Genomic DNA, 57,671 nt, shown 5'->3' with positions numbered 1-57,671 from the left:
CCTCCGTAGCCTTTTTTATGCGGTTTATTTCCCGAAGCAAAGGACAATATAATTACATATAACCAATGGTCCTTCGCTAGCCAAAGCGTTACACAACTGTCTTAACCGCGGTTTTTCCCCTGCGGCTTTTTTACGTATGTTTTATTTTTCTATAAAGCGGGTAACGTGTAACATGCTGCATTCTCGGCATATGCAGCACATGCTACACGCGGATACCTCCTTGATCGCTACGGAAGAACCCCGTGGCTTTTTTTGTGCGGTTATTTTTCGCCGTAATGGGCATACTTCATACGTGTAACCAACGATCCCCATCCGTTACATGTCTGTCCCGGCCGCGGTGTCCCCCGCGGTCTTTTCTGCGTTATTATGTAATGCGGTGAACTTTTCCGCTGGCATATACATGGGTCTACTTGTAGCCTGACGCTGAGACTTACACTTCCTCCGCAAGCACCCGCTAGCTTTCTTCAAAGACAAAACGGTCCAGCACACAGTCCAACACGCCACTATAAAATCCCGGTAGATTCTTTATACGCTTCGCCTTAGTCGCCATTACAGCCGCCCTTAACGCCTCATATCCAGCATGTTCAACGTCAGCGAATGCACCATACTTAGTTAGCGGCGTAGAATGCGCCTTATATACGCCAAATAGACGGCTGATTAACGATTGGCCCCCGCCGATTGTTGAAGAAACGAAATGTTTAAAACGTCCATAAAACGAAGTCGGCGCTGCAGGCTGATATGTATTAGTATTAATATTAGTACTAGTCTTAAGAGAGATATTGACTTCTTGCTCCCCGTTTCCTGACGGAGCTTGTCCGCCTTTTTCATTTTCTGCTGGCTCAGCGGGTAGTATTTGCACTAAATTTACGGTCTGCTGCATGTCGCGGCTGCGCTTGGTCGGCAGTATATTAACATGTCCGACGATAGCTTGAACAGCCCAGATTGAGGCTCCATTGGCCAACATATCTGTAACAGCTTGGCGTCTAAAATCGTGGCAAGAAAAATCTTTTTCAATCCCTGCTTTAGATACATATCTTTTTAAGTTTCTTCTAAAGGTATCATCGGACATCTGTTCACCATTCCAGTTCAGAAACACGTATCTGTTATCCCAGTGAGCATCATTTTCTGCGATAAGCTCAATCAACAACTTCAAAGTGTAGTTGGAAACGGGAATTATCCTTTCTTTTCTCCCTTTTGTTACGTCAGACGGAAGAATGATTTTTCTGCTTTTAAAATCCAAATCCGTTTTCTTAATTGAAATTGTTTCACTTATCCGCATCCCTGTATCATATAAAAGATTCATAATGACAAAATCCCGGAACTGGGGAAAGTTCTCTTTGTTTGGTATTTCAAATAATCTTTTTAGTTCATCATCCGTAAGTTTGGTGAATTTTCTTTCGTCAGATTTAAGAAGCTTGATCTTCTCGATGCTGTTATCTTTGATCAAGTTTTCATCGTCAAGGAAGTTATAAAAAGTTTTTAAAAATCGCAGCCTTGCGTTGACTGTTTGTACGCTTAATCCATTCGTTTTGGTTTTATAGTTGTAATGATCGTCTTGCATGTAAATGATGTACTCTCGCACTGTAAATGAGGTTAGGTCGGCAACCATTTTTATTTCTGGATGCATTTCGTTCAACCACTTTATAAAAAAGTTATAATGCTCAAGATGACTTTTTATTGTCGTCTGCCTTAATCCTTCGAATTTCTTTGCTGAGAGAAAATAATCGAATGCCTGCTCGAATGTAAAATTAAATTCTAGTTCATCTTTAGAAGTTCTTCTTTTTGTTAATCTTTTTGAACACAAAAAACGCCACCTCCACCTCTTTTAGTAAAGAAATGTAGATGACGTCACGACATTTTAATGCCTTTAAAACGTGGGAGTATGGTTTTACGAAACTTTATTTTCTACCACAGAAACAGACGCTTTTTTCCGGCCCAATTCATTAAAAACAATATTCAACACAATCGCGGTGACACTTCCGGCCACGATGCCGTTGCCCGTTAAAATTTGAATGCCGCCTGGCAGTCCCGCGAATAAATCCGGCACAACGGTAACACCGAGACCAAGGCCGACCGAACAGGCGATAATGAGCAAGTTTTCCTGTACGTTCATATCGACGCGGCTAAGCATTTTAATGCCCTGCGCGACGACCATCCCGAACATCGCCACCATCGCGCCGCCCAGCACACTCGCTGGAATAATCGTTGTGAACGCGCCGATTTTCGGCACGAGGCCCAGCACAATCAAAAAGCCGGCTGTGTAAAAAATAACGCTCCGTGATTTCACGCCGGACAGCTGCATCAGCCCAACGTTTTGCGAAAACGCTGTGTACGGAAATGCATTAAAGATGCCGCCGAGCACAATCGCCAGTCCTTCTGCGCGGTATCCTTTTGCCAGATCTTTCTCTGTCACCTCTTCATCGCAAATATCGGAAATTGCAAAATACACACCCGTTGATTCAACGAGACTGACCATCGCAACCAGAATCATCGTTAAGACACCTGTCCATTCAAACGTCGGAATCCCGAAGTAAAATGGCTGAACGAGGTGGAACCAAGAAGCATCCACTACAGCTGACATGTCAACTTTTCCCATAAAAAACGCAATCATCGTGCCGATCAATAAACCGAGCAGCACCGAAATCGACCGGGCAAACCCGTCAAAAAACCGGTACATGACAATAATAATAGCCAGCGTAGCAAAGGCAAGTGTGACATTTTCAGCCGAACCGAAATCGGGGCTGCCTTGACCACCGCCCATATTGTTCATTGCCACCGGAATGAGTGTCACGCCAATAATTGTAACAACGGACCCCGTTACGACTGGCGGGAAAAAGCGAACGAGCCGGCTAAAAAACGGAGCGATCAATAGCACAAATATACCGGACGCGATAATGGCGCCATAAATCGCTGAAATGCCCTGTGCCGCACCGATCGCAATCATTGGACTGACAGCGGTAAACGTACAGCCAAGCACGACCGGCAAGCCGATGCCAATCCATTTGCCTCGATACACTTGTAATAGTGTCGCAATACCGCACATGAAAATATCAATAGAGACAAGATACGTTAATTGAGCGGATGTCATGCCGACTGCCGCGCCGACAATAAGCGGGACAATCACGGCACCTGCATACATCGCAAGAACGTGCTGGATGCCGAGCGACGCTGTTTTCAACTGATTCTGGTTCACTGTGGCACCTCCGCTTTAAACTGGATTTGCCCATCTTGAAGCGAATGGATCCGTGCAAGCGATTCAACGCGGATTCCTTCTTTTTGGAGCAGTGACCGTCCATCCTGGAAGGACTTTTCAATGACGATGCCAATGCCGGCGATCTCGCTGCCCGCTTGTTTGACAATGTTTATGAGACCAAGTGCCGCCTGGCCATTCGCCAAAAAGTCATCAATAATTAATACCTTGTCATCTTCTGTTAAAAATGATTTGGATACGGTAATGCGGTTTGTTGTTTCTTTCGTAAACGAGTACACGTCCGCTGTTAGCAAGTCGTCAGTCATGGTCAGTGATTGGCGTTTGCGCGCAAAGACAACTGGGACGCCCAGCACAAGACCGGTCATAACCGATGGTGCAATGCCGCTTGATTCAAGTGTCAAGATTTTCGTAATGCCGGCTTCTTGAAACAGCTCAGCAAACGTTTCGCCAATTTCCTTCATTAACTGTGGGTCAATTTGATGATTTAAAAATGAATCTACTTTTAAGACGTGCTTTGACAACACACGGCCTTCCTGTTCCATTTTTTCATGCAGACGTTTCATTGTATTTCCTCCTCTGATTCGTCTTCAGGCACAAAAAAAGCCTGAAGCATAGCGTTCAAAAAAAAGAGTGAACAATGCCTTCAGGCGGGAACAGAAAAAATCCGTTCTCTTGTTCACTCATAGTCGGATCATTTACGGTGTTCCGGTAGAAACTTGCAGGCCAATCCCCGCGATTATATGAGTGAATAATGTTTAATTGATAGTCATTATAATAGCATACTGATCGAAAAAATCAATATAAAACACGAACATTATTAATCTTTTTTTTCAGATTATTCGTTAACTATAGTCCCTATCCTTTTTCACACTTTTTTCACATAAAGCATTATATTTGTGATTTTTCTCACAGAATCATTTTTTTACACGGTTAAGATAGTGCTAACGAACAAAGCATCTCGGAAAGGGGGCATGGGGATGGCTTCAGAAAAACGCAAACATAAAACAGAGGATGAAGGCGATCAATTAAAAGGCACATTGTATTCGGTTTTTGGTTTAGGCATTTTTATTATTGCAACGTGGCTTGTTGTCTTTTCCATTTTTGCTGGCCGTTTTTAATTTAGAGGAGGATCAACTATGCATTTACACCGTTATGAAAAGTGGTGGCTCACTTTCGGCACGGGAGCACTCGTTGTGTTTCTTGTCGTAATCGGGATAGGCGCGTTCCATCAAGGAGACCAGCCGCCCAGTTCTGTGAAAACCATTAATTATGAGCAAGTGGATAAAATTGCCCCGTTTAATGAACCGGGACTGAAAAAAGTGGCGGGCAAAGAATGGGAGTATGAACTTGTCGTTGTGGCATCCGCCTTTTATTACGCACCGGTTGAAGCAGAAATTCTGGTCGGCTCTAGAGTAAAGATTATCGCGACAACAAAAGATGTGGTTCACGGCTTTGAAGTTGCCGGCACTAATATTAACATGATGCTCGAACCAGGCTATATAAGCGAATACGTCACAACATTGAACAAAACTGGTGAATTTCTCGTGCTGTGCAACGAATATTGCGGCACTGGTCACCATACGATGAAATCGATGATTAAGCTGGTGGGGGACGAATGAATACGCAATCCATACTTAGGGTTAATCATAAAGATGCGCGCGTCGCAATGGCGCACATGTACGTTGCCTTTTTAGCGCTTGCGGTTGGCGGATTAATGGGACTGTTGCAAGTATTTGTCCGCTCCGGCCGCTTTGAGCTCCCGGCCAATATCGGCTATTATCAGGTATTGACGGTTCACGGTGTTATGCTCGGCCTCGTTTTAACCACCTTTTTTATCATGGGCTTTCAGTATGCGGTCGTAAGCCGGACAGCCGGCGCGTTCTCAGCGAAACAGCGGATGGCCGCCTGGATTGGCTTCTGGCTTATGACACTTGGCACCACGATGGCCGCTACGATGATTTTACTTAATGAAGCGACTGTTCTTTATACGTTTTACGCACCGCTTCAGGCTCACTGGATTTTCTATCTGGGGCTGACATTTGTGGTCGTTGGCAGCTGGCTTGTCGGTTTTGCGCAGGTGGCTCGTTATGTACAATGGCGCAAAGCAAACAAAGGACAGACGTCGCCGCTTTTAACGTTTATGGCGGTTGTGAACTCGGTTATGTGGTTTGTCGCAACGCTTGGTGTTGCCTCTGAAGTGCTGCTTCAACTGCTTCCTTGGTCCCTCGGGCTCATTGCACGGGTGGATGTACTGATTACCCGTACATTGTTTTGGTATTTTGGCCACGCGCTTGTTTATTTCTGGCTGCTGCCTGCTTATATGGCATGGTATGCGATTGTGCCCAAAATTATCGGCGGCAAAATTTTCTCGGATTCACTCGCCCGCCTATCGTTTATTTTATTTCTCTTATTCTCGATTCCAGTTGGCTTTCACCACCAGCTGACCGAACCAGGCATCAGCGCATTTTGGAAGTTTTTACAGGTCGTGCTGACGTTTATGGTGATTATTCCATCTCTTATGACCGCCTTCAGCATGTTTGCCATGTTTGAAACACGCGCGCGGCCGGGAGCTTGGCGGAAAAGGCCTGTTCGGCTGGTTCCGTAAGCTGCCATGGGGTGATGCTCGTTTCCTCGTGCCGTTTATTGGCATGGCTGCGTTTATTCCGGCGGGAGCAGGCGGGATTATTAATGCCTCTCACCAAATGAACCAGGTTGTCCATAATACGATCTGGGTAACCGGCCGTTTTCACTTAACGGTGGCGACAACCGTTTTATTAACCTTTTTCGGCGTTGCCTATTGGCTGATTCCACATTTAACCGGCCGTGTGCTGACGCCGCAAATGAATACACTGGCGATCATCCAGGCGTTCACGTGGGCGTTTGGCATGACGATTATGTCGGGTGCCATGCATTGGGTTGGCCTGCTTGGTGCGCCGCGCCGTTCGTCTTTCTCCACCTATGGGGATGCAGCGCAGGCATTGGAATGGATCCCGTATCAAATTGCGCAGGCGGTTGGCGGCACCATCTTATTTTTAGGCATTATTCTTGTATTGATTATTTTCGCAAACCTCGCCTGGTTTGCGCCAAAGGGAGATGAAGAATTCACGGTTGCGGACGTGGCAGAAGGCGCCGAGAAAACCCCAGTGGTGCTGGAAAATTGGAAAATTTGGATTACAGTGCTCGTCGCACTTATTTTAATCGCGTACACCATTCCGGTTATGGACATCTTAAACGGCGGTCCGCTCGGTTCAAAAGGTTATAAATTATGGTAATGGAAACCCCTTTGACAGTAAGTGTCAAAGGGGTTTCTTTGCGCCCATTGCTTTAACCGGCTCCATATAAAAACTGTCCCTCCATCCTGATAATCGGAAATGCAGTTTATATTAAACTAGCTCTTATGTGTTAATGAAGGAGCTGTACGACTACTTTTCCGGTAATCAAAATAATCAAAATAACTGTTCTTTTTCTGTCCGCTTAAATCCTGTGCGCATATGCCGACAAATGTGCCGGTAAACCGGATATAATCCGCATCGTCATCCGACAAGTGGCCGATATCGATTGGACCCCCGACTTTTTGCCATTCATGATTGTTTTCAGCAAAATAAAAATGCAGCCATTCGTTTTGAATCTCCGCTTTTAATTTTGTTGAAGAAGACGTCAGCGGAATACCTTCATCCAATAATTCATCATATTTTCCATTCTTTGATTCGATAATCCCTAAGCATTTGCCGGTTTCTTCATGATGCGTGACCCGCAGATACACATAATCGTCGGTATCGTAATACACAATCAGCCCGGCCATTTGCTGAAAATGTTCCGGATCCATTTCCACCGCTGTTTCGATTTCCACCTGCATATCTTCTAATCTTCTGGCCAGAAGGCTTTGACGGTGAATAGACTGCTAGACTGCATCGATTCTCCGCCTGTCAGCCTGAGGTACCCGGGCCGGTCGGATAATGAAATCCATTCGTCTGTAAACGTTCTTCTTAACGAGCTCCAGTAATGTTTCAGTGTTTCACCGGTAAAATCATCCTTATTGCTTTCCTGTTCAAAAGGATGCGGCGGCAAGCTGGGTGCTTCGACGATCGTTTGCGGATTCGGACCGCCCTGAATGCGAAGCCAGCCATCGTCTGTCCAGTAACATTTCTGCAAAGCGGTTTCGCGGCCTAATATGCATTTTTTACCCACCACGGGACGTCCGCATAAGTGAGCCATGTACCAGTCGCCGTTTTGTGTTTCTACTAAGCTGCCGTGGCCTGCTTTTTGGAGCTGCTGCTTCTCTTCCTCATTGGACGTTAAAATCGGGTTCGCTGGATCCAGCTCATACGGGCCGGCCAAGGATTGGGACCGCGCCACTGTCACAGCGTGCGTATACCACGTTCCCCCTTCAGCCGTTAGTAAATAATAATAGCCATTCCTCTTATAAATATGGGGTGCTTCCGTCAGCCCGAGTTTGGACCCTTTAAAAATATTTTTCACAGGACCGATAAGCTTTTTTTCCTGTACCGAGTATTCTTGAAGCGCGATGCCCGCAAATGAATTTTTTCCTTTGCGGAAATCCCAAATCATGTTGACGAGCCACTTCGTTCCATCTTCTTCATGAAAAAGAGACGGATCAAAGCCGCTGCTGTTCAAATAGACTGGTTCGGACCAGGGGCCTTCAATGTTTTCAGCGGTTACCATGTAGTTATGGGTATCTTTAAACGCACCCATACGGCTTTTCACATCTGTGTAAATTAAATAAAACAGCCCGTCTGAATAACTTAAGCAAGGAGCCCACACACCGCCGGAATCGATGTCGCCGACCATGTTTATTTGCGACTCCCGCATTAATGGGGCAGGAAGTTGCCGCCAATGAACCAGATCTTTTGAATGGAAGAGCTGAACGCCGGGAAACCATTCAAATGTAGAAGTGGCGATATAATAGTTGTCTTCTACTCTTATAATCGATGGGTCCGGGTGGAAGCCCGGCAAAATAGGATTGATAATGTCAGTCATATAAACACTCCTTCATTATTCTGAAACGATCTTCTCCGTTTTGTCCGCCAGCGCTTTCATGCCGGCTTCGAGCACTTCAATAATCCGGTCTGTGTCATACACACTTCCCCGCCACGTACCGCCACTCACAGATTGAAGAGCTGCCCAAAGACGAGTATCATCCGGCAGATTCGGATTTGGCTTCACATCTTCATGACGCGGGCGTTCAGCCAGAACTTGAACCGCTTTTTCCGGTGAATACCGTTCGGTTTTTGTGCCAATGAAATTAACCGTTCCTTCCAAGTTTCGGCAGTCCACAGCAATCTCGATTACATCCCCATCCCGCACTTTTCCGATTGGTCCATCGGCTAAAGCTTCCGGTCCGACATGTCCAATGCAGGCACCTGTGGAAACACCGGAGAACCGGGCATCGGTGATGAGTGAAACATACTTTCCGAACGGCAAATATTTGAGCGCTGATGTTAATTGATATGTTTCTTCCATCCCGGTTCCAAGCGGACCGCCTCCCATGACGACCATAATATCGCCGGCTTCAATGCCGCCCGTTTTAATGGACTGGATGGCTGACTTTTCAGATGTAAACACTTTCGCATGGCCTGTATGTCGATACACACCGTCTTCATCAATAACCGATGGATCAATAGAAGTGGATTTAATAACCGACCCTTCCGGCGCGAGGTTGCCTGTTGGGAAAGTAACGGTTGAAGTAAGTCCTCTTTCTTTCGCTTTTTCAGGACTCATAATGACTTCATCCGGCGAAATGCCGTCCGCTTCAAGTAAACGCTTTCTTAACGCGGCGCGTCGTTCTGACTTTTCCCACCAATCTAAATTTTCACCGAGCGTATTTCCTGTAACCGTTAATACATCTTCGTGCAGAAGGCCCAGTTTACGTAAGTGAAGCATCACTTCCGGAACACCTCCGGCAAGGAACAAACGCACCGTTGAATGACTGTCAGGTCCATTTGGCAATACATTCACTAGACGAGGCGTTCGGTTATTGATTCTCACCCAGTCTTCCACTGTCGGAATTTTGCAGTTGGCCGCAAACGCAATCGCCGGGATATGAAGAAGCAAATTCGTCGAACCGCCAAATGCCGCATGCAGCGTCATCGCATTTTCAATCGCTTTGTCCGTTAAAATATCTTTTGTTGTTACGTTATTTTTTTCCATTTCCAATGCAGCACGCGCCGACTGCTTCGCCATTTCTGCCCATATTCTCTGGCCGGAAGGGGCTAACGCCGCGTGTGTAACCGCCATGCCCAGTGCTTCAGCGACAACTTGAGCGGTACCTGCTGTCCCTAAAAACTGGCAGCCTCCGCCAGACGTTGCGCATGACCGGCAGCCGAGTTCGGATGCTTCCTGGAGAGTAATTTCTTTGTTTGCATACCGCGCTCCAATGGTTTGGATTTTCCCAGCATCTTCCCCATTTGTAGGCGGAAGCGTCACACCTCCTGGTACGATCACGGTTGGCAAATCATGTGTACCCGCAAGCGCTATCATCATTGCCGGCAAGCCTTTATCACAGGTTGCGACTCCCACAACAGCCTGGCGTGTTGGCAATGAACGGATCAGGCGACGGAATACCATAGCCGCATCATTCCGGTAAGGAAATGAATCAAACATGCCTAACGTTCCCTGCGAGCGCCCGTCACACGGATCACTAACAAACGCAGCAAACGGGATGCCTTTCTGGCTTTTAATTTCTTCCGCAGCCGCTTTCATTAACAAATCAATTTCCCAGTGCCCTGTATGGTAGCCAAGTGCCAACGGATTTCCGTTATCATCTCGAAGCCCGCCGTTTGTCCCCAGAATCAGCACTTCCGCTCCTAAAAGATCTTGCGGTTTCCAACCCATGCCCACATTTTGCGTCCAGCCGAAAAGATCTCCGCTCGGTGAGTTTTCAAGCATTTGCGGGGTTAATGGCAGCGTCCCAATCGGTCCTCCTGCATTTGTTTTCACGTTATAAATAGATGTATTTTCTTGTTGAAAAATAGATTTCATTGACATTGAGCTCCCTCTCATTTCCTTAAAGTAAAGTGTTCTATATTATAAACCATCATTTTACTATATAGTCTATCATTTTTTCAGTAAATTCGAATAATTAATTTTTATTTTTTCTTGATGATGGGGTGAGACCGCTCGTCTCTGATAATCAAGCAGTTTCTTTAATTTTAAAAAATGAAAACGAATACAAAAAACCTTGATCTCTTTGAAAGAGATCCGTATAATAAACAATTGAAGTTAGTTTGTCGTTCGAACAAACTATATAAAAAGAATTCCGTTTTTGCAAGGCTTCCAGCCATAATTTGTTTTATCCATCTTTTCAGAAAGCAGGCGATACAAAATGGAAACTACTGTTAAACCAAATACCCCTTTAGTTACCCACATTTATACAGCTGATCCTTCTGCCCATGTATTTGAAGGAAAGATTTATATTTATCCTTCTCATGATTTGGATCATGACGAACCTTCCAATGACAATGGGGATCAATACAAAATGGAAGATTATCATGTCCTGTCAATGGATGATTTTGATTCTCCTTGTATAGACCATGGCGAAGTGCTGCATGTAAAAGATGTGCCATGGGCAAAAAAACAAATGTGGGCACCAGATGCTGCTTATAAAAACAATATGTACTATTTATTTTTCCCTGCCAGAGACCATGACGACATTTTCCGGATTGGCGTTGCCACAAGTCCTCATCCAGCCGGTCCATTTACGCCGCAGGAAAGCTATATTCCCGGCAGCTTTAGCATTGATCCCGCTGTGCTTATAGACGATGACCAAAAAGCCTACATGTATTTCGGCGGCCTATGGGGCGGCCAGCTGGAAAAGTGGCAGTCCGGAACGTTCGATCCGGCTGATGAAGGGCCTGATCTATCAGCTCCCGCTTTAGGACCGATGGTGGTAGAATTAAGTGAAGATATGCTGACATTTAAAGAAGCGCCTCAGGAAATTTATATTCTTGATGAGGATGGAAGCCCTATTTTTGCGAGCGATGAAGAAAGAAGATTTTTTGAAGGAGCATGGGTTCATAAGCATAATGGCTGTTATTATTTGTCTTATTCTACCGGCACCACTCATTATATTGTTTATGCCATGAGCCAAAATCCACAAGGGCCGTATACGTATAAAGGCAAAATACTGGAGCCGGTATTAGGATGGACAACGCATCATTCGATTGTGCATGTCGACGGCAAACCGTATTTATTTTATCATGACTGTTCTTTATCAGATGGAGTGAATCATAAACGCAGTGTAAAATTTACAGAATTAACATATAACGAAGACGGGACGATTCAAACAATTTCCCCTTACCAAACGTAACGTGGTGAGTTTATAAACGGACAGGGGCGTCATCCAGCTGGATTCGCTCCCTGTCCATTTTTTAAGCTTCCCATGATTTTTTCCATTCAGCTGGATTTATGTCTAGTTTTTCCTGATTGTGTCCACTGAACCTCGTTTGTGTCCAGTTTCACCACATTGTGTTCAGTTAGTCGCGGCGGGGTGGACGTTTCCCCCAGTATTGATAATAATCGCAGCGGATAAAGCCATTAAACAGCTTTCGTTTTTTCGTCGCCGGACGGCCATATACCTCTTCAAATTCTTCATGAGACGTCAAGATATAAATCGACCACGTATCCAGTTTCTTAAACGCGTATCCTAAATCTGCATACAGCTTTTCGACGCCAGGGCGGTCGCTGAGACGCTCTCCGTATGGCGGGTTGCCGACAATTACACCATATTCTTTATCCGTTTGAAACGCTGTTGCGTCTCCAGTTCGAAATTGAATCAGGTCGCCAAGCCCTGCTTCAAACGCATTTGCTCTTGCGATTTCTGCCATTTTCGGATCAATGTCAAGCCCTTCAATATCAAGAGGCTGATCGTAGTTTGCTTTGTCTTCTGCTTCTATGCGTGCCTCGTCCCATACACGTTCATCAATCCAATTCCACTGTTCAGAAACAAATTCGCGGTTAAAGCCGGGCGCAATATTTTGACCAATTAATGCGGCTTCAATCGGAATCGTACCAGAGCCGGCGAATGGATCCACAAACGGCTTATCCGGGTGCCAGTTTGTCAGTTTTACCAGTGCTGCTGCCAGTGTTTCTTTCAGGGGCGCTTCCCCCTGCCCTGTCCGGTAGCCGCGTTTGTGAAGGCCGGCCCCGCTCGTATCCATCGTCAGAGTCACTTTATCTTTTAAAATGGCCACTTCAAGCGGAAAGCGGGCACCTGTTTCCGCCAGCCACGTCTCTACGTGATAAGCGGATTTCAACCGTTCTACAATTGCTTTTTTCACAATTGCCTGGCAGTCTGAGACGCTGAACAGAGTTGATTTAACTGATTTCCCCTGCACTGGAAACGAAGCATCTTTTGGCAAATAATCCTCCCACCGCAAGGCTTTCGTTTTTTCAAAAAGCTCATCAAACGTTTTTGCATAAAATTCCGCTACTACGACTTTGACACGATCTGCGGTCCGCAGCCACATATTGCAGCGGGCGATAGCCGAAGCGTCACCTTCAAAATATATTTTTCCATTTTCTGTACGCGGCTCATAACCGAGATCTTTTACTTCTTTGGCCACGATCGCTTCAAGTCCCATCGCAGCCGTCGCAATTAATGTATACATGTATAACCTCTTTTCATTTCGGTTCATTTGGCAGTTCTTCGAATAAAAAATTAATCCGTTTTGAAAACAGTACGGAATTAGAAAAATAATTCCTTTGCATTAGTATGTTCGACAATCACGTCACTTACTTATTATTGATCATTTTCATAAAGAGGCCAGCCTTGTCAAATAGAACAAAAGCTCTCCTATAAAGGAGAGCTGTGTCTTTTGAATTTAAACCCTGAATAACGTTCTGTAAGCCATGTTTTGTTCCATCGTACTGCAGGCGGCCAGGGTATGGCCTCGTACTCCGGCGGCAATCATCTATCTGCGAAAAAACAAGTGCTTTTCGCCTCTCCATCCGTTCATTTCCGTCCGGAAAGTGCCCCTACCAAAATTTGGGTTGCTCGCTCACGGGGTTTACCTCGTTCCACCTTTGCCATTTCTGGCAAAGCTACGTCACTGTGGCACTTTCAAAGTATTCACACCATATCTTAAAGACTTAGGTGTTTTCCCTGCCGTCAGCAATAAATGCTGCCCTGGCTTATGGTTTCGCCAGGCGCGATCACTACAGGCATCTCAGCACTGTGCGAGCATGGACTTTCCTCTGCAGCCGTTAAGACAGCAGCGATTACCCAAACGCTATTCGATTTCATTTCTTAATTATAAAAGAAGAAACGCTATTTCGCAATGGAAAATTATTCGTTATGAAGACGATCGCCAAAAACGTGGCGTTCTAAGTTCGATAACCGTTTTAAAATATCAAAATTAGTCGAACCAGGGGCCGGTTGCTGCTGGCGAATCGGCGCTTCCGGAACAGGTTTCCGGGCCGAAATCGTACTGTTTTCTTTTTTCAGGCGCAAGTTTTCCTGCTGCAATTCTTCAATCGCCTGCTGAAATACTTCATAATCTTTTATGACAAGGTCTAAAAATTGATCCACTTCATCGGGACTGTATCCACGCATAGCCGTTTTAAATTCTTTTTCAAGAATATCTTTTCCCGTTAATTTAATTTTTTCCGATAACATTGCCTTGCACCACCTTCATTGAGTCCTGCCTGTTTTCATTAATTGTTTCAAAAACAAGGTCTTTTGTCAATTGGAAAGCAGGCCTCAGCGGGCTTTTTCTTTCTTACAAAAAAGCATAGAAACTATCTTTTAAATTCGTCAATACGAATGCAGTTAAGCCGACAAAAACGAAAAATAAAAATAAAATTGCACGATACAACCTGTCATTCACCCCATATTTTTAGTCTATCTGAAAACCAACCATTTATTATTTTACGTTGTTTTCAAAAAAGTTACAACTATATGACAGCAATTTTCGCGTTATTTCGACAACTTTTTTTCCAAACGATGCAAACGGTGTTCCAATGCACATGTTATCGCTTCTTTTTCTAGTTTCTGCTCAAGCGCCCATTCGGTTTCTCGTAATGCTTTAGGGATATCTTTCCACTTATGTTCATACACTTTCGCCAATTCAATTGCCGCTTCAATAGACCGGTCCCCATTTGACTCGCGTACACGGGTAAATAATGACACAGCTGCTTCAAAAGACTGCTCCCGCTTAAGCTGCATAGCGAGCCGAAATGCTGCGTCAAGCGCCACTTCTTCCTGCCTGCTTGCAGTCGACTTTTCGAACGATTCTTTTGCGGCCGCGCTGTTGCCCGACGCCTCAAACCACTTCCCTACTTCAAGTGCCGTTTGATCATCAACTAGAGCTCTTTCATCGAGCACAAGCCGGCTAATGTGCGTATAAAGCGTAATCAAGCTTAAAATATCCCGCTCGTTGTGCTTCATTACCTGCAACACACCTTCCGGGTCGCCTCGCTCTAGGAAATCAAAATAAATGATCGGCGCCAGGTGTCCCGGCACATCATTTACTCGCTCAAGCCCAAGGTGCCCTTTTTCCACATTGACGAGCTTGACCGATTCCATTGTATGTTTAAAAAGCCGACGGGATGCATGATATAAATCGAAATGGCCAAAAGCCGGCAGTGCCGGCACCTTGTCACGCACAAATGTATGGCGTGATTTTACTTGTGGCCAATCAAACGATTTTCCGTTATACGTCACAAGCGTTGTATAATCCGTTTCCTGTAAAAACTTCGCATAAAGCGCCGTTTCATTACCCGGTGAAGGCAAAAAGTATTGTTTCACTGTTACTTGATTTTCATGAATTCGTGCCGTCCCAAGTAAAAAAATAACACTCCCGGTGCCGCTTAAACCAGTTGTTTCAATATCAAAAAAGAACAAATCTGATGGCTGAAATCCTTTCGCTGACAATGGGTGATAACTGTCAAACGCTGACCATTGATCAATTGTTTTTTTTGCATCCTTGAATGTATAAAAACCATGTGCCGCATCAAGAGCATAATGCGTTTCGCGTGTGATGCAATATTCGCCGTCAAGTTCAAACAGTTCTGCCCCAGCCGATTCCCATACGTCCCAAAAACGGATGCCTTCCGGCGGTTCCTGTTTTGATGCAGGCGGCTCCTCACGCACAATGTGCTTTTTCAGCCTCTGCAGCTTCTTTGCCATGCTCATCTTTGCCACCCCTTAAAACTGGTCGAGCAGTTCCATGCTTTTTCGCTTTACATCCATCCCGTCAAAGCCCATACCGACACATGATGGACAGCCATTCTGACACGGACATTTTCGAATAAGGTCTTTCGCGGCTTCTTTTACGTCATCAAACCGTTTATACACATCTTCTGCGAGACCGATGCCCCCCGGATAATGATCATAGAGAAAAATCGTCGGAAGTCCCGTATGCGCCGCTTTAATTTGTGACACAACATGAATGTCGCTTTTGTCACACATCGTATGAATCGGAACAATATGATGCAAAACGTTGGCAATGCCCCTCAGCAAATGCTCCAGTGACTTTTCCGGCTCTTCGATATTCAGCTCGAGCCAAACCGCGCTTGTATGAATTTCTTCTTCCGGCAGCGTAATCGGCCCGGAACCAATATTCTCAAACGTCGTCATTTTAATCTTTTTAAATATCGTCGGCAAAATGTTAACGGTCACATCTCCATAATGAACGGCAGACAACGGCCGCTCTTTCGTCCGATCAATTTCTAGGACTTTTAGCTGAACCGCCAAATTCGCATCGGTGTAGTATTCCACATCTACTCGACGGACGTACGCTTTTTTATGCTCCCAATCAAGCTTCTCTACTTGAAATTGAACGCCTTCATGCAAATAAATCGCTTCATCATGCAAAAGTGTCATCGCACTCAGCCGGTCCATTTCACCGATAATTTTCACGTTGGCTGTCTCTGATTGATCGACAATGACAACATTTTCCTGCGTGGCAGAACGAAGGCTGATATTCGTTGCCGGAAACGATTCATGCGACCAATGGTATTTGCCTCCATTGTAATGAAGAACACGCTCTTCCCGCAAGTAATCGAGCACATCAGTCACATCCATCGGTCCAAACGATTCATCTTCCTGAAACGGCAGCTCATACGCTGCGCATTTTAAATGATCAACCAAAATAATTAAATTTTCAGCATTAATGCGGGCCGATTCTGGGTTTCGTTCAAAAAAGTAATCCGGGTTTTGAACGACGTACTGATCAATAGGTGTAGAACTCGCTACCATAATGATAACGGCTTCTCCATGACGCCGGCCGGCACGACCCGCTTGCTGCCACGTGCTCGCAACACTGCCCGGATACCCCGTCATCACGCACACTTGCAGCTGGCCGATATCAACCCCAAGCTCGAGTGCATTGGTGCTGACCACCCCTAAAATGTCGCCGTCACGGAGTCCTTTCTCAATCGCGCGCCGTTCTTTCGGCAAATAGCCGCCTCTATAGCCACGGATCGTTTTTGGTCCGATGTCCCGCTTTACAAGCTCTTGAATATGGCTCAAAATAATTTCTACTCGGACTCGGCTTCTCGCGAAAATAATGGTTTGAATTTGGTTTTTTAAAAACTCTCGCGCCAGCCTGTTCACTTCGACAGTTGCGCTCCTGCGAATGTTAAGCGGTTCGTTCACAACCGGCGGATTGTAAAAAACAAAATGCTTCCGTCCGCGAGGTGCTCCATTATTGTCGATCAAACGCATCGGGCTGCCAGTTAATTGTTCCGCCAGTTCTTTTGGGTTGGCGATTGTCGCCGATGTACAAATAAACTGCGGACTGCTTCCATAAAATGAGCAAATTCGCTTTAAACGACGAATTACATTCGCCACATGGCTCCCAAATACACCGCGATACGTATGCAATTCATCGATCACAATGTATTTTAGGTTTTCAAACAAGCTGACCCATTTCGTATGGTTTGGCAAAATAGCGGAATGAAGCATATCCGGATTGGTCATGACAATATGTCCGGCCTGCCGAACTTTTTGCCGGATCGCCGGCGACGTGTCCCCGTCATATGTAAAACTTTTAATATCAGCACCCATTTCTGCAATGATCTCATTTAATTCACTTTTTTGATCTTGCGCAAGTGCTTTCGTCGGAAATAAATAAAGCGCGCGGCTCGCACTGTCTTCCGCAATTTTTTGCAGCACCGGCAAATTGTAGCAAAGCGTTTTACCGGAAGCCGTCGGCGTGACAGCAACGATATTTTCACCTTGCTGCACCGCTTCAAAAGCAGAGTATTGATGCGTATATAAATCGCGGACACGACGCGCTTCCAGTGCAGCCCGAAGCCGTTCATCAATGAATATCGGCATTGGACGCGTTTTCGCTTCTATCGGCTCCAGCTCATGCCAGTGAATGACGTTTTCATCATTGCGCAGCTCCGTAATAATATCTGAAAGAGTTTTTTTCCACATGATGATTTACACCTCTCTTATCCTTGGATCCACACAACGCGGCGTTTTTAGCCTTTGATCCTATAATATCGAACAAACGATCTTTTTAAAAGCAAAAAAAAGAACGCAGTGCCGCGTCCTTTATTCTTTTATGCAATTGTCCAGCGATTCAAGCACGTATAAGGCCGAATCCGCTGATTGAATAAATTTCGCTTTTCCCGTATCAAAAAAGTGGGCATATGCTCCAACCCTTCGCGCGTTGTCCGCCGCCTGCACAATTTGAGCGGCATGCAAGTATTTTTGCGGATGCTCCTGTAAAAATAAAAGAGCTTCTTGCTCCCACAGATCTGCTGCGGCATCCACTTCGTCTGCAAATGGCTTTACCGTTCCAAAAAAATCAGCTTCTTCTTTTGATTCGCGTTGTGCTTCATAAATAGCTTTTGCCCGTACAATTAATTTACTTAGTTTCACTGTTTTTTCATATAAAGACACTTCGTAACCCTCATTTCAAATAGAACCGGCAGCTTGCTTAAGCGGCAGTACAGTATCTCCACATAAAAAGCGTGCTCCTTCTTCGACGAGAAGCAGACGATTGTGGACGCGTTCTGCACGAATTCGAAAGCCAGCGATTTTGCGGCTTCGCTCATCCGCCACTCTCATTTTCAACCGTTGCTCAAGCTCCAATGTATCTTTTTCCAATTCGTTCAACCGCTCCATCCACTCTTCTTTCGTCATCACCTTCACCCCTTTGCCGTATTGACTAAAAGGATTCGCCGAGCAAAGCGAATGTCCTGCCATCCTGACAAAACTAGTGTACAGACGTCAAAGAAAGTAGGTATGCGACAAATTATGCAAATACCATTCCTTTTTTCTTTATTAAAAACTGGAGAGCGCTCCGGAATGTTAAAAAAGTATTTAAATCAGTCCGGATCCGCATGCCGCTTCGCATTAAATCTTGTGTGAAATCCGGCGTGAATCCGACTAAAAATGTCTCTGCTCCCATCAAATTTAAGGAGTTTATCAAATGATCGATTGATTGGCCGAGTACAGCGGTTTCCCCAATTTCTTTTTTAGAAATGGCAGTAAAATCAATAATCACCGTTTCGACCTCGTTCTCATAACAGGCGTTCATAAGTGATGAGATAATAGTCTCAAAGCGGTCTTGCGATAACTTCCCCGTAATCGGGACTAAAATGGTTTCCGGGATGATCGACGGAATGATTGGTGCTGAAACATCTTTTACAATATGTTTATATTCTGCAAGTTCTTCTTTTAATAACCGGTTTTCTTCTTGAAGAGCAGCGATTTTTTCTGTTTCTTTGCTCATAACGGCTCACCTGCCTTATTAGCATCATAACGTCCTATATTAATATAATAGCGGAAAGATGGTTTTTTTTCAATCTGCAGTCTTCAGAAAAAGGCATAAAGCAATATGTCTTTTCAAACAGGCGATTTGTTCGCTCATGTGGTATGATATTGATTGGATTCAAGAGGAGGGAATGAGATGGCGATCCGCTATCCAAATGGTAAACAATATACGCGGCCGGCTCATACGTCTGAATCGACACAGCCGAAAAAAGATCCTGTGTTTTCAAACCGCGGCATGACGCTCGAAGACGACATTAATGAAACGAATGCGTATTATTTAAGCCGAAACATGGCGGTCATTCATAAAAAACCCGTGCCTGTTCAAATCGTCCAGGTGGATTACCCGGCGAGAAGTGCAGCTGTTATTAAAGAAGCGTATTTCAGACAGGCCTCTACAACGGATTACAACGGGGTATATAAAGGAAAGTATATTGATTTTGAAGCGAAAGAAACGAACAACACGACGTCGTTTCCTCTGAAAAATTTTCACGCCCACCAAATTGCACACATGAAACAAGTCGATGAGCATGGCGGCATTGCGTTTGTGATTATCCGGTTTTCAAAAACGGACGAGCTGTTTTTTTTGCCATTTTATGCATTGAATGGCTTTTGGGAACGTATGCATGATGGCGGCCGCAAATCAATTACAAAAGCGGAACTCGCCGATTGCAGTGCAGCACTTAAACTGGGTCTCTCTCCGCGCGTTCCGTTTTTAGATGCAGTGGAGGATATATACTTTTAATTTTGAAAGCGAGGAAAAAAGACATATGTCTGACGAATACAAATCGAGAACCGAAAAGCGGAACCAGCAAAAGAAAAAGCCGGTCCGCATCCAAAGAAAACCAAAAACACCAAAAACAGCGAAAGCACCAAAAGCACCCGCAAGCAAAAAGCAAGTGATCTTGAAAAGAATCCTTCTCTTGGTGGGTTTACTTGCCTTGTTCCTCTTGATCGGCGGCGCTGGTTTATTTGCGTACTATGTGAAAGACACGCCTGACATTGACGAAGCACTGTTAAAAGACCCGATTTCGTCCAAAATTAATTACGATGGTGGAACGCTCCTGACCAATATCGGTGCAGAACGCCGTGATTACGTAGCATACGACGACATTCCTCTTTTAGTCCGCGATGCGTTTATTGCGACAGAAGACAGCCGCTTCTTTGAACATAAAGGAATTGATCCGGTCCGTCTTGCCGGGGCGGTTGTGAAAAACGTCACGGAAGGCTTCGGCTCACAGGGAGCGAGTACCATTACCCAGCAGGTTGTCAAGATGTCATTTTTATCACCTGATAAAACACTGAAACGGAAAGCCCAGGAAGCGTATCTTGCTTATAAACTGGAGCAGGAATACTCAAAAGAAGAAATTTTCGAAATGTACGTAAACAAAATTTTTATGTCCGGTGGAATTAACGGTGTTAAAGCGGCGGCGGATTATTATTTCAGTAAAGAACTAAGCGAGTTGTCTCTTCCGGAAGCCGCTTATCTTGCAGGTATGCCGCAAAGCCCGAATAACTACAATGCATTTGAACATCCGGAAAACGCTGAAAAACGGAAAGATGTAGTTCTCTCCCTAATGAATCAGCATGACAAAATTTCCGCTTCTGAGATGGAAGAAGCGCAGGCTCAGAACATTACAGATTATCTTTTGGACAAGCCTGTCAGCAAATCAGGAATCGATCCAGAATATGATGCCTTCGTTGATCTTGTGATTGAGGAAGTGGGAGCCATGGGCTATAACCCGTATACAGACGGGTTAACGATTGAAACAACACTCGACAAAGAAGCGCAGGAATACATGTATAAGCTGCTCAACAGCGATGAGTCGATGAATTATCCGAGCGAGCTGTTCCAAGCAGGTATTGCATTGACAGATACACAGACTGGTGCAATCCGGGCGATTGGCGGCGGCCGCAACCAGGAAGTGCAGCGCGGCTTAAACTATGCGACAGATATTAAACGCCAGCCAGGTTCCACCATCAAGCCTATTTTGGATTACGGACCAGCGATTGACTATTTAAAATGGTCCACATACGAGCAGGTAGAAGATAGCCCGCTTCAATATTCAGGCGGCGGTTCAGTCGGAAATGCCGGCGGCTCTTATGCAGGCATGATGTCGATGCGCGATGCACTGGCGCGTTCGAAAAATACGCCGGCCGTCCGCACATTCCAGGAAGTCGGATTTGACGATGCTTATGAATTTGCCGGCAAGCTCGGCATCAAATTAGAAAACGAATATGAATCGTATGGAATTGGCGCAATGGACGGTGATGAAGGTATTTCACCGTTGCAAATGGCCGGTGCTTATGCAGCATTTGGAAATGGCGGTATTTATAACGAGCCGCATACTGTCACAAAAGTAACGCTTGCAGATGGCACGGTCGTTAAAAACGATGTAACGTCAGAACCTGCAATGAACGACTACACCGCTTATATGGTGACAGACATGCTAAAAAGCGTTGTTAATTACGGAACGGGTACAGCCGCAAATATTCCATCTCTTCATATGGCAGGCAAAACCGGAACGACGAACTACACAGATGATGAACTCGCACAATATGATTTCCCATCCAGTGCATCACCGGATGCGTGGTTTGTTGGCTACACAACAAATTATACCGCCGCTATTTGGACCGGATACGAAAGCAGAACGGAATATTTGTCAAAAGAAAGCCAACAGATTGCCAAAGAACTCTTTAAGCAGCTGATGACTAAAGTATCAGAAGATGTCGACACACCTGACTTTGAAAAACCAGACAGTGTCGTGGAACTTCCGATCATTAAGGGATCAAATCCGGCCGCCGTTGCCGGAAATGGCGTCTCAGACAGCAACAAAACGTACGAATTATTTATTCGTGGCGAACAGCCGAAACGGTCAAAGCCGCCAGTAGAGCCGGAAGAAGAGGAAGAAGAAACAGAAGAAGAAGAAGAACAGCCGGAAGAGGAAACATCAGGTGGTGCGGTAACTGGTTTGTCCGCCACTGCTGATGCAAGCGGCAATATGTCCGTTTCCTGGTCGTATAACGGCGATGGCAGCCCATCCTTTAGTGTATCGAATGGCCTAGAAACACAGTCGATTGGCGGCTTTTCTACCGTCTTTAGCAGCGGACAGCCCGGCGAGACGTATTCCATTACGGTGACAGCCATTATAGACGGTCAAAGCGTCGATTCCGCTTCCACTTCTGTGACGATTCCAGGTGGTGCGGTGGAGGAACCGGAAACACCAGAGCCTGAGCCGGAACCGGAGCCTGAGCCAGAACCCGAGCCGGAACCAGCAACACCGGAACCAGAACCGGTAGAACCTGAACCGGAACCGGAGCCAGAACCGGAGCTAGAACCGGAACCAGATACAGAAGTACCTGCAGATGACAATACGAATAATAACGGTAACAACAATGGAAATGGAACGACACAAGGCAATGGGACACGCGATCCTGAACCGGTGCCTGAGGTCGAAAACACTCCAACTGAATAAAAAAATGAAAACCCCGATGAATGATTTCATCGGGGTTTTCGTATTGCATAAACTGCGGCGGCTTTTTTCAGTTCAGTCATCAGCTCAATTAACTGCCGGTAAGCCATATATGTATACGGCCGGCTGTCGATGTACGTAAATCGCTCACGAAAATTAATTGGCTTTACGGCGAAATCCGCTTCTTTTTCTTTCCATAACACTGGCGCTGACGGCTGTCCGTTCACCCAAAACAATGCCATAAAAAACATCGCCAATAGCGCATCGACTTCTCTTTTCACATCTTTGCTGCGGGCACGTTGTTTTTCATCAAGCGCCGTCTCCATTTCGTCCCATGCGGACTGCAGCAACGGCAGCCCGCTTTTTTCCCATTCCCACGGTTTGTCACCGCTCAGCTCGTACAAAAAATATGGATAAAAACAGACTGAGTCCGGCATTTCCACATGTGTTTCATCCGAAAAATAACGAAGCTCTTTTGGAATCAATACATTCATTTACGGACACCACCGAGCTTCATTCTTTTTTTCCCTTCCCGACACAAATCAAGCAGCGGGCATTCGGGGCAGTTCGGCGACTGTGCTTTGCAGTGATACCGACCAAAAAAAATCATCCGGTGATGCGTATCCGACCATTCCTCTTTTGGGATTTTGCGCATTAACGTTTTTTCGACTTCTGTCACATTGTCTTTCCAGCGGCAAAAACCCAGCCGCTTCGAAATCCGTTCAACATGCGTATCCACGGCAATTGCCGGAACGCCAAATGCGACAGACGCGACGACATTCGCTGTTTTACGGCCGACACCTGGCAGCTTCTCAAGTTCATCCTGCGTTTCGGGTACAACACCGTCGAGCTCTTCAATGAGCATCCGCGACATCTTCTGAATATTTTTCGCTTTGTTCCGGTATAAGCCGATCGAGCGGATATCCTGCTCAAGTTCCTCCAGCGGAACCGACAAATAGTCCTCCGGTGTTTTATACTTTTGGAACAGCCCTTTCGTCACTTTATTGACGAGCGCATCCGTGCATTGCGCAGACAGCGCCACTGCAATAACAAGCTCAAAGGGATTGTTATGATTTAATTCGCAGTGCGCTCCTGGAAACATTTCCGCAAACGTATCCAGACAGCGGCGAATGTCAGTTTTATTCAGCATCTTGTTTTCTCCTTATTGTTCCAGCCAATTGTAAAACGGCACCGCATGTTCCGAGCGTGATACCTGCTCGGCTCCAGCCGGCTTACGAAACTTTTTCCCTTGTTCTCGCGCCTGCTCTACCGTTTTAATGCCTTGCTTTTTCCATTCAAATAAAATGCGGTCCATATAGCGGAAATTCAGCTTCATGGACAATACCGCTTCCCGAAGAGCTGCTTTAATCACAGGCGGTTCATGGCCGTCCTGGTCAATCCAAAGCGCAAGCGTTTCACATTCAATGGAGGAAAGAGGCCGGCCAAATTCTTCTTCAAACAAACTGTATAAGTCTTTTTCTTCTACCATTGCCTGCTGAACAGACAGGCCTCTTGCTTCTGATTCAAATAGGGAGACAAGCTTGTTCCAAAGCGGCTCAAACGAATAAAATTCATAGCCGGTCTGACTTCCCTCTACAATCGCAACTACTTGTTTTTGAATCAGCTTTTTCACACATCCCGCGCAGTCAGAAGCAGACATCGACATCCGGTTCGACAGCTCTTCAAAACTCGGGAAGGTGATCCCTTTTTGTGAATAGGAGTAAATGTGCAGAAGAACCATCATTTCCTGCTCATTTAAAGACAGCCGCTTGTAGTTTTCAAGCAGCACGTTCGGTACGCTTGTGGCTCCTTGCTCCATCCAGCGAATCATCATTTCTTTTTCTTTCATTTCCATTCCACCTCGAACCTTCGCAATGCTTCATATTATACTAGGACCAGGAAAAAAAGAAAAGCCGCCCGAATGGACTGCTTTTCTAATCATTATTACCCTTTTTGGTTTGTTTTTACATAATCCGCAATACGGTCAACTGCTTTTTCAAGCAGTTCAAGCGACGTTGCATATGATAAGCGGATGTTTGGAGGCGTGCCAAAACCACTCCCCGGCACAACTGCAACGTTTGCTTCTTCAAGGAGCGCCGTCACAAAGCCATCCACATTGGCATGACCTGTTAATTCTGCTGCTTTTGTTACGTTCGGGTACAAGTAAAACGCACCTTGTGGTTTTAAACACGTAACTCCTGGGATTTCCGTTAATTTTGCATGAATGATGTTCAAGCGTTCTTCAAATGCTTTTTTCATCTCTTCTACCGGCTGCTGTGTGCCTGTGTAAGCGGCAATGGCGCCGTATTGAGCAGTCGATGTCGGATTAGACGTTGAATGGCTTGCAAGATCTGTCATGGCTTTAATCACCTGTGCGTTTCCAGCGGCATACCCGATCCGCCAGCCAGTCATCGAATGGGATTTTGAAACACCGTTAATGATGATCGTCTGTTCTTTTAATTCGGGAGACAATTCGGCAATAGACACGTGTTTGTTGTCCCCGTACACTAATTTTTCGTAAATTTCATCGGAGACGATCCAAATGTTGTGACGGATGGCCACTTCGCCAAGCGCTTTTAGCTCGTCAGCTGAGTACAGCATACCGGTCGGATTCGACGGTGAGTTAATGATAACCGCTTTTGTATTGTTCGTAATCGCTGCTTCAAGCTGTTCCGGTGTAATTTTAAAGTCATTGGATTCTTTGCCGTCTACATAAACAGGTACACCGTCCGCAAGCTTCACTTGCTCCGGATAACTGACCCAATAGGGTGTCGGGATGATGACTTCGTCGCCATCGTTTAAAATCACTTGAAATAAGTTATAAAGCGCGTGTTTTGCGCCTGTTGTCACAATGATTTCGTTCGGTTTATATGTAATGCCCTGATCCTGCTTGAATTTATCGATGACCGCGTTTTTCAGTTCGGCGAGCCCTCCGGCCGGTGTATATTTCGTTTGGCCATCTTTTAATGATTCATACGCCGCTTCAATAATATGGTCCGGTGTATTAAAATCCGGCTCACCAGCGCCAAGCCCAATGACATCAATGCCTTGTACTTTCATTTCTTTCGCTTTTGCGGTAATCGCAAGCGTTGTTGATGGGGTTAATGCTTTTACGCGTTCTGCTAATTGTACGTCCATGAATCCATTCTCCATTCTGTTAAATGTTTTCAACCTTTTTCCACCATGTTCCGTCTGAAAACGTTAAATAATAATAATTCAAGCGGCCATTGTCATTTTTAAATGTAAACAGCCAAACAGGGGTTTTGCCTTCCATGCCAAGCGTAAGCGATAAAATATCCGCATTGCCCGCTTCCTCCTTGAAGAGAGCACGTGCTTCTTTCTCCGTCACACCATCACCCAGCGGGCGGACGATCGGTTCGGACTTGCCATCCTGTGCCAGCCAAACCGCAACATCCTGTCCGCTTTCGTCCTGCCCCGTTCCCGTATAATACGCCGTTGTGCTGTTATAAAGATACACATCGTCGATTTGCGAAAGAGCAGCTTTTTCCTGAAGCTGTGTCAAAGCAGTCTCTTTTGCTTTTTCATACGGTTTTTGTGCATTATTATACAGGATAGATACAATTATCGCAATGAGAAACAACGAAATTCCGATTATTAATAACCATTTTTTAAAGTTTGTTCGCATATTCACCACGTTCTTTACGTTCGATAAATTGTAAAAACTGCTTTTGTCTGATCATCGGCATCAAGCGCAAGACCAAACATTAAATTTTCCCGCTTAAGCGTCCGATTCAGTGTATCAACAAGTTTATACAAGTCACCGTTATTTTCAACTTTCACGGTTGAGAGCACTTCAATTTTTGACTCCATAAAAAATCCCTCCTGGCTCAAATTATAGCAGGAATGGCCGTACCTCATGCAACTATTTTTCCCTGGGCAGCCACTTTTCTATGAGCTCCATCGTACCGGCAATATCCAGTTCTTTCACCGGTACGTCTGGAATCGATTCGAGAAACGCTTTTCCGTACCGGCTTGACAGCACGCGGCGGTCGAAGAGGATCGCCACCCCCCGGTCCGACTCTGTGCGGATTAACCGGCCAAAGCCTTGACGAAAACGAATAATCGCTTGTGGCAGCGAATAAGCGGAAAATGGATTTTCTCCTTCTTTTTTCAGCTGCCCGCTCCTCGCGGCGATAAACGGATCATCTGGCGGCGCAAACGGCAGCCGGACGATAAACAAAACCGATAAATCTTCGCCCGGAATATCGATTCCTTCCCAAAGCGCGCCTGTACCGAGCAAGATCGCTTTGTCATATTGCCGAAAATTTTTCGCCAGCCGGGCGACGCTGCCATTCGTAATGCCCTGTGCAATAATGGCGTATTCAGCCAGAAGTTCTGTTTCGCGAATAAAATCATGTGTTTTTTTCAAAATATCAAACGATGTAAATAAGACGAGCATACGACCGCCTGCTGTTTCTGCTGCTGCAATAATATAATCTGCGACCGCCTGCGCGTATGAGCCATTGTCTGTTTCTTTCACTTCTGGTACATCATTCGGAATAACGATTCGGCAATGGTTCGCATAATCAAATGGCGACGGGATAACATATTCACTGTACTGATGCGGCGTCAATCCCATTTCGCCTGCAAAAAAGCGGAAAGACTGTTCAACTGTCAGTGTCGCCGACGTAAACAGCACGTGATGCCGTTCAAGCAAGTAATCTTGAATGAGTGAACCAGGCTGAACCGGCTGCGTCCGTATCGTCAATGTATTTGCCAGCGACCGGACGTCCCCTTCCATCCAAATGACTTCTTCCTCATCGGGGCGAAAAATGAGTTCAAACAGCCGCTCATTCCACCCCCGGCACCTCTTTAAAAATAAAAGCATATCGTCTACATACAATTCATCTCGAGCAGACAGCTGCTTGCGGATATCCGTAATAGGCGTTATTTTCTCCGACACGGCTTCTATTAAACGTGACAGCAAATTGTATAATCGTTCAGCGCCATATTCGATTTGCTGCCAGCCGGCAGTGTTTCGGCTTTCTTCTGTAATAGCCTGCTGGCGCTTAGAATGGCTCATTCGAGACGTTTGCCGTTCAAAAAAAGCGGATAATACGCCAAACCATTCTTCCGCTTCTGTTAAAACAGCGGCAGTGGCTGCCATCACTTTCTCCGACGGCCGTTCAGCGAGACGCTTTGATTCGATCCGGTTCAGATGATACAGAAGACGCCGGTCTTCCGCCGAACCCATTTTTCCGAGCAAAAATTTCAGATGTGCGAGCGACAATTCCTGCCCAAGACGCTCTCTCGCTGCTTTTTCAAACCGGTGTGCTTCATCAATAATGATATAGCTCTCTGGCAGAAGAAGCGGTTTTTCCGCTTTCATATCGGCAATTAAAAACGAATGATTTGTGACAATAATGTCGGCACTTGCTGCCACTTCTTTTGCGTATCGGGCAAAATCATGCTTGCGCCACGCTTGTTTTGCTTTGTTCATGTAATCGTCTGCCTGGCACACTTCTTTCCAAAACAATGCCCCGCCTGACGACAGATTCAACTCATCGCCGTCACCAGTTTCTGTTTCGAGCAGCCAGACAAGCATTTGCATTTTCGTCATCGTCCGGTCGTAATTTCGTTCTTTTTCCCGAAGCGACCGGACAAAGCGGGATAAGTCTAAATAGTGGCGCTTTCCTTTTAATACTGCTGCTTTTACATCAAACGGCAGCATCATCTGCAGCTTCGTAAGCTCCCGCTCCAGCAGCTGGTGCTGCAAAAGGACGGTATACGTTGAAACAACGACCGGCCGGCCGCTTCGCTGGCTTTCATAAATAGCCGGCAGCAAATAGGCAAGTGACTTGCCCGTCCCGGTACCTGCTTCAATGACAGTATGCTGCCCTTTTTCAAAAAAGCGCTGCACTGCATTCATCATCTGCATTTGCCCGTGCCGGCGCTCCATTCCAGGCACACCGGAAAGCAGCACCCATTTTTCTTCTTCCTTTTCCGGAAATGAAATCGACCTGTCTGCTGTCCGTTTTTCCGGCTGTTTTTTTGTTCGAAGTGCAAGCCCACGATAAACAGTCCACTGATCCGATAACATTTCCACGCGTTTTTTTTTCTCCGCCGCAATACGGGACAGCAGCATATGAATATCGCTTTTCAAACCAGATGACAGCTTTAATAATTGTTCAATCGTCACCAGGGGAAGTGCTTCCAGACGTTCTACCAATTGAATAAACAGTTCTGCTGTTGCGTATGCATCACTGTCCGCCCGGTGCTTTTGCCTATGGCTCAGTCCAAATTGATCAGACAAATCGCCCAGCTTATAACTGTCTGAAGCTGGCAAAACAATTTTCGCGAGTTCCACCGTATCGATAAAAAGACCGGTAAACGGCGGATGTCCGGACGCTTCCAGTTCACCATTTAAAAACGTTAAGTCAAAAGACACGTTATGAGCCACAAAAACCGAATCTGCAAGCCATTTCAGAAACTGCCCGGCTTCGTCCTTAAAAAATGGTGCCTGTTGGACCGTTTTTTCATCAATCCCGGTTAATTCTTGTATAAATGGCGGGATCGGCGCATCCGGATTTAAATATGTATTGTATTGGCCTTGAATTCGGCCTTCTTCAATGGTAACAAAAGCTGCCTGCATAATACGGCCGCCGCTTGCATGAGAGTGGCCGGTCGTTTCAAAATCTGCCACTGTAAATCGTACGTCATTGATCACGGCAAACACACCTTTAAGTAAATTCTTTATCAGTTTACCACAAGAATAGCGAAAGGTGCCCGCTTATCGGCGACAAGCATAAGAAAAGCACTGGCGGAGGCGTTTTTTTGCCTCCAGAAGGGCTTGGCGCTGGGTAAGGTAAATGGAACAAAAGCTAAGAACGAACGCGGCATCTGCCGCAACGCTTTTGTAACCCAGAACCTATGGGCCTCGAGGGCACCTAGAGCTGGAAAAATGCGCAAAAAAAGACCGCTGCCTAAACAGCGGCTTTAAATTTACATAATGGTTGCGGCCGGTTCTTGATGCAAGAGATCGGCAATGCGGTTTTGTTCATCCATGATCAGTACTTTCGGCTTATGGTTTTTTACGTTTTCCTCCGCCACTAAAACGTATGAAATAACAATCACCGTATCGCCTGGCTGAACGAGACGCGCGGCGGCTCCGTTCAAACAGATGACGCCGCTGCCGCGTTCGCCTGGGATAATATATGTCTCGAGACGCGCACCGTTGTTGTTATTAACAATTTGCACTTTTTCATTTGGCATCATGCCGGCTGCATCGAGCAAATCTTCATCAATAGTAATACTGCCGACGTAATTTAAGTTGGCTTCTGTCACCGTTGCACGGTGAATTTTCCCGTTCATCATTGTGCGAAACATGGTGCACTTCCTTTCATCGGTAAAATCAGATTATCAATTAATCTGGCATTTTTATATTTGACAGCAGCGGCCGCGATAATCGTGCCACTAACTGAATCTAGGGACTCTAATTCCGGATACGACAAAATCTCCATATAATCAATTTCCGCACCGGTTTGCTCTTCCAAAACGCGGCGTGCTTTTTGCTTTAAATGGGCGATATTTGTTTCACCTGCTTCAATGGACTCTGCCACGAGCTGAAGCGCTTTGTAAATCGCCGGCGCTTTTTCCCGCTCTTCCGGCAGCAAATACACGTTGCGTGAACTTTTTGCCAGTCCATCCGGCTCTCTTACAGTGTCAACGTCCACAATTTCGATCGGCACGTTTAACGAGTCTACAAGTCCGTGAATAACAGCAAGCTGCTGCGCATCTTTTTTGCCGAAATATGCCCGGTCCGCTTCTGTTAAATGAAATAATTTCATAACCACGGTAGCCACACCATCAAAATGACCAACGCGCGCTAAGCCGCATAGGGCGTTTGTTCGTTTATGGACCGTCAGCGTCACCGACGGCTCATCCGGATACATTTCTTCAACAGACGGCAAAAACAAAATATCAACGCCTGCTTCTTCAGCTAGCGCTGTATCCCGCGCTTCATCCCTCGGATAACGTTCAAAATCTTCATTTGGCCCAAATTGAAGTGGATTAACGAAAATAGACATAATCACAACATCGTTTTCCTTGCGTGCCTTGCGGGCGAGTGTTACATGCCCTTCATGCAAAAAACCCATCGTCGGTACGAAACCGATTGATTGGTTATCTAATTGAAAATAGCGGACTTCTTTTTTTAAACTCGCAACCGTCCGGATAATATTCATGAACGCACGCCTCCATACAGCCGGTCCAATTCGTCTTCGTTCATTGTGAATGTGTGCGCTTTTTCCGGAAACGCGCCTGTTTTCACATCTGTGACATAAGAAGAAACCGCTTTGATTCCGTCTTGGTCAAAATTTGCATAGCTTTTTACAAACTTCGCTGTCCGGCCGACGCCATAGCGCATAATGTCATGGTAGACAAGCACTTGACCGTCTGTTTCGGCCCCCGCACCGATTCCAATGACTGGAATCTGAAGTGCTGCGGCAACTGACTGTGCGACTTGGTGCGGGACACATTCCAAAACAAGCATAAACGCCCCTGCCTGCTCCATTGCTTTTGCATCTTCTAGCATTCGCTGCGCCGCTTCGGCTGTTTTCCCTTGTACTTTATAGCCACCAAGAACGCCAACTGACTGAGGGGTAAGGCCAAGATGGGCGCATACCGGTATGCCGGCAGCTGTTAATTCACGCACACGGTCCACGATTTCTCCTGCTCCTTCAAGTTTTACCGCGTCCGCTCCCCCGCCCTGTATGAGCATGCGAGCCGTATTAAGTGTTTGTTCTTTATTCACGTGATACGTCATAAACGGCATATCCGTGACGACAAATGTATCACGTGCACCTCGTTTTACCGCTTTTGTATGGTGTACCATATCTTCCGTTGTGACATAAACGGTTGATTCATATCCAAGCACTGTCATGCCAAGGGAGTCACCGACTAAAATGAGGTCCGCAGCGCCTGCTTCTGCCTGCTTCGCTGACGGGTAATCGTAAGCCGTAATCATGGCGATTTTATCTTGTTTTGCTTTCATCTTGCTGAAATCTGCTGTTCGCTTCATTTTGCTTCCTCCTTTTGATTAGAGGAGACGAAACAACGAAAAAGGGTCCTGCTGCCCGAAAAAGAGCAGAAGGACCCGTTATAAACGGATGAATGTTTCGACCCTCTGTCCCTGTCCGTCCGGATCAAGGCAGTGTTTGTCTTATAGAAACGCGCTATACGAGTTGAACGCGGTGCAGCTCAAGAATGATACCGCCCTGTTCACGATTATTATAACAGGCACTCATTCATTTGACTACTGTTCGATTTCGATATCCGCTGAATAAATATCATGAATGACACCGTTCTCATCCTGAAGCTTTAGCACGCCTTCTTCGGTAATACCGAGCGCTTTGCCCCGAATCGTGCCGCTAATCGTGCGGGCAATGAGCTGTCGTCCGATTGAAACAGCAAAGGATTCCCATTTTTCTTTTATGGTACCAAAACCGTTTTCTATATATTCCGCATAATATACTTCCATGTTTTTTAAAATGGCTTGAACGAGCTTTGCACGCGGTACTGGCTCTCCTTTTTCAATCGCCAGCGACGTCGCAATGCCAGCCAGCTCCTCAGGAAACGTTTGCTGGTTGACATTCATGCCAATGCCAATAATAATGGAGCGGATTCGATCCGAATCCGCCTGAAGCTCTGTTAAAATGCCGGTAATTTTTTTTCCGTTCAGAAGCAGATCATTCGGCCATTTAATTTCCGGATTCAGTCCAGCCGTATCACGGATCGCTTCTGCCACGGCGACTGCTGCGATAAGCGTAAATTGTGGTGCTTTAAACGGCGGTAAATCTGGTTTTAAAATAAGGCTCATCCAAATGCCGGTATATTTCGGGGAGTGCCACGGCCGTGTCATGCGGCCGCGTCCTGCTGTTTGCTCTTCCGCGATCACAAGTGTCCCTTCAACTGCTTCTTCCGCAATTTTATGTGCTTCTTTTTGCGTTGATTCAACGGTTTCTCTGAACACCACGTGTTTACCGAGACGCTCTGTTTCAAGTCCGATCAATAATTCATTTTCACTGACTTTATCGGGCTTTGATTTGATCCGGTAGCCTTTGTTGCGTACCGCTTCCAATTCAAAGCCTTCCTGCCGCAGCGATTCAATATGCTTCCATACCGCTGTCCTTGAACAGCCAATGCTGTCTGCCAGCGCCTGACCGGATACAAAATCGCCATCTGCTTTTGAAAACACTTCAAGCAGCTTATGTTTTACAGAAGATTGCATGCGCGCAGCCACCTTTCAATTTCCATTCGGTCATTTCGAATATCACCGGCGATAACCGCTCGTTCTGTTCGTTCAAGCACATCTTTAATCCACGCACCGCGTGGCTTGTCCGCCCACTCCATTAGCTCTTTTCCGGTAATCGCAAGATCGCGGCGGCTTATGATCGGAAGCAATTCAAAGCGGCTGGTCACTTCTTTTATATCCACTTCTTCACCAGACAAAACGGCTGCAGCCATTGTACTGTCAACCGCTGATTGGAGCCCCGACTGGAAGAACAGCCAATCGCTGGCGCCTTTTGACTGCAGCTGCTTTAATGTATGGATACTTCGGACAATTCGCTTGATTCTTTTTTGCGGCAGTCGCCAATCCGTTAAAAATGACTTTGCATCGTTATTTGCACATAAATACGCCGCTGTTACCCATACTTGTTCCGCTGTTAATCGTTCAAGCGACAATGCTGCTAAACGGATAAGCGCCTGCTTCCGTTCAGCTAAACCTGGCAGGAATTGATATAAAGTTGTTTCAATGAGGACAGACAAGGCACGGTGTTTGTCACGTCCCGCCAACAGTTTATCCATTTCATTCAGCTTTCGCTCAACGGCAATATGGCCAAGCAGCGGCGCATTTTCAGTCATTGCTTGTTTTGTTTCAGCATCAAGGTCAAAAGACAGCTGGCTCACAAACCGTGCTGCCCGCATCATTCGAAGCGCATCCTCTGAAAAACGCTCGACTGCACGGCCAACCGTCCGAATAATGCCCTTTTGAATATCGTCTTTCCCGTGAAATGGGTCAATCCATTCCCCGTCTTTATTCATAGCCATGGCATTCATCGTAAAATCACGCCGCTTTAAATCCTCATAAAGAGACCGGACAAATTCAACATGGTCCGGCCGCCTGAAATCACTGTATAGAGATTCGGTTCGAAACGTCGTCACTTCGAATCCGGTCCCGTTATGCAAAACAAGAACGGTGCCGTGATCGATGCCGACATCAACGGTATGCGTGAAGACGTTTTTCACTTCAGGCGGTGTGGCCGATGTAGCAATGTCCACATCATGAATGGGGCGACTTAAAAAAAGATCGCGGACCGCCCCGCCGACAAAGTACGCTTCATAACCAGCTTCTTCAAGACGTTCAATAACCGGAAGTGCCTGCTGAAAAAAAGGATGCTCAATCATGAACAGTCTCCTTTATCAGACCGTAATAGACGCTTTCGTATTGACGCACGATATCAGATGAATGAAACCGTTCTTGAACTGTTTCGATCGCCCGCTGTTTTATGCGTGTATACAACGAATCATTCGTCAGCAACTGAATAGCCGCTTCACTAATGGCGTTTATATCGCCAATCGGGCGCACAAAACCATTTTCTCCATCTTCAATGACTTCGGGAATTCCGCCAGCGTTTGTTCCGATACACGGCACTCCGCACGCCATTGCTTCAAGCGCTACAAGGCCGAAGCTTTCTTTCTCTGATAATAATAGCTTTACGTCACTAATCGCGTACAATTCTTCTACATTGTCCTGCTTGCCGAGATATAACACCCGTCCTTCCAGTCCAAGTGATTCCGCCAGCCGGCAGACGACCGTCATTTCGGGACCGTCCCCGACAAGAAGCAGCTTCGCTGGCATTTGTTCCGCGATATTGGCGAACACTTTTACTACATCTGTCACACGTTTCACCGCCCGGAAATTGGATACATGAATCACGACTTTTTCATCGTCTCTAATCCCGAATTCTTTTTTTAAATGATAAGCTGAAACCGGACGATACACCCGCTCATCGATAAAGTTGTATACTGTCTCAATATCTTTTTCCGGCGCGATCATATCCTTCGTCTGCCTAACGAGAGAATCAGACACAGCTGTTACTGCATCCGACTGTTCAATGCCAAATTTAATCGCGGGCGTGAGCGCAGAATCCGATCCGAGCACCGTAATGTCTGTTCCGTGCAGCGTCGTGACAATTTTCACATTTGACTTTGCCATTTGTTTGGCCAAAATCGCGCACACCGCATGCGGTATCGCATAATGGACGTGCAAAATATCAAGCTTTTCCCGCTGTATGATATCGGCCATCTTACTCGCCAGCGCAATATCATAAGGAGGATACTGAAAAACCGAATATTGATTGACTTCTACTTGGTGAAAAAAGATATTATGATACATCCGGTTTAACCTGAATGGAACAGCCGATGTAATAAAGTGAATCGTATGCCCTTTTTCCGCCAGCAGCTTGCCAAGTTCTGTTGCGACAACGCCTGATCCGCCTACTGTCGGATAGCATGTAATACCAATGTTTAATCCCATCTATCTCCCCTGCCGATCATTCACTCTGTTCCTCAATAATCCCATCAATTAAAACGCGCGCTGTGCCAAGATTTGTCGCAAGCGGCACAGAATATACGTCACAAAGACGAACAAGCGCCGTTACATCCGGCTCATGTGGCTGTGCAGTAAGCGGATCACGGAAGAAAAAGACAAAGTCCATTTCACCACGGGCAATCCTCGCGCCAATTTCCTGATCGCCTCCAAGCGGTCCTGATTGAAAGCGGTGAACATCCAGTCCTGTTTTTTCCATTACACGGGTTCCTGTGGTTCCCGTCGCAAAAAGCGTATGATAGCCAAAAATATCTTTATGAAGATCCACAAATTCAATCAAGTCATCTTTTTTCTTATCATGCGCAATAAGTGCAATGTTCATCGAAATCCCCCATTAATCTAAAATATTTTCAAGGCCATACACGAGCGTTTTCGTTTTCATAACGGTTTCCACACACACTTTCACACCGGACATAAAGGAAGCCCGATTATACGAATCGTGGCGGATCGTCAGCGTTTCACCATCTGCGCCGAACAACACTTGTTGATGGGCAATTAATCCAGGCAGTCTGACACTATGAATATGCATGCCACTCATTTCGGCTCCGCGCGCACCCGGAATCGTTTCTTTTTCATCAGGATGCCCTTGTTTTTTCGGTTCGCGAATGTCGTTTATCATTTGCGCCGTTTTCACAGCCGTTCCGGACGGGGCATCGAGTTTTTTATCATGATGAAGCTCGATAATTTCCACATCGCTGAAATATTTAGCCGCTATTTGTGAAAATTTCATCATTAAGACGGCACCGATTGCGAAGTTTGGTGCGATAATGCAGCCAAGCTCTTTTGATTCCGACAGCTCTTTTAATTCTAACAGCTGATTATCGGTGAAGCCAGTCGTCCCCACAACAGGACGGATGCCGTGTTCAAGCGCTGTTTTTGTATGTAAGTAACCAAATTCCGGCGTCGTCAAATCAATGAGCACGTCTGCCTGATGCTCGGAAAAACAATCTTTCACATCCGTATAAATCGGCGCCTGTGAACCGGTGAACCCGATATCTTCCAGTGTTTCTCCGCCATATTTCCGATCAAGTACCGCCACCAGCTCGAATTCCGGAGTATCCATCACCATTTTAATGGCCTCTATTCCCATGCGGCCGCGCGGGCCCGCAATAATGACACGAATGCTGCTCATTTATTTTTCCTCCTCAATTTTCGTCCAGCGGTCTTTGTCTCTCGTCTGGAATTTATTCATCACCCGGTCGTGCGCTGTCTGCAAATCAATATCGAGTGAATTCGCCAGACAAATCGCCACGAACAGCACATCACCGAGTTCTTCTTCGATTGTTTTTTCTTCTTCTGAAGATTTTTTCGGCTTTTCTCCGTAATAATGATTCACTTCACGGGCAAGCTCTCCTATTTCTTCCGTAAGGCGTGCCATCATGGCAAGCGGGCTAAAATAGCCTTCTTTAAACTGGCTGATGTAGTTATCTACTTCTTTTTGCATGTCACGCATTGATTTATCCATTTTTTTCACCACTTTCTTTCTCCTATATGGTACATATTATATAAGGACAGTGCAATTTTTTCTTTTCATTCGTCACTATAAAAAAGGAGAACTTTATGAAGCCAGGCATAAAAGTAAAAAACATCATCTTTATTTTAATCGGCTCAGCCATTTTTTCGTTCGGACTTGTTCATTTTAACATGCAAAACAATTTGGCTGAAGGCGGTTTCACGGGTATTACGCTCCTATTGTACAGTTTATTTGACATTGATCCGTCCTACTCCAACCTAGTTTTGAACATTCCGCTTTTCTTCATCGGATGGAAGCTGCTCGGTCGTGTGTCGTTTTACTACACATTGATTGGCACATTCAGCGTTTCGTTCTTTTTATGGATTTTCCAGCGCTGGCAGTTCCATATTCCGCTGCACGATGACTTATTTCTCGCGGCTTTGTTTGCGGGGGTATTTATCGGTGTCGGCCTCGGCATTACATTTCGTTATGGTGGTACGACAGGCGGAGTGGACATTATTGCACGGCTGATGCACAAATACCGGCAGGTGAGTATGGGAAAAACGATGTTTTTATTTGATGCAACAGTCATTATTGCGTCTTTTCTTACATATATCGATTATCGGGAAGCGATGTACACACTTGTTGCCGTCTTTACTGCCGCCCGCGTGATTGATTTTATGCAGGAAGGCGCATATGCGGCACGTGGGGCGATGATTATTTCTTCGGCTCACGGGGAAATCGCCGAAGAAATTAATAAACGGATGGACCGCGGTGTGACGATTTTAAAGGGGTACGGTTCTTTTACAAAACAAGAACGTGACGTCTTATACTGCGTTGTTGGTAAAAATGAAATCGTCCGCCTGAAGAATATTATTCACGCCGTTGACCCCCATGCATTTGTATCGGTCACCGTCGTTCATGACGTATTCGGCGAAGGATTTACGCTTGATGAAAACAAGCAGCCGATTGAAAAGTAGAAAAACACCGAAGAAGTCCTCCGGTGTTTTTTCAAAAGATAAGAAAGTATATATTTTTGAACAGTGTCTAGCTTCAGGTGCCATCGGCTCGAGGTCATAATCCAAGCTCTTCTGGAGGCAAAAAGCGCCTCCGCCAGTGCTCGTCTTACGCTTGTCGCCGATAGGCAGGCACCTTGCGCCTTTCTTAATTAATCTTCGCTCTGTGTCATACCTGTGTACATTAACACAAGACGGACAAGTTCCAGCACTGCAACAGCTGCGGCTGCCACATATGTCATAGCCGCTGCATTTAACACTTTGCGTGCTTCCCGTTCTTCATCATTACGGATAATCCCGGATGCAACAATTTGATCCATCGCACGGTTCGAGGCATTAAACTCAACTGGTAAGGTAATTACTTGGAACAAAACCCCCGCGGCCATTAAAACGATCCCAAGCAAAAGCATATTCGTTGCTTGTGCGAAAATACCGATCATAATGAAAATCCACGACATGTTTGAGCTAATATTGGCTACCGGCACAAGAGCATGGCGAAAGCGGAGAAACGCATAGCCGACTTTGTCTTGAATCGCGTGGCCGACCTCATGTGCTGCAACAGCGGCACCGGCAATGGAATGGTCATGAAAGTTATTTGGAGACAAGTTGACGGTTTTGGTCATCGGGTTATAATGGTCACTCAAAAAACCGTGTGACTCCACTACCTTTACGTGCTGCAAGCCGTTGTCATCTAAAATGCGGCGTGCCGCTTCTGCACCCGTAATCCCAGTTGAAACCGGTACTTTCGAGTATTTTTTATACGTGCTTTTCACCTTAAATTGCGCCCAAAGCGGCAACAGGATCAGCAGGGCAAAATAAACAATCCAGATCATGTAAATCCATCTACCTCCATTACTATTGTCGTATTTTGTCTTAATTTTATTTTATCGATTAATACCCCTATGCGTCAAAGATTACGCTCACGATCCCTTTTCTTTTGCATCCCTTTATATTTTTTTCTTCCTGTATATAAAAGCGATATTATAATTACGCTGCCTGTTAAAGCTGTTACATGAATAAGCTGTTCGTTTTTTTCCGGGTCCAGTCCTTCTGCTCCGCTAACCGGCACAAATATGAGAAGGAAACTCCATATAAACGCGATGATTTTTTCCACTCTCTATCCCCCCATCCGCTCCTTTAGTATATGCGGATGGACAGGAAGATGATGCCGCTTGTTACCAGATTAATCGTTTTGAACGGACACATACCCACCATGTGATCAAGATGGAGAAGATACTAAGCCAGAAAGTAAAATAGCCGATTTCCTGAATATATAAATGAAGCTGTGAATAAACCGGGTATTGCATGTATACGTAATCAATTATTTCGTTATGAACGGTCCAAACCGATGCAATGATCAAGTGAATCGGTTTTACCCGGAAAAATGGCGCGTAAAGCAATCCCTGTACAGCCATGCCAAAGTGTGAGGCGACAAGCATCCAGCCGAGCCAAGAAAGATCTCCGGTTACCACAAGCGTCAATATGTTCATGACAACTGCCCATATGCCGTACTTAAACAACGTCATAACAGCCAATGCCTGCATCAATCCCCAATGACGGCCTACGAACAGGCCAAGCAGCGCAATCGTAAAAAACAAGCTCGCTGTCGGACTATCCGGAACGAACGGGAGAAAAATAGCATCTGTTTGCTTAAGCTGTGGCATATACCATATGTAACCGTAAATAGTTCCAAGTAAATTAATAAGAAAAAGCGCCCACATAAACGAGCGGTTCGATAAAAGAAAAGACAGCATCCCGTACCCTCCATCGAAAAAAAAGGACCGCCGAGCAAGTCGGACAGTCCTTTTTGATTATTCTGCTTCGAGTGTTGAAATGAATTCAGACAGCTTAACGAGGTCTTCGTCATTTCCTTTGTACATACCCGGCGGCATTGATCCTTTACCGTTTTTCGCGATTTCCGCGATTTCTTCCGGTGTCAGGCCTGTGCCGACAAGAGATGGTGCAGCTGCCCCGCCCGATAATGTATCACCGTGACAGTTAATACAGCCATTTTCCTGATAAATTTTGAATCCATCAGAATTCGTGTCAATGGCCGCTTCTTCGACAATTGCCCCTTGTGCTTCTTTTGCTTTCCAATCTACCGCGTCAACAGATTCCCATGTAAGGAAAATGATTGCCGCAAGAGAGAGCATCATAAAGCCGGTTGCAAATGGACGCTCAAGCGGACGGCGTTTTGGTCCGCGATCGATAAACGGCGCAAGCATAAGACCGCCAAATGCAAGACCAGGAATAATAAAACCGCCGATTACATTGTAAGGTCCTGATGCATATGTGTATTTAAGTAGTTGGTACAAAAATAAGAAATACCAGTCAGGCAAAGGCAGGTAGCCTGTATCTGTCGGATCCGCGACACGCTCAAGTGGTGATGGATGAGCAATGGTCAAGCAAAGATAACCAACAAGAAATACGGAACCAACCATCCATTCCTTCAAAAGGAAGTTTGGCCAGAAGGCTTCTGTTTTGCCTGGATATTCCGAATAATCTTTTGGAATATTTGGTTTTCGTTCAGCCGGAATACGTGAATCTCCGACGAACTTCATCCCTTTTCCACGATGCATTGCGTTCCCCTCCTTTTAATCAAACTAAAACGGGTATGGCCGTTTTTTTACAACGGACCGGAAATACCTTGCTTACGAATCATGATAAAGTGGGCGCCCATTAAGCCTAATAGCGCAGCCGGCAGGAAGAAAACATGAATCGCGAAGAAACGTGTCAATGTTTGTGCCCCGACGATATCCGGATGTCCAGCAAGCAATACTTTCAATTCGTGGCCGATCAGCGGTGTTGAAGCCGCAATCTCGATCCCTACTTTTGTCGCAAATAGTGCTTTCATGTCCCATGGAAGCAGATAGCCTGTAAAACCAAGACCGAGCATAACGAAGAAAATCAATACGCCGACAACCCAGTTTAATTCACGAGGCTTTTTGTATGCTCCTTGGAAAAACACACGAAGCGTATGTAAAAACATCATAACGATAACTAAACTCGCGCCCCAATGGTGCATGCCGCGTACAATAACGCCAAACGCTACTTCATTTTGCAAATAATAAACAGATTCCCATGCGTTTTTAATATCCGGCACATAGTACATTGTCAGGAACATTCCTGATAAGATTTGAATGACTGTGACGAAAAACGTCAAACCGCCAAAACAATAAACGAATGCCGAAAAATGATGGGCCGGGTTGACGTGCTCAGGCACTTCATGGTCCGCAATATCGCGCCACATTGGCGTAATATCGAGACGTTCATCCACCCAGTCATAAATTTTATTGAGCATGTATTACGCCCCCTTTACACGATATTGTTTGCCTTTGGCTTGCCGAGCTGCAGCAGGCCGTCTTTTTCAGTTGTTGGATACACATCAAGCGGTTTAAGCGGCGGTGTACCCGGAATGTTTTTTCCGTTTTTTTCATACAAGCCATTATGGCAAGGGCAGAAAAACTTGTCAGTATGACCGCTTCCTTCCCAGCTGACTGTACAGCCGAGATGCTTACAAACCGGTGACAATGCGACGATTTCGTCTTTGTCGTTTTTGTAAACCCAAGCTGTATTGGTTACTTCAGACGTATACCAGGCATCTGTTTGCTCGTAAGAAAAGTCGACTCGTACCGGTACATCTGTTAAATCAGCCACTTTTTGCTGTGTCGGATGGAAATCGCCGGCCGCTTCCCCTTTCAGCACCGGGTCAACAGCGAAACGAACCATCGGCATCAGCATTCCCGCAGCCATGAAACCGCCTACACCTGTGAGCGTGTAGTTTAAAAATTGACGTCTTGATACAGGTTGTTTACTCATTTTTTTCCCCCCTCTATACAATAAGCTTCGTCCGCTAGGGACCGTATATGAGCATAAACATAAACTAGGACATTACTATGATAATCGATACAGGATAACAGGTCAATAACATCCGGAATGAAAACGATTTTTTGAATGTGACGATTTTCCGAATTATCCCTCATTCTCCTGCCATTTCCCTACAATAATGTTGACAATTTGCTTCGCCTGGTTTTCGATCAGCGAATACTTAACTCCATCTTCCATATCTCCAAGCGGCACAGAGGGAATCCAGATCACCGCCGCCTCTAAATCTTTATCCATATCTCGCCACACACGATCTGCTGTAAAAAAGAAAACATGGGTAAACCCGGAAGACCGGAGCTTCTCCGCCCACTGTTTAGCCCCTTCCATTTTCAATTCTGCGTCCGGCAAATAGGCATGCGGCGGTGTCACAAGCACTCTTCCTTTAAATTGACGTTCGAGAAATGCAACCAGCAGCCCAATAAACTCATGCTGTTCCGCTGACCGAATCATGTCCGCACCAAAATCAGCCGGGACAAGCGGTACAATGGCGGTGTCAATGTAGCCTTTTTGCTGCTGAAATAAAGCAGCATCTTTTCCGTTCCAATTCATCTTATCACCCCACTTTATCATACATTCGTTCTATTCTTCTTGCAAACACAAGGGCGAAAAAAAGCGCCTGATCATTGATCAGACGCACTTATATATTCCAATAATTCGTTTAATCGTTCTGTCAGGCGGAGAAACGTTTCTTTGTCCCCCTGATCCAATGCAGCATCAATTTGCTCATTCAGCCGGTCACGCTGAAATTCGTATACACTCCATTTCAAAAACTGCTCTGCCAGTTCTTTTTCTTTTTCCGTCAGCCGTGTCCGTTTTGGCATAAATGGATTTTCCACCCGTACGGCCGCATACTGGTGAGACAGCTGGGCGCCTTTAAATTTCAGCTCGATGAAAATGTCTTCATCTTTATTTAAACGTATGTCATGAAAAGACTTTTCCGCATCTGTAGTCATAATGTTATCTTTAAAAAATCGAAACGGTGCACTGTCTACACAATGGGACGACATGATCATGCCACGCGGGCAATACTGAGCATCATCAACAAAATGCACATGTTCCATAAGCTGATCATGACTCATTAAATAATTTAAAATCCAGACAGATTCTCTGCGCTTCAGCTGATAATGATTTAAAAACCAGCGGATAAAGTCCTTTTTCTCATGAACGGAAACCGGGGCAGCCATCATCATCACTCCTCTGTCCATTTTTAAAAGATAAGAAAGTATATTTTTTCGGACGCCGTCCAGCTTCAGGCACCATCGAGGCCCACATGATGCGGGTCACAAAAGCGTTGCAGCAGAAAGCTGCGTTCTTAGCTTTTGTTCCATAAGCCAAGCCCTTCTGGAGGCAAAAAGCGCCTCCACCAGTGCTCGTCTTATGCTTGTCGCCGATAATTGGGCGCCTTGCGCTTTTATTAGTATACATCCATTTTCAAACGTTCAACAAGTTCTGCCCACTCATCATTCAGCGGCTCTTCTCTCATCAGTTTTTCAAACAGAGACAGCGCCTGCCCGCGATTGCCTTCTTCTAACAAAAAGTAGCCATATTCCGCCAGAAATTCAGTATTTTCATTTAAAACCGGATAAATGTATTCATATAGCTCAGCCGCTTCTTTAAATTCCTCCAGCCGTTTCGCAGCCCGAGCGGCATCCCATAGCATGAGAGGCTCAGCACTGCCCGATTCACGGAATATAGAAGCAACTTCAAGAACACCTGCATACTCTTCTTTTTTCATGAGCAGCGCATTCAGCGCAAGCGCCGCCTCTGTATATTCCGGATCAAGTGCAAGTGACTGGCGCAGATGCGATTCCCCTTCTTCTTCAAGGCCCGTTTTCAGCGCAAGCTTTCCAGCCAGTAAATACAGTTCTTTTTGATACGTATCCCGTGCGATGCCGGACCTGGCCGCTTCCAGTGCGGCATCGAGTTCTTCTTCCATTTCATATGCGCGTGCCAGATGTAAATAAATCGAATGATAATCCGGATCGAGTTCCGCTGCTTCCGTCAATTTAATAGCCGCTGTTTTGTACTGACCGGCCTGAAACGCGGTAAACCCATACATAAACAATGTGTCGATATTCCTTTTATCATCAAGCGCCCGTTCAAAATGCGGAAGACTTTCTTCAAATGCCCCTCCTGCACTATATGCTTCTGCAAGCCGCTTCTGAATGGAAATGCCCGCAATATCCTGCATACCCGCTTCTTCAAGTTCTTTATATTGACGGACCGCTTCTAAAAACTTGCCTTCTTCTAAATACAGTTCACCGAGTGCGAACTTAATGATTGGCTCGCCCGGTTCTGCCTGCTGTGCCTGCAAAAGCTTTTGCTCACTTACTTCATACAGCCCTTGCATTTGGTACAAATCCGCCAACACGAGTAGTGATCTTGCATAAAACGGATCAGTATCGTCAATTTCATCCAAAATGAGCATTGCCTCTTCTTCACGGTCGAGTTCGACTAATGTCTCAGCTAAAAGGAGCGACAACTCGCCTTCTCCTGGAAAAGAGTGCAGCAGCTGTTCAAACAGCTGCCGTGCTTCATCTAAAAAGCCAAGCTGGAGCAATTGCTCGCCCAGCATAAATTGTTCTTCTGCATCACTAGAGGCGAGCACCTTTTCGTATAGGGCAGATGCCGACGCCATATCTCCCTTTTCCAAGTGTGCGATCATATTTTCCGCATTGTTCATCTTTACCGCCTCTTCCTTCTCCGTCTTCTTTACTTGATTTCTTATTTTAATCAAAGATGGTCAATCCGGCAACTTTTTCGCTTGTACTTCATGTATTCTACTTCGCCTTCTATTTTCCTTCTTAAAAAAATAGAAAAAACGCCCTCAGAAAGAGGACGCTCAATTAACCAGCTGATTTAAATGATCAAAAAATTTCGGGTACGAAACCGCGATTGCTTCATGGTCGTGAAGCGCCACATCACCTTCCGTGATAAGGGACGCAATCGCCATGACCATACCGATCCGATGATCACCGTGTGACGAAACCACTCCACCATGGAGCTTTGATTTGCCGCGGATAATCATTCCGTCATTGGTCGCTTCGATGTCGGCACCAAGCTTTTTCAATTCATCTACAACCGTGTCGATCCGGTTCGTTTCTTTTACTTTTAATTCTTCCGCATCACGAATGATCGTGTCTCCTTCCGCCTGCGTGGCAAGCAGTGCGATAACAGGAATTTCATCAATAAGCCGCGGAATAATCGCTCCGCTGATTTCAGTTCCTTTTAAATGGGACGTTTTCACCGTAATCGTTCCAATTTCTTCGCCAGCTGTCGTCGTTTTTTCAACAGTCATATCGGCTCCCATTTGCTTAAACACATCAATGATGCCGGTCCGTGTTTTATTTAAGCCTGTATTTTCGAGAACGACTTCACTATTTGGTGTGATGGCTGCCGCCACCATAAAAAAGGCTGCCGATGAAATATCACCTGGCACATAAACGTCGGTTCCTTTAAACGTCTGGCCGCCCTGGATAATAATCCGGTCACCCTCGCGGCGAATCTTTCCGCCAAACTGCTCAATCATTTTTTCGGTATGATCACGTGTTGCTTCCGGTTCAATGATGACCGATTCTCCGTCCGCCTGCAGTGCTGCAAACATAACCGCTGATTTGACCTGTGCGCTGGCAACCGGCAATTTGTACTCTGTTGTATTCAATTTTTTACCACGAATCGACAGCGGCGTGAAGCGGCCATTGTCGCGTCCGGCGATGTCGGCTCCCATCGATGCCAGTGGAACCGTTACCCGGTCCATTGGACGCTTGCCGATTGATTCATCCCCGATCATAACCGAATGAAACGGACGGCCAGCCAAAATGCCAAGCATTAGGCGTGTCGTCGTACCAGAATTACCGGTGTCTAAAATAGCAGATGGCTCTTTTAATCCACCCCAGCCTTTTCCATTAACGACAATTTCTTCTTCTGTTTCATCGATTTGCACCCCTAGTTTGCGAAAACAGTCAATGGTGCTTAAACAATCTTCTCCTTTTAAAAAGTGCCGGATCGTTGTTTTGCCTTCTGCCAGCGCTCCAAACATAATGGAACGATGTGAAATGGACTTATCACCCGGTACTTCTATGCTTCCGCCAAGAGACGGCTTGTTAAACGTCAGTTTCATGTTTTCATACCCTCTCTTATGCTAAAAATAAGTCATACGTCGTTTTTTGCTCGATGCACTGCTTGGCGCGAAGACGATCTTTTTCGCTTTGAAAGCTAATGACAAGTACACCGAATACGTCGTCACGTGTTTCAACAATTCGAATATTTGTAATACTGATCCGTTCATCCGCCAAATAACCGGTCAATTCGGAAATAACACCTGGATAATCCGGAACATCTACATACATTTCATAAAAAGCGGGAATCGCGCCTTTTGATGCGGCTGGAAGCCCGTCACGAAATATTTTTGCATCGTTGAAATAACGGTAAAGCTTGTCTTCATCTTCTGTTTCCAAAATGGACAGTACACCATTCATTTCATCACGCCAGTCGGCGAGCAGGGTCAGCAGCATTTCTTTATTATGAAGCGAAATGTCTTTCCACATTTCCGGATTGGATGAAGCGATGCGGGTAATATCCCGAAAACCACCGGCTGCGAGCCGCTCGATCAACGGGTTTTCTTCATTAAATTTCCGGGCTTGGTGAACGAGGGACGCGGCAATAATATGAGGGAAATGACTGATCACACCCGTCATTTCATCATGCTCTTCTGCCGTTACTTCCAATATCTTTGCCCGTGTTCCGTCCAGCCATTTTTTCAAGATGGCGACATGCTTTTCTTCTGCCGCTCCCCCGGGCGTCAGCAAATAAAAGGCATTTTCAAACAGGAGCTCTTTTGAAGCAGCCACTCCGCTTTTATGAGAACCCGCCATCGGATGGCCGCCAATAAATGCGACTCCTTTATTGCTTAAAAGAGAAGCACGGTTCATGATACGGCTTTTCGTGCTCCCCGTATCCGTAATCAAAACGCCTTCTTTTAAATGGAGACCGGCAAGTGTTTCAATCATTTGCTCTGTTTTTAATACCGGCACTGCTAAAATGATTAAATCCGCTTTTTTTGCGCCATCTTCAAACGAAACGGCTTTTTCATCAATAATGTTCAATGCTTCAGCAAGGCCCAGTTCGGATTCACGTAGATCGAATCCGACTATATGTGCCTGTGAATGGGCTTTTTTTATCGCTTTTGCAAGAGATCCGCCGATTAAGCCGAGACCGGCAATAAAGACATTTCCTCTCATAGGCGAATCACCTTCTATCTTTTTACAGTTTCAGCCAAAAAGCTTTTCATGGCGTTCATGACGCCCTCGTTTTGTTCTTTTGAGCCAACCGTGACGCGGACAGTACCTGGAATGCCAAGCGCGGCGCCCGAACGGACGATATATCCTTTTGACATTAAGTATTCAAACAATTCGTTGCTGTCACAGTTAAAATCGATCAATATAAAATTCGCTTCAGATGCATAGTAACCGAGGCCATTTTCACGGCAAAATGCGTAAAACTGTTCCAGCCCTTCTTTGTTTGCTGTACGGCATTCATCAATAAATGACTGATCAGAAAGAGCTGACACCGCTGCTTTTTGTGCCAGTGAATTGACGTTAAAGGGTTCACGAACGGGATCAAGCCGCGCGATCAGGGATTCATTTGCAAACCCGTAGCCGACACGAAAAGCAGCTAATCCGTACACTTTTGAAAATGTGCGAAGAACGATCACATTTTTGTATTCTTTTATGATCTCAAGCGCATTGTAGTAGTCATCTGCTGTCACATATTCATAATACGCTTCATCGAGAACAACAAATACATCTTCCGGCACGCGGTCAAGGAAGCCGCGCAGCTGCACATCTGTAATATAAACGCCAGTTGGGTTGTTCGGACTGCACAGCCAGACAATCGCCGTATTTTCATCGATCGCTTCAGCCATTTTGTCCAAATCGTGTGCACCATTTATCAGCTCTACTTCGCGCACTTCCGCCCCTTCCACAACCGCATTATGGCGGTATTGCGGAAATGAAGGTGTTGGCATCACTGTGTTTTTCCCCGGTTCAAGCATTGCCCGTGAAATCATCATGATGATTTCATCCGACCCATTGCCAAAGATGAGCTGTTTTTCGTCCAGCTGTAAAAAAGAAGCCAACTCTGTCCGAAGACTTGTTGTGTAGCCATCCGGATAAATGGCAAAAGAATCTGCATACGAACGGATGCATTCTTTTACTTTTTCAGATGCACCGAACGGATTTTCATTGGAAGCAAGCTTAACCACTTCGTTTAAGCCATACGCTTTTTTTACTTCATCGGTTGTCCGCCCTGGCTGATAGGCTTTTAATGTTAATATTTGTTCTTTCCACTTCATCCTTTTCATGCTCCTCTCAATTTGCCGATTGCTGCAAGTCCGGGCGCAAGACGACTGCCCCTTCTAAATAAACGTGCTGAATCTCTTTTTGTGCGGTTTCTGTATTGACGTGCATCATAATACGGATGCATCGCTCTAAGCCGCCTTTAATTGCCAGCTCCTGCATACACATAACTGGAACGTATTCCCATCCTGCCTGCTCGCGGAGCGCTTTCGCGGGAAACATCGCGTCCAAGTCATTGGTTGCGGATAAAAATGCTGAGCAGACGGTTTCCGGCTCAATGTTATTTTGCTTAATCATTTCTGCGATTAATCGTTCTGTTGCTTCCACCATTAAAACACCGTCATTTGCTGGTACGGTAATTGCACCGCGGATTCCTCTTACCACTGGCTGACCTCCCTTCTGAAATGTTCATCGATCTTTTGCAATTCTTCTTTTGTCATATCAGTGATATACGGCTCGCCCACTTTATTTAATAGAACAAAACGAACCGTTCCGCCATATGCTTTTTTATCCCGGGTCATAACCGCATACATGTCGTCGAATGAAAAAGCTGTCCCAGCTTCAACATGGTAGTCTGCTTTTTTCAGCCATTCCGCAAATGAACGGATGTCGAATGAAAGGTTGTTTTTGAATTCTGATGCATACAACGCAAAAATCATCCCGCATGCAACAGCTTCACCGTGTGCAGTTTTACCGTAGCCCGATAGTGCTTCCACCGCATGGCCATACGTGTGGCCAAAATTTAAAAACGCCCGGACGCCGGTTTCTTTTTCATCTTCTTTGACAATTGCACTTTTAATTTCAATGCCTCTTTGCAGACAATGCTCTAAAAAAGATCCTTTTATATCGCCCGCATTCTTAATCGTCTGCTGAATGTCTTCAAGCAGCTTTGAATCCGCAATAAGGGCATGCTTGATCACTTCCGCAAAGCCGCTTCTCGTTTCTTTTTCAGTGAGTGACTTCAAAAAGGCCGTATCATAAATGACCGCTTCTGGCTGGTGAAAAGCGCCAATCATATTTTTGCCCAGAGGATGATTAATCGCCGTTTTGCCGCCGACCGCACTGTCATGTGCCAAAATGGTCGTCGGTACTTGAATAAACGGAATGCCTCGCATATAGCTGGCCGCACAAAAACCAGCCAAATCCCCGCACGCCCCGCCGCCAAACGCCACAACAAGCGAATGACGGTCCAGCGCCGCTTCCAGCATAGCGGTTAAACATTGTTCAAACACAGGAAAAGACTTGGCGGATTCACCCGCCGGTACAAAGTGCCAGTCTGTTTGCAGCGAATCCGGTAATTCATTCCGAAGCGTGCTGCCGTGGATCGCATACACCGCTTCATCGGCGATCACAAACAAACGGGTTGGTTTTTTTTTCATTTGAAGGATGAAGCGGCCAATTTCCTGCACCGCTCCTTCGCCAATGATAACAGGGTACGTTTTATGTGCTGTTTCAACCGTGACGCGGTTCATTGATCAAAACTCCTTTGCGTACGATGTATGTTCCTCTACCTGGCGGATTAAGTGATCCATCCGGTCGCCATTGAACTGTTCAAGAAGGGCATTTGCCAGTTCCCAGGCAACGGCTGCTTCCGCTACGACGGCTGCTGCTGGAACCGCACAGGCGTCTGATCGTTCAATACTTGCTGAAAACGTTTCTTTCGTATCAATATCAACGCTTTCAAGTGGTTTATATAGTGTCGGAATCGGCTTCATGACACCACGGACGACAATTGGCATGCCGTTTGTCATTCCGCCTTCAAAGCCGCCCAGGCGATTTGTTTTCCGGTAAAAGCCACGTTGTTCGTTCCAGGCAATTTCGTCGTGCACTTCACTGCCGAATTTGCGTGCCGCTTCAAAACCAATGCCGATTTCAACCCCTTTAAATGCATTGATGCTGACAATAGCCGCAGCTACTTTCGCATCCAGCTTGCGATCATAATGAACGTAGCTGCCGACCCCGATCGGCATGCCTTCCGCGATTACTTCTACAACCCCGCCGATTGAGTCACCGTTTTTCTTCGCATTGTCAATTGCTTCAATCATTTTCGCGCCTGCTTCTTCATCTAAACAGCGGACGGATGACGCTTCACTGCGCTCCTGTAACTCTTTAATTGTCTCAAATTGAATATTTTCCGCGCGGATCCCGCCGATTTCAATAACGTGTGACGCAATTTCTACCCCAAGCAGCTTTAACAGTTTTTTCGCCGCAGCACCAGCTGCTACACGAACCGTCGTTTCACGGGCGGAAGAGCGCTCCAGCACATTGCGCATATCACGGTGTCCATATTTGATGCCGCCGTTTAAATCCGCATGACCAGGACGCGGACGCGTGATTTTTCGTTTTATTTCCTCCGCTGCTTCTTCACTGTCAAGCGGTTCGATGCCCATAATTTTCGTCCAGTGTTTCCAGTCATCATTTTCAACAACAAGTGTCACAGGTGAGCCAAGGGTGTGGCCATGACGCACACCGGACTTGATCGCTACTAAATCTTTTTCAATTTGCATGCGGCGGCCGCGGCCATGCCCTTTTTGGCGACGCAATAGATCGGTATTTACATCTTCTGCTAAAAGCTCCATTCCGGCCGGAAGCCCTTCAATAATTGCCGTCAATTGCGGCCCATGTGATTCTCCTGCTGTTAAATATCTCATTTTCCTGCTCCCTTCAGTACGTTAAAGCGGTTATGTACTACTATATCATATTTTAAGTTGATTGGAACAGCCGAAACGGCTGTTTTTGAGAATTTTATCACAATTCCGTGTTTCGTGGTGACAATTTCTATAGATCAAAGGCTAAAGCACCACCTTTATGACCCACATCCTGCGGGCCCAAGCCGAACGCACCGGCTTTACACTTTTTTATAAAAAAACGTATCTTCCACTTCAAATCCGTACCGTTCCGGGTTAAAAATTTGTTCCGTGCTTCCGACAAATAAAACGCCACCGGAGCGAAGTGCTGCATTGAATTTTCGATAGAGCTCATCTTTCGCTTCTTCCGTAAAATAAATCATTACGTTCCGGCAGACAATTAAATCATAGCCACTTTCAAATCGGTCGGATAACAAGTTTTGTCTTTTAAAGGAGACAGTCCGCTTCACTTCTTCTGACGTCTTAAAAAAGGCGCCTTCTTTTTGAAAATGCTTTTTTTTTATCTCTTCCGGCACTTCAGCGAGCGACCGTTCCGGATAAAGTCCTAATTTTGCTTTTTGAATGACATTTAAGTCAAGATCCGTTGCTTGTATGGACACAGATGAAAGCGGCATGTGCGCGGACAAAACCATTGCAAGCGTATATGGCTCTTCTCCTGTTGAACAAGCCGCACTCCACACTTTCAGCCGTTTATTTTCTTTTAGCAGCCGTGGCAGAATTTTTTTCTCCAGCACGTCCCACCGTTTGCTGTTACGATAAAACTCTGACACATTAATCGTCATCCGATCTAAAAATTCATTCATCATTTCCTTATTTGAACTTAATGCATCAAAAAACGTTGAAAATGATGCGTAGCCTTTTTTTTCATACAAAGAAGTTAATCTTCTTTTCATTTGCGCTTCTTTGTACAATGCAAGGTCGATGCCCGTTTTTCGTTTTATAGCTCCGACAAATTGTTCATAATCCCCCACTGCACTCACCCTTCCTGCCAACACATTTATCTTTTTCTTTTATTATAGCTGATCTGTGAAAAAGGAATAGTTATATTTTCACAAAAAAAAGAGTTTTCAGCCTCACCGGCTGAAAACTCTTTTAATTATTAGTATAACCATTCAGATCCTGATTTAGTATAGTCTGTCAGCTCGTCTTCTTTAAAGAAAATGCCAATTTCACGTTCTGCGCTTTCTGGAGAATCGGAACCGTGAATGACATTTTTGCCCACATTCACTGCATAATCACCGCGAATCGTTGCCGGAGCCGCATCTTTCGGATTAGTAGAACCCATCATTTGGCGAGCTGTCGCAATGACATTTTCCCCTTCCCACACCATTGCAAATACTGGTCCAGACGTAATGAAATCAACAAGATCGCCAAAAAAAGGACGTTCTTTATGCTCACCATAATGAAGTTCTGCTGTTTCGCGTGATACGTGCATAAGCTTGGCACCGACGAGACGGAACCCTTTTTTCTCAAATCGGGACGTAATTTCCCCAATCAAGCCGCGTTGTACGCCATCGGGTTTTACCATTAAGTATGTTTTTTCCATCGTTCACCACTCCTGTATTATGTATACCGCTTACATGCGGACATGATGAATCGTAACACTTCCATTGTAAACTTACAACGCTTTCATGAAAAAATTAATATTTTCTTTTGCCGATAAAGTACGCAATGTCCCGGAGTGAATTGCGATGTCGTCCCGACGGCAATTCATTTAATATAGCCAGTGCACGGTCTAAATACCGCCTGCTTAATACGTGTGATTGTTCGATGGCATCACTGCTTTTCAAGCGGTCAATAATGTCATTGATTTCTTCACGGCTTGAGTGCGCATGCACCGATGAAATATGTTGGCGCATCTCCTCATCTTCCATAGCGTATAAAACAGGCAATGTAATATTTCCTTGGAGAAGATCGCCGCCTGCCGGCTTGCCAAGCTCTTTTTCACTCGCCGTAAAATCAAGAATGTCATCTGTAATTTGAAAAGACATTCCAACGTTGTAGCCAAAATCGTACAATTTCCGGTGAATAGAAGCAGGTGCTCCTGACGCAATGGCACCAAGCTGGCAACTGGCCGCAATTAAAATGGCCGTTTTCCGTTTAATCCGGCGCAAATAATCGCGCAAATGCTGATCGTACCTGTATTTATCTTGTATTTGAACAATCTCTCCGATGCACAGCTCAGTCATCGTATTCGACAAGATTCGGTGGGCTTCCACGTCATCAATTTGCGTCATGCAGTCAAGTGCGGCTGCAAAAATATAATCACCGGTATACATGGCGATCCGGTTGTCCCACTCCGCTTTGACAGTATGCTGCCCTCGGCGGATGACCGCATCATCAATGACATCATCATGGACGAGTGAGGCCATATGGATCAGTTCAAGTGACGCGGCCGCATACTTCACACGATGAATATCATAATCGCCAAACTTTGCGCCGAGCAAAAGCATTACCGGGCGAATGCGTTTTCCGCCAGCTTGAAGAAGATGCACAGAAGCCTCTTCCAAAATCGTTGACGATGACCCGACCGCACGTTCGAGTTCTTGTTCAATCAAATCAATATCTGCTTTTAACCGCGTATAAATCAGTTTTATATTCATTTCTTTTCACCCGGCTCTTGGTCTAGTATTATTTGTTTCCGTAATGGGTTGCGGCCACTCCGCCTGTATGAGCTTTAAAACGCACATTTTCAAAACCAGCCTGTTGAAACATGCGGGCAAGCTCCTTCATGTCTGGAAAATGGCGCGCTGATTCCTGCAGCCACGAATACTCCTCATAGCTTTTGGCAAAAAGACGCCCAATCGCCGGCATAAGGTAGCGGAAGTACAGCGTATACCCTTCTTTAAACACAGGCATTTGCGGCTGGCTTGTCTCTAAACAAACAGCCATTCCTTCTGATTTCAGTACACGGCGCATTTCTTTCAGCACCTGCATATAATCCGGTACATTGCGAAGTCCGAAGCCAATTGTTACATAATCAAATGTATTGTCTTCAAACGGAAGCTCCATTGCATTGCCATGAATCAATTCTATTTGCTCAAGCCCGGCAGCTTTTATTTTTTGTTGACCGACAGCAAGCATATTTTGGCTGAAATCAAGCCCTTTTACTACTCCTTCAGGTCCAGCCGCTTCCGCGAGCGCCATCGTCCAATCCGCTGTTCCACAGCAGACGTCAAGTGCTTTGGCTCCTTTTGGCACTTTCATCATTTTCATCGTTTCATTCCGCCAGCGCTTATGCTGCTGAAAGCTGATGACCGAATTCATTTTATCGTAGTTGCCATAAATTTTTTCAAAGACACTGTGTACTTTTTCTTCTTTTGATTGCTCCATCTGGTCACCCTTCTTCCACAAGTCGAAGCGGCGTGCTGAAAAGGCGGTCCCGTTCCACCTGAATCACAGCCGCGCTGTATGAATCTATATTTTTGATGCACTCGTTTATGTTTAAGCGTATCTGCTCAAGCTGCTGCTCAATTGCTCCAATCACGTGCTGTTCATTTCCAAGCACATGTTCAAGTGCATGAAAAACAATAAAAGGCTGTTCTTTTTCTCGAAAAAGCCGGTCTGCTGCTAAAAGCTGCCGAGCGGCATGGCCCACTGCCTCATCTGCTTCGTTCTTAGCGTATACCGAACCGATAATATCCCCTTCAATTGTTTGAACTGCTCGAAAAATCGCTTCTTCTGATTCGAGCTTATGCCGGTGAAGAGACGTTTTCGCTTCATTTACTTTTTTCACAGCACCCGCAAGAATGCCTACCCAATGGATACAGCCCGCTTCTGCAAGTGTTCGATAGTACATGCCGCTAAAATAATCTCCTGCTAGGACGATGAGCTGGTTTTTTTGCGTCATTTCTTCCGTCACAGACGGAATCATATCATGCGTATCAAGAGCCAGCTGAATAAGAACGGCTGCTGTAATTTGTTTTTGTACATTTGCGTTTTTTCTATCCTCATCCGTAAAGGCCAGCATTAAAGCAGCTACCCGAAGTGGGTTAATGGACGGCACACCAATGATTTTGTTTAAAAATGGCTGTCTGCACGCCCGGTCGATCTCTTCAAGTAGTGCTTTCTGCTCTTTCTGCCACTCCCTCATTGTGAAAACCCCTCACTCACGAATCATTTCAATAATTTTGTTCCGTTCCGTCTTTATTGCGTACATTTAGTATATCATACTCGTGTTCTCATGACGAACGAATGAGCGAAAGCAGTTCAGTCCGCAGCTGAGCATCGTTTTGGTACAATCCGCGTGCAGCAGTTGTCACGGTTTTCGCGCCTGGCTTTTTTACGCCGCGCATCGCCATGCACATATGCTCCGCTTGGACAATCACCATAACGCCATGCGGCTGCAGCATATCCATAATGGAATCCGCTACTTCACTCGTGATACGTTCTTGCAGCTGTGGGCGGCGGGCGACCGATTCTACTGCCCGCGCAAGTTTGCTTAGTCCCGTCACTTTTCCGCCTTTTGGCAAGTACGCCACATGGGCATGACCAAAAAACGGAACAAGATGATGTTCACACATTGAATAAAAAGGAATATCCTTTACAAGCACGAGTTCTTCGTATTGCTCTTCAAATACCGTTTCGAAATAATGCCTCGGGTCGATGTGAAGACCAGAAAACGCTTCTTCATACATTTTCGCTACCCGTTTTGGTGTATCTTGAAGGCCTTCCCGGTCTGGATTTTCGCCGACTGCTTCCAAAATAAGGCGCACTGCCTGCTGAATTTTGGCATGATCTACTTCAGCCATCTTTATCACTCCTGTATACATATATTGCATGTTTATTGTTTGTACTGCACTTCATCTTAGCATATCGATTCCTACCCCGGCAAAAAGAAGTGTTCAAAAAAAGGGACTGCCCCAATTGGGGCAGTCCCACTTCTAGCCGGATTAGGCTATGTACTTATTTAACCGCATCTTTAAGCGCTTTACCAGGTTTAAATGCCGGTACTTTGCTTGCAGCGATTTCGATTTCTTCGCCTGTTTGCGGATTGCGTCCTTTACGTGCTGAACGTTCGCGTACTTCGAAATTGCCGAAACCGATCAATTGTACTTTGTCGCCCTTTGCCAATGTATCTTGGATGGCATCGAAAAGAGCGTCAACTGCTTTTGTTGCGTCTTTCTTAGAAAGTTCTGCTGTTTCCGCAACTTCATTGATCAAATCAGTTTTGTTCATGCCATTCACCTCCTCCCGCATGAGACCCGATAAACATTGTTATATCAATGTTTTACCGTAATTCTGTTAAAAGAGTATCACATGTGTTCGGTCATATCAAGCAGAATCCATCTCAATTGGGCATTTTCCCCGTTTTCAATGAAAAAAGACTCCCATTTTGAGAGTCTGACGCACTTTATAGTAAAATGGCAATCATGCCGCCCGAGCCTTCGTTAATGATTTTTTCCAGTGTATCTTTTAATTTGCTGCGGGCATGATCCGGCATTAATGACACTTTCGATTGAATGCCGTCCCGGACTATCGAACTTAAATTGCGGCCAAAAATATCACTTTCCCAAATGGACAACGGATCTTCTTCAAAATCTTTCATGACGTGGTGAACAAGTTCTTCACTTTGTTTTTCGGTACCAATAATAGGCGAAAATTCCGATTCAATATCTACTTGAATCATATGAATGGATGGCGCCACCGCTTTCATTCGAACGCCATAACGCGCGCCGTGACGAATGATTTTAGGCTCTTCTAAGCGCATCTCACTCATGGGCGGAACAGCAACGCCATAGCCGGTCTGCTTCACCATTCTCAGTGCTTCTTCCACCTGTCCGTACTCTTCTTTAATACGCGCATAATGCTGCATAATTTCAAGCAAGTGCTCTTTTCCACGCAGCGGCTCCCCGATAATTTCATTTACAATCGTTTCATATAAACCATCTGGTGCGTGAACATTTATTTCAGCAATTCCCTGCCCCATGTCCATTCCCGTTAAAACGGCGGACTCGATATACTCACCGCCGCCAAATTGATCAACGACACGGTTTACATCCCGTAATCTTTTGATATCTTTTACCGTTTCTTTCACCATTTCATTGTATTTGTCCCGCAGCCAATGGGCTTCATCAAGCGCCATAATCCAGGAGGGAAGATGGACGTTTACTTCATGAACCGGAAACTCAAATAACGCTTCCTGCAGGACATGAAGCACATTGGCTTCCGTCATGGATTCAACCGACATAGCGAGCACGGGAATATCATATTTTTCAGACAGTTCCTGCTGCAGCTGCATCGTTTCAAGATGTTCAGGACGTGCCGAGTTAATAATTAAAATAAACGGTTTGCCGACTTCCTTTAAGCCATTTACTGCCTTTTCCTCGGCCTCAACGTATGAACTTCTCCGCATTTCGCCAAATGACCCGTCCGTCGTGACGACAACGCCAATCGTTGAATGCTCTTCAATCACTTTTCGCGTCCCAATATCAGCCGCTTCATCAAACGGAATTGGCTCGTCATGCCACGGCGTCTGAATCATTCGTGGACCATGCTCATCTTCATACCCCTTCGCTTCCGGCACGACATAGCCCACACAATCCACGAGTCTGATGTTGACTAGGACGCCGCCCGCTTGAACGGCAGCTGCACGGCTTGGGACAAATTTTGGCTCAGTTGTCATAATCGTTCTGCCTGACGCACTTTGCGGCAGTTCATCCTGCGCGCGTCGGCGTTCGGATTCACTATCCATATTCGGGAGGACGAGCAGCTCCATAAACCGCTTTATAAACGTTGATTTTCCCGTTCTAACGGCACCGACAACGCCTAAATAAATATCGCCTTCTGTTCGTTCAGCGATATCTTTCATCAATTCTGTTTTTTCCATAAGCAGCCCCCTTCCGTGTTAAACGGCTCGTCCGCCGCCTGCCTTACAGTGTATGAGCTACTTTTGAAATATATGCAAAAAAAGAAGCCCGCATGTTACTCAGGCTTCTGTTTGTTCATAAAAATAGGTTCTCCCTGTGCGTCTACTGTATAAGGCAGCGAGTATGCAGGGACAAACGGTGATGATTGAACGAGCAAATAGCGAATGTCACTACCGGGCGCAGGCGGTGTATCCGTTTTTTGCAGGGCAGCGTACAAGTCAGCCGCATAATCAATGTAGAGCGTCCCATTACCGCTCATGACAAGCGGCAGCTGCTTGCCGGAATACGGACTTGTTACGTACGGTTCATCCTCAAACCCAAGCTCCGTGAAGTCCAGTGAATACACGTCATCGGCCAGCGTGTCTTTAAACGGCGGATATTCAT

General features: G+C 45.7%; 57 protein-coding genes, 1 other RNA gene, 2 pseudogenes and 1 riboswitch (1 of these 61 only partly in view). Of the genes and pseudogenes, 7 read left to right on the top strand and 53 right to left on the bottom strand.

All coding sequences use genetic code 11. The annotated features are described in order from the left end of the window. Nucleotides 1–454: 454 nt before the first annotated feature. The 3 genes from VQ00_RS12945 to VQ00_RS12935 form a co-directional block, all read right to left on the bottom strand. Nucleotides 455–1,804, bottom strand: a complete 1,350-nt coding sequence (locus VQ00_RS12945; RefSeq protein WP_046180544.1) for a tyrosine-type recombinase/integrase — start codon at nt 1,802–1,804, stop codon at nt 455–457. A gap of 84 nt (nt 1,805–1,888) precedes the next feature. Beyond that, nucleotides 1,889–3,193, bottom strand: coding sequence for a nucleobase:cation symporter-2 family protein (locus VQ00_RS12940; RefSeq protein ID WP_046180543.1), 1,305 nt, complete (start codon nt 3,191–3,193; stop codon nt 1,889–1,891). Continuing rightward, nucleotides 3,190–3,774: a xanthine phosphoribosyltransferase gene (locus VQ00_RS12935; RefSeq protein ID WP_046180542.1), complete on the bottom strand. Its 585-nt coding sequence runs from the start codon at nt 3,772–3,774 to the stop codon at nt 3,190–3,192. Before VQ00_RS12935 ends, VQ00_RS12940 begins: the two co-directional genes overlap by 4 nt. A 100-nt stretch (nt 3,775–3,874) precedes the next feature. Then, nucleotides 3,875–3,975: riboswitch (purine riboswitch) on the bottom strand. 213 nt (nt 3,976–4,188) lie between these two features. Here VQ00_RS12935 and VQ00_RS18865 point away from each other — a divergent pair. From VQ00_RS18865 to VQ00_RS12925, 3 genes and pseudogenes are all read left to right on the top strand, one after another. After that, nucleotides 4,189–4,329: a hypothetical protein gene (locus VQ00_RS18865; protein ID WP_172645579.1), complete on the top strand. Its 141-nt coding sequence runs from the start codon at nt 4,189–4,191 to the stop codon at nt 4,327–4,329. A gap of 18 nt (nt 4,330–4,347) precedes the next feature. Continuing rightward, the gene (locus tag VQ00_RS12930; RefSeq protein ID WP_046180541.1) at nt 4,348–4,830 is read left to right on the top strand and encodes a cupredoxin domain-containing protein; all 483 of its coding nucleotides are present in this window, start codon (nt 4,348–4,350) and stop codon (nt 4,828–4,830) included. Beyond that, nucleotides 4,827–6,483, top strand: a pseudogene (locus VQ00_RS12925) (b(o/a)3-type cytochrome-c oxidase subunit 1). The gene VQ00_RS12930 and the pseudogene VQ00_RS12925 overlap by 4 nt, the downstream one beginning before the upstream one ends. A gap of 116 nt (nt 6,484–6,599) precedes the next feature. On the opposite strand, the pseudogene VQ00_RS12920 reads toward VQ00_RS12925, so the two are convergent. Next, nucleotides 6,600–8,209: pseudogene (locus tag VQ00_RS12920) on the bottom strand (glycoside hydrolase family 43 protein). 15 nt (nt 8,210–8,224) lie between these two features. After that, a complete protein-coding gene (locus VQ00_RS12915; protein WP_046180540.1) occupies nt 8,225–10,216 on the bottom strand; it encodes a YjhG/YagF family D-xylonate dehydratase in 1,992 nt (663 codons plus the stop codon). Nucleotides 10,217–10,553: 337 nt separating this feature from the next. Here VQ00_RS12915 and VQ00_RS12910 point away from each other — a divergent pair, with 337 nt between their 5' ends. Further along, nucleotides 10,554–11,537 carry a glycoside hydrolase family 43 protein gene (locus tag VQ00_RS12910; RefSeq protein ID WP_046180539.1) on the top strand — a complete coding sequence of 328 codons (984 nt, stop codon included), beginning with the start codon at nt 10,554–10,556 and terminating at the stop codon, nt 11,535–11,537. 166 nt (nt 11,538–11,703) lie between these two features. Here VQ00_RS12910 and VQ00_RS12905 read toward each other — a convergent pair whose 3' ends face one another. From VQ00_RS12905 to VQ00_RS12870, 8 genes are all read right to left on the bottom strand, one after another. Further along, nucleotides 11,704–12,837, bottom strand: a complete 1,134-nt coding sequence (locus VQ00_RS12905) for a THUMP domain-containing class I SAM-dependent RNA methyltransferase (protein WP_046180538.1) — start codon at nt 12,835–12,837, stop codon at nt 11,704–11,706. A gap of 230 nt (nt 12,838–13,067) precedes the next feature. Beyond that, nucleotides 13,068–13,459: RNase P RNA component class B (gene rnpB / locus VQ00_RS18170), an RNA gene on the bottom strand. A 55-nt stretch (nt 13,460–13,514) separates the two neighbouring features. Further along, on the bottom strand, nt 13,515–13,844 hold the full coding sequence (gene gpsB / locus VQ00_RS12895; RefSeq protein ID WP_046180536.1) for a cell division regulator GpsB: 330 nt from the start codon (nt 13,842–13,844) through the stop codon (nt 13,515–13,517). Nucleotides 13,845–14,144: 300 nt separating this feature from the next. Then, on the bottom strand, nt 14,145–15,362 hold the full coding sequence (locus VQ00_RS12890; RefSeq protein ID WP_046180535.1) for a ribonuclease H-like domain-containing protein: 1,218 nt from the start codon (nt 15,360–15,362) through the stop codon (nt 14,145–14,147). 12 nt (nt 15,363–15,374) lie between these two features. Next, entirely contained in the window at nt 15,375–17,612 is a 2,238-nt protein-coding gene (locus VQ00_RS12885; RefSeq protein WP_046180534.1) for a DEAD/DEAH box helicase, read from the bottom strand. 120 nt (nt 17,613–17,732) lie between these two features. Beyond that, entirely contained in the window at nt 17,733–18,083 is a 351-nt protein-coding gene (locus VQ00_RS12880; RefSeq protein WP_046180533.1) for a DUF1798 family protein, read from the bottom strand. Nucleotides 18,084–18,098: 15 nt separating this feature from the next. Next, nucleotides 18,099–18,326: a hypothetical protein gene (locus VQ00_RS12875; RefSeq protein ID WP_046180532.1), complete on the bottom strand. Its 228-nt coding sequence runs from the start codon at nt 18,324–18,326 to the stop codon at nt 18,099–18,101. A gap of 112 nt (nt 18,327–18,438) precedes the next feature. Then, nucleotides 18,439–18,918, bottom strand: coding sequence for an STAS domain-containing protein (locus VQ00_RS12870; RefSeq protein WP_046180531.1), 480 nt, complete (start codon nt 18,916–18,918; stop codon nt 18,439–18,441). Between the two features lie 177 nt (nt 18,919–19,095). Here VQ00_RS12870 and recU point away from each other — a divergent pair, with 177 nt between their 5' ends. Together recU and VQ00_RS12860 are read left to right on the top strand one after the other, a co-directional pair. Continuing rightward, entirely contained in the window at nt 19,096–19,701 is a 606-nt protein-coding gene (gene recU / locus VQ00_RS12865) for a Holliday junction resolvase RecU (protein ID WP_046180530.1), read from the top strand. A 25-nt stretch (nt 19,702–19,726) separates the two neighbouring features. Then, nucleotides 19,727–22,432 carry a transglycosylase domain-containing protein gene (locus VQ00_RS12860; protein WP_046180529.1) on the top strand — a complete coding sequence of 902 codons (2,706 nt, stop codon included), beginning with the start codon at nt 19,727–19,729 and terminating at the stop codon, nt 22,430–22,432. A 26-nt stretch (nt 22,433–22,458) separates the two neighbouring features. On the opposite strand, the gene VQ00_RS12855 is transcribed toward VQ00_RS12860, so the two are convergent. The 16 genes from VQ00_RS12855 to VQ00_RS12785 all read right to left on the bottom strand — a co-directional run bounded on the left by VQ00_RS12855 (nt 22,459) and on the right by VQ00_RS12785 (nt 36,525). Beyond that, entirely contained in the window at nt 22,459–22,923 is a 465-nt protein-coding gene (locus VQ00_RS12855) for a YpoC family protein (RefSeq protein ID WP_046180528.1), read from the bottom strand. Beyond that, nucleotides 22,920–23,579, bottom strand: coding sequence for an endonuclease III (gene nth / locus VQ00_RS12850; protein ID WP_046180527.1), 660 nt, complete (start codon nt 23,577–23,579; stop codon nt 22,920–22,922). The genes VQ00_RS12855 and nth overlap by 4 nt, the downstream gene beginning before the upstream one ends. A 12-nt stretch (nt 23,580–23,591) precedes the next feature. Continuing rightward, nucleotides 23,592–24,278: a DnaD domain-containing protein gene (locus tag VQ00_RS12845; RefSeq protein ID WP_046180526.1), complete on the bottom strand. Its 687-nt coding sequence runs from the start codon at nt 24,276–24,278 to the stop codon at nt 23,592–23,594. Nucleotides 24,279–24,373: 95 nt separating this feature from the next. Then, nucleotides 24,374–25,567, bottom strand: a complete 1,194-nt coding sequence (locus tag VQ00_RS12840) for a pyridoxal phosphate-dependent aminotransferase (protein ID WP_046180611.1) — start codon at nt 25,565–25,567, stop codon at nt 24,374–24,376. Between the two features lie 19 nt (nt 25,568–25,586). Further along, the gene (locus tag VQ00_RS12835) at nt 25,587–25,952 is read right to left on the bottom strand and encodes a cell wall elongation regulator TseB-like domain-containing protein (protein WP_172645578.1); all 366 of its coding nucleotides are present in this window, start codon (nt 25,950–25,952) and stop codon (nt 25,587–25,589) included. Nucleotides 25,953–26,089: 137 nt separating this feature from the next. Then, nucleotides 26,090–26,260 (bottom strand): YpmA family protein, encoded by a 171-nt coding sequence (locus VQ00_RS18165; protein ID WP_082091560.1) that lies wholly within the window; start codon nt 26,258–26,260, stop codon nt 26,090–26,092. A gap of 52 nt (nt 26,261–26,312) precedes the next feature. Further along, complete coding sequence (gene dinG, locus VQ00_RS12830; protein ID WP_052728535.1) at nt 26,313–29,117, bottom strand: ATP-dependent DNA helicase DinG; 2,805 nt, start codon at nt 29,115–29,117, stop codon at nt 26,313–26,315. 275 nt (nt 29,118–29,392) lie between these two features. After that, a complete protein-coding gene (panD, locus tag VQ00_RS12825; RefSeq protein WP_046180524.1) occupies nt 29,393–29,776 on the bottom strand; it encodes an aspartate 1-decarboxylase in 384 nt (127 codons plus the stop codon). Continuing rightward, a complete protein-coding gene (panC, locus tag VQ00_RS12820) occupies nt 29,761–30,633 on the bottom strand; it encodes a pantoate--beta-alanine ligase (RefSeq protein ID WP_046180523.1) in 873 nt (290 codons plus the stop codon). The genes panD and panC overlap by 16 nt, the downstream gene beginning before the upstream one ends. Next, nucleotides 30,630–31,469: a 3-methyl-2-oxobutanoate hydroxymethyltransferase gene (gene panB / locus VQ00_RS12815; RefSeq protein WP_046180522.1), complete on the bottom strand. Its 840-nt coding sequence runs from the start codon at nt 31,467–31,469 to the stop codon at nt 30,630–30,632. The genes panC and panB overlap by 4 nt, the downstream gene beginning before the upstream one ends. 234 nt (nt 31,470–31,703) lie before the next feature. Continuing rightward, nucleotides 31,704–32,678: a biotin--[acetyl-CoA-carboxylase] ligase gene (locus VQ00_RS12810; RefSeq protein ID WP_046180521.1), complete on the bottom strand. Its 975-nt coding sequence runs from the start codon at nt 32,676–32,678 to the stop codon at nt 31,704–31,706. Further along, nucleotides 32,663–33,856 (bottom strand): CCA tRNA nucleotidyltransferase, encoded by a 1,194-nt coding sequence (locus VQ00_RS12805; RefSeq protein ID WP_483782922.1) that lies wholly within the window; start codon nt 33,854–33,856, stop codon nt 32,663–32,665. The genes VQ00_RS12810 and VQ00_RS12805 overlap by 16 nt, the downstream gene beginning before the upstream one ends. After that, nucleotides 33,849–34,988: an N-acetyl-alpha-D-glucosaminyl L-malate synthase BshA gene (gene bshA, locus VQ00_RS12800; RefSeq protein ID WP_046180520.1), complete on the bottom strand. Its 1,140-nt coding sequence runs from the start codon at nt 34,986–34,988 to the stop codon at nt 33,849–33,851. The genes VQ00_RS12805 and bshA overlap by 8 nt, the downstream gene beginning before the upstream one ends. 16 nt (nt 34,989–35,004) lie before the next feature. Further along, the gene (gene mgsA / locus VQ00_RS12795) at nt 35,005–35,382 is read right to left on the bottom strand and encodes a methylglyoxal synthase (RefSeq protein ID WP_046180519.1); all 378 of its coding nucleotides are present in this window, start codon (nt 35,380–35,382) and stop codon (nt 35,005–35,007) included. Nucleotides 35,383–35,394: 12 nt separating this feature from the next. Next, entirely contained in the window at nt 35,395–36,192 is a 798-nt protein-coding gene (dapB, locus tag VQ00_RS12790) for a 4-hydroxy-tetrahydrodipicolinate reductase (RefSeq protein WP_046180518.1), read from the bottom strand. Then, nucleotides 36,193–36,525 (bottom strand): nucleotide pyrophosphohydrolase, encoded by a 333-nt coding sequence (locus VQ00_RS12785; RefSeq protein WP_046180608.1) that lies wholly within the window; start codon nt 36,523–36,525, stop codon nt 36,193–36,195. A 95-nt stretch (nt 36,526–36,620) separates the two neighbouring features. Here VQ00_RS12785 and VQ00_RS12780 point away from each other — a divergent pair, with 95 nt between their 5' ends. Next, nucleotides 36,621–37,493 (top strand): YitT family protein, encoded by an 873-nt coding sequence (locus VQ00_RS12780; protein ID WP_046180517.1) that lies wholly within the window; start codon nt 36,621–36,623, stop codon nt 37,491–37,493. 188 nt (nt 37,494–37,681) lie between these two features. On the opposite strand, the gene VQ00_RS12775 is transcribed toward VQ00_RS12780, so the two are convergent. From VQ00_RS12775 to VQ00_RS12660, 24 genes are all read right to left on the bottom strand, one after another. Next, complete coding sequence (locus VQ00_RS12775) at nt 37,682–38,362, bottom strand: zinc metallopeptidase (RefSeq protein WP_046180516.1); 681 nt, start codon at nt 38,360–38,362, stop codon at nt 37,682–37,684. Between the two features lie 74 nt (nt 38,363–38,436). Beyond that, entirely contained in the window at nt 38,437–38,643 is a 207-nt protein-coding gene (locus VQ00_RS12770) for a sporulation protein YpjB (protein WP_046180515.1), read from the bottom strand. Nucleotides 38,644–38,704: 61 nt separating this feature from the next. Then, nucleotides 38,705–39,283: a lipoprotein heptaprenylglyceryl N-acetyltransferase LhaT gene (lhaT, locus tag VQ00_RS12765; RefSeq protein ID WP_046180514.1), complete on the bottom strand. Its 579-nt coding sequence runs from the start codon at nt 39,281–39,283 to the stop codon at nt 38,705–38,707. A 57-nt stretch (nt 39,284–39,340) separates the two neighbouring features. After that, nucleotides 39,341–40,108: a menaquinol-cytochrome c reductase cytochrome b/c subunit gene (locus tag VQ00_RS12760; RefSeq protein ID WP_046180513.1), complete on the bottom strand. Its 768-nt coding sequence runs from the start codon at nt 40,106–40,108 to the stop codon at nt 39,341–39,343. Nucleotides 40,109–40,155: 47 nt separating this feature from the next. Continuing rightward, nucleotides 40,156–40,830, bottom strand: coding sequence for a menaquinol-cytochrome c reductase cytochrome b subunit (gene qcrB, locus VQ00_RS12755; protein WP_045851437.1), 675 nt, complete (start codon nt 40,828–40,830; stop codon nt 40,156–40,158). A 14-nt stretch (nt 40,831–40,844) separates the two neighbouring features. Further along, nucleotides 40,845–41,348 carry a Rieske (2Fe-2S) protein gene (locus VQ00_RS12750; RefSeq protein WP_046180512.1) on the bottom strand — a complete coding sequence of 168 codons (504 nt, stop codon included), beginning with the start codon at nt 41,346–41,348 and terminating at the stop codon, nt 40,845–40,847. Nucleotides 41,349–41,501: 153 nt separating this feature from the next. Further along, on the bottom strand, nt 41,502–41,963 hold the full coding sequence (locus VQ00_RS12745; protein ID WP_046180511.1) for a YpiF family protein: 462 nt from the start codon (nt 41,961–41,963) through the stop codon (nt 41,502–41,504). 71 nt (nt 41,964–42,034) lie between these two features. Next, nucleotides 42,035–42,598 carry a ReoY family proteolytic degradation factor gene (locus VQ00_RS12740; protein ID WP_046180510.1) on the bottom strand — a complete coding sequence of 188 codons (564 nt, stop codon included), beginning with the start codon at nt 42,596–42,598 and terminating at the stop codon, nt 42,035–42,037. A gap of 230 nt (nt 42,599–42,828) precedes the next feature. Continuing rightward, nucleotides 42,829–44,097 carry a tetratricopeptide repeat protein gene (locus VQ00_RS12735; protein ID WP_046180509.1) on the bottom strand — a complete coding sequence of 423 codons (1,269 nt, stop codon included), beginning with the start codon at nt 44,095–44,097 and terminating at the stop codon, nt 42,829–42,831. 159 nt (nt 44,098–44,256) lie between these two features. Next, nucleotides 44,257–45,534 (bottom strand): 3-phosphoshikimate 1-carboxyvinyltransferase, encoded by a 1,278-nt coding sequence (gene aroA, locus VQ00_RS12730; RefSeq protein WP_046180508.1) that lies wholly within the window; start codon nt 45,532–45,534, stop codon nt 44,257–44,259. Between the two features lie 16 nt (nt 45,535–45,550). Further along, the gene (locus VQ00_RS12725; protein WP_046180507.1) at nt 45,551–46,654 is read right to left on the bottom strand and encodes a prephenate dehydrogenase; all 1,104 of its coding nucleotides are present in this window, start codon (nt 46,652–46,654) and stop codon (nt 45,551–45,553) included. A 14-nt stretch (nt 46,655–46,668) separates the two neighbouring features. Then, nucleotides 46,669–47,766, bottom strand: coding sequence for a histidinol-phosphate transaminase (gene hisC / locus VQ00_RS12720; protein ID WP_046180506.1), 1,098 nt, complete (start codon nt 47,764–47,766; stop codon nt 46,669–46,671). Between the two features lie 16 nt (nt 47,767–47,782). After that, complete coding sequence (aroH, locus tag VQ00_RS12715) at nt 47,783–48,154, bottom strand: chorismate mutase (RefSeq protein WP_046180505.1); 372 nt, start codon at nt 48,152–48,154, stop codon at nt 47,783–47,785. Beyond that, nucleotides 48,148–49,242 carry a 3-dehydroquinate synthase gene (aroB, locus tag VQ00_RS12710; protein WP_046180504.1) on the bottom strand — a complete coding sequence of 365 codons (1,095 nt, stop codon included), beginning with the start codon at nt 49,240–49,242 and terminating at the stop codon, nt 48,148–48,150. The genes aroH and aroB overlap by 7 nt, the downstream gene beginning before the upstream one ends. 3 nt (nt 49,243–49,245) lie before the next feature. Next, nucleotides 49,246–50,421, bottom strand: coding sequence for a chorismate synthase (gene aroC, locus VQ00_RS12705; protein ID WP_046180503.1), 1,176 nt, complete (start codon nt 50,419–50,421; stop codon nt 49,246–49,248). 197 nt (nt 50,422–50,618) lie between these two features. Next, a complete protein-coding gene (locus VQ00_RS12700) occupies nt 50,619–51,389 on the bottom strand; it encodes a CheR family methyltransferase (RefSeq protein ID WP_046180502.1) in 771 nt (256 codons plus the stop codon). Between the two features lie 128 nt (nt 51,390–51,517). Further along, a complete protein-coding gene (gene ndk, locus VQ00_RS12695; protein WP_046180501.1) occupies nt 51,518–51,964 on the bottom strand; it encodes a nucleoside-diphosphate kinase in 447 nt (148 codons plus the stop codon). A gap of 94 nt (nt 51,965–52,058) precedes the next feature. Further along, nucleotides 52,059–53,021 carry a heptaprenyl diphosphate synthase component II gene (hepT, locus tag VQ00_RS12690; RefSeq protein ID WP_046180500.1) on the bottom strand — a complete coding sequence of 321 codons (963 nt, stop codon included), beginning with the start codon at nt 53,019–53,021 and terminating at the stop codon, nt 52,059–52,061. 28 nt (nt 53,022–53,049) lie between these two features. After that, a complete protein-coding gene (locus tag VQ00_RS12685) occupies nt 53,050–53,751 on the bottom strand; it encodes a demethylmenaquinone methyltransferase (protein WP_046180499.1) in 702 nt (233 codons plus the stop codon). Between the two features lie 4 nt (nt 53,752–53,755). Further along, nucleotides 53,756–54,511 (bottom strand): heptaprenyl diphosphate synthase component 1, encoded by a 756-nt coding sequence (locus VQ00_RS12680; RefSeq protein ID WP_046180498.1) that lies wholly within the window; start codon nt 54,509–54,511, stop codon nt 53,756–53,758. 88 nt (nt 54,512–54,599) lie between these two features. Further along, nucleotides 54,600–55,169, bottom strand: a complete 570-nt coding sequence (folE, locus tag VQ00_RS12675; RefSeq protein WP_046180497.1) for a GTP cyclohydrolase I FolE — start codon at nt 55,167–55,169, stop codon at nt 54,600–54,602. A 154-nt stretch (nt 55,170–55,323) separates the two neighbouring features. Continuing rightward, nucleotides 55,324–55,596 carry an HU family DNA-binding protein gene (locus VQ00_RS12670; RefSeq protein ID WP_046173727.1) on the bottom strand — a complete coding sequence of 91 codons (273 nt, stop codon included), beginning with the start codon at nt 55,594–55,596 and terminating at the stop codon, nt 55,324–55,326. Nucleotides 55,597–55,771: 175 nt separating this feature from the next. Further along, entirely contained in the window at nt 55,772–57,247 is a 1,476-nt protein-coding gene (gene spoIVA, locus VQ00_RS12665; protein ID WP_046180496.1) for a stage IV sporulation protein A, read from the bottom strand. Nucleotides 57,248–57,342: 95 nt separating this feature from the next. Further along, nucleotides 57,343–57,671: the 3' portion of a hypothetical protein gene (locus tag VQ00_RS12660; RefSeq protein ID WP_046180607.1), read on the bottom strand. 391 nt of this gene lie beyond the right edge of the window; only the last 329 of its 720 coding nucleotides appear in the window; its start codon lies beyond the right edge, outside the window — the gene reads right to left on this strand; it ends in the stop codon at nt 57,343–57,345.

Source organism: Domibacillus tundrae (genome assembly GCF_000970675.1).
In the GTDB taxonomy this organism is placed as follows: Bacteria; Bacillota; Bacilli; order Bacillales; family Domibacillaceae; genus Domibacillus; species Domibacillus tundrae.
The sequence above is the reverse complement of the archived record's forward strand: the minus strand, read 5'-3'. Positions and strand labels throughout refer to the sequence as shown.

Excerpts from the sequence above, each read along its gene's own strand:
- VQ00_RS12935 (WP_046180542.1), bottom strand. The coding sequence starts at position 3,774 with ATGAAACGTCTGCATGAAAAAATGGAACAGGAAGGCCGTGTGTTGTCA.
- VQ00_RS18865 (WP_172645579.1), top strand. The coding sequence starts at position 4,189 with ATGGCTTCAGAAAAACGCAAACATAAAACAGAGGATGAAGGCGATCAA.
- VQ00_RS12930 (WP_046180541.1), top strand. The coding sequence starts at position 4,348 with ATGCATTTACACCGTTATGAAAAGTGGTGGCTCACTTTCGGCACGGGA.
- VQ00_RS12915 (WP_046180540.1), bottom strand. The coding sequence starts at position 10,216 with ATGTCAATGAAATCTATTTTTCAACAAGAAAATACATCTATTTATAAC.
- VQ00_RS12910 (WP_046180539.1), top strand. The coding sequence starts at position 10,554 with ATGGAAACTACTGTTAAACCAAATACCCCTTTAGTTACCCACATTTAT.
- VQ00_RS12905 (WP_046180538.1), bottom strand. The coding sequence starts at position 12,837 with ATGTATACATTAATTGCGACGGCTGCGATGGGACTTGAAGCGATCGTG.
- gpsB (WP_046180536.1), bottom strand. The coding sequence starts at position 13,844 with ATGTTATCGGAAAAAATTAAATTAACGGGAAAAGATATTCTTGAAAAA.
- VQ00_RS12890 (WP_046180535.1), bottom strand. The coding sequence starts at position 15,362 with ATGAGCATGGCAAAGAAGCTGCAGAGGCTGAAAAAGCACATTGTGCGT.
- VQ00_RS12885 (WP_046180534.1), bottom strand. The coding sequence starts at position 17,612 with ATGTGGAAAAAAACTCTTTCAGATATTATTACGGAGCTGCGCAATGAT.
- VQ00_RS12875 (WP_046180532.1), bottom strand. The coding sequence starts at position 18,326 with ATGACGAAAGAAGAGTGGATGGAGCGGTTGAACGAATTGGAAAAAGAT.
- VQ00_RS12870 (WP_046180531.1), bottom strand. The coding sequence starts at position 18,918 with ATGAGCAAAGAAACAGAAAAAATCGCTGCTCTTCAAGAAGAAAACCGG.
- recU (WP_046180530.1), top strand. The coding sequence starts at position 19,096 with ATGGCGATCCGCTATCCAAATGGTAAACAATATACGCGGCCGGCTCAT.
- VQ00_RS12860 (WP_046180529.1), top strand. The coding sequence starts at position 19,727 with ATGTCTGACGAATACAAATCGAGAACCGAAAAGCGGAACCAGCAAAAG.
- VQ00_RS12855 (WP_046180528.1), bottom strand. The coding sequence starts at position 22,923 with ATGAATGTATTGATTCCAAAAGAGCTTCGTTATTTTTCGGATGAAACA.
- nth (WP_046180527.1), bottom strand. The coding sequence starts at position 23,579 with ATGCTGAATAAAACTGACATTCGCCGCTGTCTGGATACGTTTGCGGAA.
- VQ00_RS12845 (WP_046180526.1), bottom strand. The coding sequence starts at position 24,278 with ATGAAAGAAAAAGAAATGATGATTCGCTGGATGGAGCAAGGAGCCACA.
- VQ00_RS12840 (WP_046180611.1), bottom strand. The coding sequence starts at position 25,567 with ATGGACGTACAATTAGCAGAACGCGTAAAAGCATTAACCCCATCAACA.
- VQ00_RS18165 (WP_082091560.1), bottom strand. The coding sequence starts at position 26,260 with ATGGAGTCAAAAATTGAAGTGCTCTCAACCGTGAAAGTTGAAAATAAC.
- panD (WP_046180524.1), bottom strand. The coding sequence starts at position 29,776 with ATGTTTCGCACAATGATGAACGGGAAAATTCACCGTGCAACGGTGACA.
- panC (WP_046180523.1), bottom strand. The coding sequence starts at position 30,633 with ATGAATATTATCCGGACGGTTGCGAGTTTAAAAAAAGAAGTCCGCTAT.
- panB (WP_046180522.1), bottom strand. The coding sequence starts at position 31,469 with ATGAAGCGAACAGCAGATTTCAGCAAGATGAAAGCAAAACAAGATAAA.
- VQ00_RS12810 (WP_046180521.1), bottom strand. The coding sequence starts at position 32,678 with ATGCAATCTTCTGTAAAACATAAGCTGCTTGAAGTGTTTTCAAAAGCA.
- VQ00_RS12805 (WP_483782922.1), bottom strand. The coding sequence starts at position 33,856 with ATGATTGAGCATCCTTTTTTTCAGCAGGCACTTCCGGTTATTGAACGT.
- bshA (WP_046180520.1), bottom strand. The coding sequence starts at position 34,988 with ATGGGATTAAACATTGGTATTACATGCTATCCGACAGTAGGCGGATCA.
- mgsA (WP_046180519.1), bottom strand. The coding sequence starts at position 35,382 with ATGAACATTGCACTTATTGCGCATGATAAGAAAAAAGATGACTTGATT.
- dapB (WP_046180518.1), bottom strand. The coding sequence starts at position 36,192 with ATGAGCAGCATTCGTGTCATTATTGCGGGCCCGCGCGGCCGCATGGGA.
- VQ00_RS12785 (WP_046180608.1), bottom strand. The coding sequence starts at position 36,525 with ATGGATAAATCAATGCGTGACATGCAAAAAGAAGTAGATAACTACATC.
- VQ00_RS12780 (WP_046180517.1), top strand. The coding sequence starts at position 36,621 with ATGAAGCCAGGCATAAAAGTAAAAAACATCATCTTTATTTTAATCGGC.
- VQ00_RS12775 (WP_046180516.1), bottom strand. The coding sequence starts at position 38,362 with ATGATCTGGATTGTTTATTTTGCCCTGCTGATCCTGTTGCCGCTTTGG.
- lhaT (WP_046180514.1), bottom strand. The coding sequence starts at position 39,283 with ATGCTGTCTTTTCTTTTATCGAACCGCTCGTTTATGTGGGCGCTTTTT.
- VQ00_RS12760 (WP_046180513.1), bottom strand. The coding sequence starts at position 40,108 with ATGCATCGTGGAAAAGGGATGAAGTTCGTCGGAGATTCACGTATTCCG.
- qcrB (WP_045851437.1), bottom strand. The coding sequence starts at position 40,830 with ATGCTCAATAAAATTTATGACTGGGTGGATGAACGTCTCGATATTACG.
- VQ00_RS12750 (WP_046180512.1), bottom strand. The coding sequence starts at position 41,348 with ATGAGTAAACAACCTGTATCAAGACGTCAATTTTTAAACTACACGCTC.
- VQ00_RS12745 (WP_046180511.1), bottom strand. The coding sequence starts at position 41,963 with ATGAATTGGAACGGAAAAGATGCTGCTTTATTTCAGCAGCAAAAAGGC.
- VQ00_RS12740 (WP_046180510.1), bottom strand. The coding sequence starts at position 42,598 with ATGGCTGCCCCGGTTTCCGTTCATGAGAAAAAGGACTTTATCCGCTGG.
- VQ00_RS12735 (WP_046180509.1), bottom strand. The coding sequence starts at position 44,097 with ATGAACAATGCGGAAAATATGATCGCACACTTGGAAAAGGGAGATATG.
- aroA (WP_046180508.1), bottom strand. The coding sequence starts at position 45,534 with ATGAAACTGACGTTTAACAAGCCGTCTCTTGGCGGAAGCATAGAAGTA.
- VQ00_RS12725 (WP_046180507.1), bottom strand. The coding sequence starts at position 46,654 with ATGAGAGGAAATGTCTTTATTGCCGGTCTCGGCTTAATCGGCGGATCT.
- hisC (WP_046180506.1), bottom strand. The coding sequence starts at position 47,766 with ATGAAGTGGAAAGAACAAATATTAACATTAAAAGCCTATCAGCCAGGG.
- aroB (WP_046180504.1), bottom strand. The coding sequence starts at position 49,242 with ATGAACCGCGTCACGGTTGAAACAGCACATAAAACGTACCCTGTTATC.
- aroC (WP_046180503.1), bottom strand. The coding sequence starts at position 50,421 with ATGAGATATTTAACAGCAGGAGAATCACATGGGCCGCAATTGACGGCA.
- ndk (WP_046180501.1), bottom strand. The coding sequence starts at position 51,964 with ATGGAAAAAACATACTTAATGGTAAAACCCGATGGCGTACAACGCGGC.
- hepT (WP_046180500.1), bottom strand. The coding sequence starts at position 53,021 with ATGAATATAAAACTGATTTATACGCGGTTAAAAGCAGATATTGATTTG.
- VQ00_RS12685 (WP_046180499.1), bottom strand. The coding sequence starts at position 53,751 with ATGGAGCAATCAAAAGAAGAAAAAGTACACAGTGTCTTTGAAAAAATT.
- VQ00_RS12680 (WP_046180498.1), bottom strand. The coding sequence starts at position 54,511 with ATGAGGGAGTGGCAGAAAGAGCAGAAAGCACTACTTGAAGAGATCGAC.
- folE (WP_046180497.1), bottom strand. The coding sequence starts at position 55,169 with ATGGCTGAAGTAGATCATGCCAAAATTCAGCAGGCAGTGCGCCTTATT.
- VQ00_RS12670 (WP_046173727.1), bottom strand. The coding sequence starts at position 55,596 with ATGAACAAAACTGATTTGATCAATGAAGTTGCGGAAACAGCAGAACTT.
- spoIVA (WP_046180496.1), bottom strand. The coding sequence starts at position 57,247 with ATGGAAAAAACAGAATTGATGAAAGATATCGCTGAACGAACAGAAGGC.